Source organism: Streptosporangium sp. NPDC048886 (assembly GCF_055586905.1).
On the sequence record NZ_JBVJHH010000057.1, the window covers coordinates 1 to 51,309 of the forward strand.

A 51,309-nucleotide genomic window follows, 5' to 3' on the forward strand; every position below is an offset into this window, starting at 1 on the left:
CTGCACCGGGGACGGTGTGGGAGAGTAGGTCGCCGCCGGACAATTTTTTGTGGAAAGGCCATCCCTTCGGGGGTGGCCTTTCCTGTTTTCCGGGGCTGTGAGGAGGACCGTCCGCGAGGTCAGTAGGCTTGAGACGTGGACTATCGAGCGGTTGAACTGGCAATCATGGAACGCGGCGTCGAGTGGAACTTCGAGCCCACTCTCGACAGGATCGCCGCGCTCATGGACGTGCTCGGTTCCCCACAGCACTCCTATCCGGTCGTGCACGTCGCCGGCACCAACGGCAAGTCGAGCACGACGCGGATGATCGAGACGATCCTGCGCGAGCGGAACCTCCGTGTCGGCCGTTTCACCAGCCCGCACCTGATCTCCATGCGCGAGCGGATCTCCGTGGACGGAGCCCCGCTGAGCGAGGAGCGTTTCGTCGAGGTGTACGAGGACATCGAGCCATACCTCAAGATGATCGACGCCCAGGGGCGTCGGCTCTCCTTCTTCGAGACCCTGACGGCGATGGCCTTCGCGGCCTTCGCCGACGCACCCGTCGACGTCGCCGTCATCGAGACCGGCATGGGCGGCAGCTTCGACGCCACCAACGTCGCCGACGGCGCCGTGGCCGTCATCACCCCCATCTCCCTGGACCACGTCGACTATCTCGGCCCCGACATCGCGACGATCGCGGGGGAGAAGGCCGGCATCATCAAACCCGGGGCGACAGCCGTGCTGGCTCAGCAGCAGCTCCCCGCCGCCGAGGTACTGCTGCACAAGGCCGCCGAGGTGGGAGCCACCGTGGCCCGTGAGGGGCTGGAGTTCGGCGTGCTCGGCAGGGAGCTCGCGATCGGCGGCCAGCTGCTCCACCTCAAGACCCTCAAGGGGACCTACGAGGAGGTCATGCTCCCGCTGTACGGCGCGCACCAGGCCGGCAACGCGGCCTGCGCCCTGGCCGCGGTCGAGGCTCTGAGCGTAGGGGACGAACCGCTCGACGCCGAGCTGGTGCGGCAGGCGTTCCTGCAGGTGAGTTCGCCGGGCAGGCTGGAGGTCGTGCGGCGGGGTCCCACGGTGCTGGTGGACGCCGCGCACAACCCGGGCGGGATCCAGGCCACCCTGGAGGCCGTCCAGGAGTCCTTCGACTTCGCCAAGCTCATCGGCGTGGTGGCGGTGTTCGAGGACAAGGACGTCCAGGGCATCCTGGAGCTGCTGGAGCCGATGATGGACGAGATCGTGGTGACCCGGAACTCCTCGCCCAGGTCCATGGACGTCGACGATCTCGCGGCGCTCGCGGAGGAGATCTTCGGACTGGACCGGGTCCACCAGGTCGAGCGGCTGGACGGCGCGATCGACCGGGCGATCGAGATGGCGGACGCCATGGGCGAGTTCAGCGGGGCCGGGGTGCTGATCACCGGTTCCGTGGTCACCGCCGGAGACGCCCGGCTGCTCCTCAAGGCGGGAGAGTCCACATGAGCGGGGCGGCGGAGGAGAGGCGAGGGTTGATCACGGTCACCCCGGGCATGCGGCGGCTCTGTGCCAGCGTGCTGGGCATGGAGGCGATCGTCATCGGGCTGTTCACCCCGGTGGCGATCAACACCCAGAACGTCGAGCCGGCTGTCGCGGTGACCGTCGGGATCGGTCTGGCCGTCTTGTGCGTCCTGGTCACGGGCATGTTGAAACGTCCGTTCGCCTACATCGTGGGAAGTGTGATCCAGGTGCTCGCCATCGCCGCGGGTTTCCTGGTTCCGACCATGTTCTTCCTGGGCGCGATCTTCGCCGCGCTGTGGATCACGGCGATATTCGTCGCTCGCCGTGTCGAGGGCGTGACTTCCCGCTAAAGTCGGCCAACATGGCCGTCCCTCCCACTCAACCGACCCGGGCGGTGACCGCCGGGCCCGAGGGCCTGGCGCGCACGCTCGGTGTCTCCACGGTGCTCGACGTCATCCTCGGACTGCTCATCGCGGTGGTCCTCCCGCTGGCGATCGTCGCCATCCCCAACACCATCTCGGTGGTGGCCGCCCTGCTCCCGCCCGAGATCTCGCAGATCGCGATGGTGCGGGCGCACGGGCTGGCGCTGCCCGCGATGGTGCTGACGGTGCCGCTGGCCGCCGTCGCCGTGCGCCGGGTGCGGGCGGCGCCGATCCTGGTCGCCGGGCTGACCCTGCTGGCGCTGGCCGACGCGGCCGGGGGTTACGCCGACTCCGCGCCGCTGGTGGGGATGCTGCGGGTCCTGCACGGGGTCGGTGCGGGCCTGCTGGTGCCCGCGACCCTGGTGGCGGTCTCGGAGCGGTCGCCGCTCCTGCGCGCCGTGTGGGGAGGCATGCTCGCGGTGAGCCTCCTGACCGCCCAGGCGCTCGCCCTGTGGCCCCTGGACGAGGTGAGGTCCTGGAGGGTCACGCTCCAGCCCTACCCGATGCTCACGGGCGTCGCGCTCGTGCTGGCGGCGGTCTATCTCGTGCTCTGGATGAGGAGCGGCGAGAGCGCCGTGGCGGGCGGGGCGGCCACCGCCGAGCGCGGACGCCTGCTGACGGCGGTGGTGCCCGCCGTGGGCATCACCGCGCTGGCCCTGGGCAGCACCTTCGACTGGCCGCCGGGGCTGCTGGTCCTGGCGGCCGTGGTGTCGGTCCTCGCGCTCTTCTGGATCGCCTCCAGGGGTGACTCCGACGGTGCCGGCGGGCGGGTGCCCGCTTACACGATGCTCGCGGTGGGCGTCGTCGTCCTGCCCACCGCCGCCCAGGTCACCTATGTCGAGCTCGGTGGGCTCGGCGGTCCGGGCCTGTCCGGGCTGTGGCCGGCCTTCGTGATCGCCGGGGCCGCGGGCGTCGCCGCCGCGGCACTGGTGAGCCGGTTGGGCGACGGAGCCCTGTCCCTCGCCGGCGCGGGTGGCCTGGTGGTCGTGGTGGCCGGGCTGTGCGCCGTACGGCTGCTGCTGCCCGCCGCCGACGGGCCGGCGCTGATCCTGCCGTTCGTGCTGCTCGGAGTCGGCGCAGCGGTGGCTCTCACCTCCGCGCTGCGCTCGTCCGGTCCGGGGGCGGCGCTCTTCGCGCTGTCGCTGTTCTTCCCCGCCGTGCTCTCCGGCTTCCTGCTGGGCAGCGGTGTCCAGGTCATCCGGCTGAAGGAGGCCACGACCTCCCAGGCGCTGGTCGACGGGTTCGTCGGAGCCCTCCACCTGTGGGCGCTGATGGGCGGTGGCCTGGTGGTCGCGGTGATCGTGCTCTGCGCGGTCCTGGCCCGCCGGTCCCCGTCCGCCGGGTCCGTGCCGGCGGGCGCGGACGCCGCCGCCCCGGCCGAGGCGTCCCCGGCCGGGGCGTTCGATGACTCCGGCGCCCAGAGCCCTCCGGGGACCCCGGCGCCCACCCCCACCTGGCAGACGCCGGCATCGGGGGCTGCGGTGTGGCCGCGCCCGCCCGCCCGGCGTGCCGCCGAGTCTGGGATGATCCCGGAGCCGGCCACCGAGCTGGAGCCTCTCGACGGCCCCCAGCCCCCGCGAGAGGCCGGCGCCGTGGCGGAGAGGGGGTCGGAGCCAGGCGGAGACGGTGCCGGGCCCGGACGGGACGGGCAGGAGGTCGGCGGGTCCGGACAGGGCGGGCAGGACGGCCGCAGATCCGGACGGGACGGGCAGGGCGACGGCGGGTCCGGACATGACAGGCGGGACCGGCCCGGGCCCTTCTCCAGGCCACAGCCGGATCCCAGGCCACAGCCGGATCCCAGGCCACAGCCGGATCCCAGGCCACAGCCGGATCCCAGGCCACAGCCGGATCCGCGGCCGGACAAGACCGGCACGCTGCCGGTGGTGCCGCCGCCCACGCCGTCCCCGGAAGACGCGCTGGGGGACGGGCCCACCCGGGCATGACGTCGCCGAGCACGGGGAATCGGGCCGAGGGCGGTAAACTTCGCGCGTTCATCGCAGTCCGCGAGTCATCCTCCCCGTTCAAAGGAGAACCTCAGTGTCCGAGCGCACTCTTGTCCTGATCAAGCCCGACGGTGTCGCGCGTGGTCTCATCGGCGACGTGATCGCCCGGATCGAGCGCAAGGGCCTGAAGGTCGCGGCGCTGGAACTGCGCACGCTGGACGCCGACACCGCCAAGGCGCACTACGCCGAGCACTCCGAGCGGCCCTTCTTCGGCGAGCTGGTCGAGTTCATCACCTCCGGCCCGCTGGTCGCGCTGGTCGCCGAGGGCCCCCGCGCCATCGAGGCCTTCCGCTCCCTCGCGGGCCTGACCGACCCGGTCAAGTCCGCCCCCGGCACCATCCGCGGCGACCACGCCCTGGAGATCGGTGAGAACGTGGTCCACGGCTCCGACTCGCCCGAGTCCGCCGCCCGTGAGATCAAGCTCTTCTTCCCGGACCGCTTCTAGGTCCTTGGCCTCCGGCCCTGTCGAGCCTCGTCATCCCTGGGGATGACGAGGCTCGACGTATTTGACACGTCTTAAGATTTTCCTGGAACTGGCGGGCTCATTGCGCTCAAGGGTGGGTACGTCACGTTACGATTCGAGTGCGTTCTGTAGTTTTCGCCGACGATCCCACGGGAGGAGGGTCGCCTTCCCCATGAGCAGCAAGCTTTCTTTTCTCGGCCGCGACATGGCAGTCGACCTCGGCACCGCCAACACACTCGTCTATGTTCGGGGTCGCGGCATCGTGCTCAACGAGCCCTCGGTCGTCGCCATCAACACGACCACGGGAAAGATCGTCGCGATCGGCATCGAGGCCAAGCGCATGATCGGCCGCACCCCCGGCAACATCGTGGCGATCAGGCCGCTCAAGGACGGCGTCATCGCCGACTTCGACGTCACCGAGCGCATGCTCCGTTACTTCATCCAGCGGGTGCACAAGCGCCGTCAATTCGCCAAGCCCCGCATCATCATCGCGGTGCCGAGCGGGATCACCGGGGTCGAGCAGCGGGCGGTCAAGGAGGCCGGTTACCAGGCGGGGGCGCGCCAGGTCTACATCATCGAGGAGCCGATGGCGGCCGCGATCGGTGCGGGGCTCCCCGTGCACGAGCCGACCGGCAACATGGTGGTCGACGTCGGCGGCGGCACCACCGAGGTGGCCATCATCTCGATGGGCGGTGTGGTGACCAGCCAGTCGATCCGGGTGGGCGGCGACGAGCTGGACCAGGCGATCATCAGTTTCGCGAAGAAGGAATACTCGCTCATGCTCGGCGAGCGGACCGCCGAGGAGATCAAGATGGCGATCGGTTCCGCCTGCGTGCTCCCCGAGGAGGGGCATGCCGAGATCCGGGGCCGTGACCTGGTCAGCGGCCTGCCCAAGACGATAATCGTGTCGGCTCACGAGGTCCGCAAGGCCACGGAGGAGCCGGTGAACACGATCGTCGACGCGGTCAAGACCACCCTGGACAAGTGCCCGCCGGAGCTGTCCGGTGATCTGATGGACCGGGGGATCGCGCTCACCGGGGGTGGCGCGCTCCTCAAGGGCCTGGACGAGCGGCTCAAGGACGAGACGGGCATGCCGATCCACCTGGTGGACAACGCGCTCGACTCGGTCGCGCTCGGCTCCGGCAAGTGCGTCGAGGATTTCGAGGCCTTGCAGCAGGTCCTGGTCTCGGAGCCGCGGCACTGATGAAAGACACGCGCCGGGCACGGGTGAGCCTAGGGCTGCTGCTGGCCGCGGCGCTCGTGCTCATGACCGTGGACCAACGGGCAGGTGACGACTCTCCGCTCGGGTCGCTGCGGGGGGTCGGCACGAGCCTGTTCGGCACCGCCGAGAGCGCGGGAGCCGGCGTCGTCCGGCCGGTCGGCCGGTTCTTCGAGACGATGGTGGGCGCGCCCGACGCGCAGCGCCGCATCGACGCGCTGAGCGCGGAGAACCAGCGGCTCAGACGCGATCTGGTGGCGCAGAGCCTGGACCGCCGGCACTCCGCCGAGCTGCGCCGTCTGCTGGGGGTGGCCGGGACCGCCGGATACAAGATCGTTCCTGCTCAGGTGATCGCCCGGCGGGGCACGCCCGGATTCGAGGAGGCCGTCGAGCTCGACGTGGGCGGCGCCGACGGGGTGCGTCCGGAGATGACCGTGCTGAACGGTGACGGCCTGGTAGGACGGGTGGTCCACGTGGGGACGTCCACCTCGACCGTGGTCCTGCTCAGCGATCCCGCTTCGGCGGCCGGCGCGCGGCTGGAGGGGAGCAACGAGATCGGGGTGGTCCACGGGATCGGGGAGAGCGGCCGCCTGCTCCGCTTCCGGCTGCTCGACTCGACCGCGCAGATCGTGCCGGGCCGCCGGATCGTGAGCTTCGGCTCCCAGCGCGGCGTGCCGTACGTGGCGGGGGTGCCGATCGGGGTGGTGGAGCGGGTGGAGGCCACGCCTGGTGAGCTGACCCGGATCGCCTACGCGCGGCCGTACGCCGACCTCACCGCGCTGGACGTGGTCGGCGTGGTGGTGCAGTCGCCGCGGCGCGGCCCGCGTGACGCGGTGCGGCCCGCCGCGCCGTCCAAGCCCGCCGCGCCGCCCAGGCCCGACGGCTCACCGGAGCCCGACGCCTCGCCCAGGTCCGAGGCCTCCCAGAGGCCCGCGGTGCCGCCCAGGCCCGCGGTGCCGCCCAGGCCCGAGGTCACGCAGAAGCCCGAGGCGCTGCGCGGTCCCGGCGTGCCGGGGGAGGGGATCTGACGGTGAGCGGGCGTGACGTGATCTCCGTGGGACTGTTCCTGCTGGTCATGGTCTTTCAGGTGACGGTCGTCAACCGGCTGCCGCTGCCCGGGGCGGGCGCGCCCGACCTGGTGCTGCTCACCGTGGTGGGCTACGCACTGGTCCGCGGCTCCTCCGCCGGCGCGGTCGCGGGTTTCTGCGCGGGGCTGGCCGGCGACGTGCTGCCGCCCGCCGCGCACGTGCTGGGGCAGCAGGCGCTGGTGCTGTGCCTGATCGGGTTCCTGGCCGGGCGGGTGGGGGAGAGCTATCCGGATGCCGGGCTGTTCACGGCGCTGGCCTGCGCGGCCGCCGGCCCGCTGGTCGCCGTGGCGGTCGGCGCGCTGCTCGGCGACAACCGGATCAGCCCGCCCATGCTGACGGCGACGCTGCCCCAGGCGGTCCTCTACAACCTGCTGGCCGTGCCACCGATGGTGTGGGTGGTGACGAGAGTCGTCCGGGGGCCCCGGGGGCGGGGCCTGCAACCGGTGAGGTATCTGGCGCGGGGGCGCATATGAGCCGGCGGGCCGACGAGCACGGGATCGCCGGACCGCGTCCCGGCGCGCCGTGGGGCGAGGAGCGGACATGACCCGGATGCGGGGCCGGCTGGTCGTGCTGCAGGTGCTGGTGGTGTCGTTGCTGGCGCTGCTGGCCGTACGGCTCTGGCAGGTGCAGGTGGTGCGGGGCGACGAGTTCGTAGTGGCCGCGACCGAGACGCGCACCCGCGACGTGGTGGTGCCGGCGGTGCGCGGGCAGATCCTCGACTCGGCCGGCCGGCCGCTGGTGCGCAACCGGACCAGGCTCGTGGTGTCGGTGGACCGGACGAGTCTCAACCGGATGGAGGGCAACGGCAGGGGTGTGCTCCAACGGCTCGCCTCGGTGCTGGACCGCCGGCCCGCGGAGCTGCGCGAGCGCATCAGGGCGTGCGGGCCGGGGGTGACCAGGCCCTGCTGGCCCGGCTCGCCCTACCAGCCGATCCCGATCGACGACCACGTCACCACCCGCGAGGCCCTGCAGATCCTGGAGCGGCAGGAGGAGTTCCCCGGGGTCACCGCCGAGGTGCAGGCGGTGCGCGAGTATCCCGGCAGCAGCGCGGGCGCGCAGGCGCTCGGTTACCTGCAGCCGATCACGCAGGCCGAGATGGACCGGCGGGCCGGGTCCAAGGCGGTCTTCTCCGGGGTGGACCTGGTTGGCCGGGACGGCCTGGAGTCGGTGTACGACAGCGCCCTGCGGGGGGTGCCCGGGTTACGGCGGATGCAGGTCGACCGGCTCGGCAAGGTGATCGGGGTGGAGCGGCAGGTGCCGCCGACGCCCGGCGACACGCTCATCACCAGCATCGACGCCAAGGTGCAGGCCGTGACGGAGAAGGCCCTGGCCGAGGCCATGAAGTCGGCGCCCAAGGCCGACGGCGCGGCGGCGGTGGTCCTCGACGTGAAGACCGGCCGGGTGATCGCGCTGGCCAGCGCGCCGACCTACGACCCCAAGGTGTGGACCGGCGGCATCTCCGAGGCCGAATACCAGCGTCTGCTGTCCGGCAAGGTCGGCAAGCCGCTGGTGTCGCGGGCGATCAAGGGGGAGTTCGCGCCGGGCTCGACGTTCAAGGTGTCGTCGGTGGCGGCGATGCTCCGGGACGGCTATCCGCTCAACGGTCAATACGACTGCCCGGGCTCCTACATGGTGGGCAGCCGGCCGTTCAACAACTTCCGGGGCATCGGGCTCGGCACGCTCACCCTGCACACGGCGCTGGTGAAGTCCTGCGACACGATCTTCTACAAGGCGGCCTACGAGCAGTGGCTGCGCGACGGCGGGCTGAAGCCGAAGGCGAAGACCAAGGAACCGATGGCGGCGATGGCGCGTGCCTTCGGGTTCGGCAGCCTGACGGGCGTCGACCTGCCGGGCGAGTCGGCCGGGCGGATCCCCGACCGGCAGTGGAAGAAGGACCTCTGGTCGGCCACCAAGACCGACAACTGCAAGCGGGCCAAGTCCGGCTATCCGGAGGTGGCCAGGAGCGATCCCAGCCGGGCCGCCTTCCTCAAGCGGCTGGCGTACGAGAACTGCCTGGAGGGCTACCAGTGGCGGCCGGGCGACGCGGCCAACTTCTCCATCGGCCAGGGCGACGTCCTGGTGACCCCGTTGCAGCTCGCGGCGGCCTACGCGGCGCTGGTCGGGGACGGCAAGCTGCGCAGTCCCCGGCTCGGCTGGGCGCTGGTGCGGCCGGACGGCACCATGGTCAAGGAGATCAAGGTGCCGGTGGTGCGGAAGCTGCCGATCTCGGCGAAGGAGCGGGCCTACATCAAGGGGGCGCTGAGCGACGTCCCCTCCGACGGCACGGCGGCCGGGGCCTTCGTCGGGTTCCCCATGGACAAGGTGAGGATCGGCGGCAAGACCGGCACCGCCGAGGTCTACGGCAAGGCCGACACGTCCTGGTTCGCCTCGTTCGCGCCGACCGACAAGCCGCGCTTCGTGGTCGTCGTCATGGTCTCCCAGGGCGGCATGGGCGCTCAGACGGCGGCTCCGGCCGCGCGGAAGATCTATGAGGGCATCTACGGCTTCACGCCCACGGGTGGGCAGACCAAGGCGGCACTGCCGGCCCACCGCCCCGCCGCCGAGCCGCCGATGATCAAACGGGACGGCACGGTGGCGCGATGAGCCGCACGACCACCACGCGCGGCGGTGCCCCGCTCCGCCCGGCGGCGCACGGCGGCGTTCCCCGCAACCCGGCGGTGGTGGCGCGATGAGCCGGACGGTCACCGCGCCGCGGAGGGGCTCCTTCACCCGCAGGGCGGTGGTGGCGACTTCGGCGGTGCGCCGGATGGACGGGGTGCTGCTGGTCGCCGTCGCGGCGCTGGCGGTGATCGGCACGATGCTGGTCTGGTCGTCCACCAGGACCTGGGCGCCCGGGTCCACCGGGCTGGTCAAGAAGCACATCCTCAACCTCTGCATCGGCACCGCGCTGACCGGCGCGGCGGCGATGGTCGACCACCGCAGGCTGCGGGCCTACGCGCCGCTGGTGTACGGCCTGTCCCTGCTCGGGCTGTTCCTGGTGATCACGCCGCTCGGCTCCACCGTGAACGGAGCCCATTCGTGGATCATGGTGGGCGGGGGGTTCGCCTTCCAGCCGTCGGAGTTCGCCAAGCTCGGCCTGGTGCTGATGCTCGCCATGCTGCTGGCCAAGCCCGCCGCCGGCACCGACCGGCCACGTGGCCTGGACGTCGGGATAGCGCTGGTGGTGGGCGGCTTCACCATGGGTCTGGTGATGCTCCAGCCCGACCTGGGCACCACGATGGTCCTCGGGGTGATCACGGCCGCCGCGCTCGTCGTCGCCGGGGTCCGCAAACGCTGGATCGGCGGCCTCACCCTCGCCGTGGCGGGCGGGGCGGTGGCCGTGTGGTTCCTCGACGTGCTGGAGCCGTACCAGATCGCCCGGTTCACCGCCTTCCTCAACCCCGCCAGCGATCCGCGCGGCGTCGGCTACAACAGCACCCAGTCGCTGATCGCCATCGGCTCGGGGGAGCTGTTCGGCAAGGGCCTGTTCGACGGCGGTCAGACCACCGGCCGGTTCGTGCCCGAGCAGCACACCGACTTCATCTTCACCGTGGCGGGGGAGGAGTTCGGCTTCCTCGGCTCGGTCACCGTGGTGGCCCTGCTCGGCGTGATCCTGCTGCGCGGGATGCGGATCGCGCGGGAGTGCGACGACCGGTTCGGCACGCTGACGGCCGGAGTGATCGTGTGCTGGCTGGCCTTCCAGTCGTTCGTCAACATCGGCATGACGGTCGGGATCATGCCGATCACCGGTCTTCCACTGCCGTTCGTCTCCTATGGCGGCACGGCGACCTTCGCCAATATGATCGCCGTCGGCCTGCTCCAGGCCATCCACATCCGCGAACAGTCGTTCTAGGCCCGACATGAGAGCCGCCCGCATGTCCGTGGCCCCGGATTCTCACTGGCGTCGCGGTGGTCAAGCGAACATTCTGGGAACGATGACGGAACTCGCGATGACGGAGGAGCCGTGACATCGGAGCTCGCCGAGCGGCAACGGGCACTGGAACTGCTGCGTACCGCGTTCCCCGACTATCGGATCGTCTTCAGCAAGGGCCGGTGGGCCGCGGTGTCGGCGGGCAGCCCGCCGGCGGTCTGGTTCGCCGAGACCCCGAGCAGCCTGTGCGGGCAGCTCTTCCAGGCACAGCTCCGCAACGGCGGGACGGTCGGGCCCTTCGGGCAGGCCGGTTCATGAGGGGGACCGGCCGGTGAGGAGGGCGCGCTTCATGAACATGAGGGGAGCGCGCCTCACGGCGGGGGCCTGCTCCCGCGCCGGCGGCGGACTCTCAGGTCCACCCGGTGGCGGCCGGCGCACTAGCGTGGCGGCGACCCCTTCGGAGAACGGCCGGGAGAGCCGATGACCCAGAGTTCACGCGGTGGAGACCGCGCCGCGCTGGCCTGCGCGACGATCATCCGTAACCGGACGCTGGCTTCCGTGTCCGGTCCGCCGTCGGCGGCGGTGATCCAGCAGATGGTCGACGAGATCCATGCCTGCTGCCCGCAGCAGACCAGGTTCAAATGCCGCAGGCTCGCGCACGGCTGGACCGTGGAGGAGGCCATCGAGCACTTCCACGCCCTGTGCGACAGGGAGGGCGTCAAGCGGCGCGGGCTGACCGAGCGCTCCTGGCGGGAGTGGGAGGCCGGGGCGCGGCCCGACCGGGACTACACGGACCTGCTGTGCCGCCTCTACGAGACCGGGCCCGTGCAGCTCGGCTTCGCCAACGACTACACCCCCGAGGAGCTGCGCTCCGTGCCGTCCGCGCCCCCCGCCCTGGATCTGATCTCGGCGGCGGCCGACGAGGCGGGCGCCCACGCCGAGGAGGCCGAGGCGAGTGAGCTGGGCTCGGGCGCGTTGGAGCGGCTGCGTACCCAGGTGATCTGGGTCGGCAAACGCTACGTCGCGGAGGCCCCGCTGCCGCTCTTCGTGGAGATGCGGGAACTGCAGGAACGGACCCGCAGGGCGCTGGACAGGCGCATCCACCCCGGGCAGGCCCGGGAGCTCTACTTCCTGACCGGCGCGCTGTGCGGGCTGATGGCCAACGTCAGCATGGACATGGACCGCCGGGTCCCCGCCGACACCCTCGCCCGGGCCGCCTGGACCTACGGCAAGGTGGCCGGGCACGCGCCGTTGATGGGCTGGGCGCGCGGGATGCAGGCCTCGGTGGCGCTGTGGGACCGGCGCTACAGCGACGCGGCCAGATACGCGGAGGAGGGGCTGACCTCGATGAGCGCGGGGTCCGGCGCCACCCGCCTGCACATGCTGCGGGCCCGCTCCTACGCGCTGATGGGCCGGGGCCGGGAGGCGGAGGAGGCGCTGCGCCGGGCGGCGGACGTCCGGGCGGCCGGGGCGGACGAGCTGCACGACGAGATCGCCGGAGAGTTCGCGTTCCGTCCGGCCAAGGAGCGCTACTACGCGGCGGTCACCCACCTGCATCTGGGCGCCCCGGCGGCGGCCATCGAGGCGGCGGGCGAGTCGCTGGCCCTGTACGCCGCCGGGGATCCGGAGAACCGCTCCTACGGGTGCGAGTCCATGGCCAGCGCCCACCTGGCGATCGCCCATCTCATGGAGGGCGACGCCACGGGTGCAGAGGGCGCCATGGCGCCGATCCTCGCGCTCCCGCCCGACCGGCGCATCGGCAGCCTGGGCACGACCCTCAGCACGGGCCGCGCGCTGCTGTCGGCCAGACCCGGAGGAGCGCACATGGCCAGACAGATCGAGAGTTTCTGCGCCGTCGGCCTCCCCCAGCAGGCCCGGCACGCGATCTCGGACAGGAGCGGACGATGACCATTGCCGCCGGAAACCCGCTCCTCACCCGGGCGGCCGTGGCACTCGGCCACACCAGCCGCGAGGCCGGGCTGGACAGCACCGGTTTCACGTTGCTGCGCGACTTCGCCAACACCGTCTACCACCTGCCCGCCGAGCGGGTGGTGGTACGGCTGGCGCAGGCGACCACGCCGGGCAAGTTCGACCGGCTGGTGACCTCGGTCCGGGTCACCCGCTGGCTGGCCGAGCAGGGGTTCCCCACCATCCGGCCGCTGGAGGAGGTCAAACAGCCGGTCGTCGCGGAGGGTTTCCTGGCGACCTTCTGGCACCACGAGGAGCACATCGGGCCGCCACCCGACCCGGCGCAGCTCGGCCCGCTGCTGCGCAGGCTGCACGACCTGCCGCCGGTGCCGTTCGAGCTGCCGACCCACGACCCCTTCGGGGCGGTGCGCCGGGCGATCCTGGCCGGCCGCGCGCTCGACGACGACGACCGCGCCTGGCTGCTCCGACGCTGCGACACACTCGCCGAGACCTACTACGAGCGGCTGGAGTTCGCCCTGCCGTACGGGCTGACGCACGGCGACGCCCACCGCGGGAACATGATCCGGACGCGTGACGGCTTCCTGCTGTGCGACTGGGACGGGGTGTGCGCGGGGCCGCGGGAGATCGATCTGATCCCGACCCTGCAGGGGGTCCGGTTCGGGCTCACCGAGCGGCAGCGGTCCAATTTCAGCGAGGCCTACGGCTACGACGCGACGCGCTGGGAGGGCTATCCGGTCCTGCGCGACATGCGCGAACTGCAGACTCTCACCGCCGTGCTGCGCAACGCCCACCGTGACCGCCGGGCCGGCGAGGAGCTGCGGCACCGGCTCGACTCGCTACGGGCGGGGGACGACCGCCTGTGGCACCCGTTCTAGCCGGATAGGCTTGATGCATGTCTGTCGAGTCGCTGTTTCCCCGCCTGGAAGCGCTTCTGCCCAGAGTGCAGAAGCCGATCCAGTATGTCGGAGGTGAGCTCAACTCGACCGTAAAGAACTGGGACGAGACCACGGTCCGTTGGGCCCTGATGTACCCGGACGCCTACGAGGTGGGCCTGCCCAACCAGGGCGTCCAGATTCTCTACGAGATCCTCAACGAGATGCCCGAGACGCTGGCCGAGCGGACTTACGCGGTCTGGCCCGATCTTGAGGCGCTCATGCGGTCCGAGGGCGTTCCCCAGTTCACGGTCGACGCCCACCGGCCGGTGCGGGCGTTCGATGTGTTCGGGCTGTCGTTCTCCACCGAGCTCGGCTACACCAACATGCTCACCGCGCTGGAGCTGGCGGGCATCCCGCTGGAGGCGGCCGACCGGGGCGACGACGATCCGATCGTCCTCGCGGGCGGCCACGCGGCCTTCAACCCGGAGCCGATCGCCGACTTCATCGACGCCGCGGTGCTGGGCGACGGAGAGCAGATCGCCATCGCGATCACCGAGGTCATCCGCGAGTGGAAGGCCGAGGGCTCGCCCGGCGGACGCGACGAGCTGCTGATGCGGCTGGCCGAGTCCGGCGGGGTCTACGTGCCCAGGTTCTACGACGTCGACTATCACGCCGACGGCCGGATCCGGCGTGTCGCGCCCAACCGGTCGGGCGTGCCGTGGCGGATCCACAAGCACACGGTCATGGATCTGGACGAGTGGCCCTATCCGAAGAAGCCGCTGGTCCCGCTGGCCGAGACCGTGCACGAGCGGTTCAGCGTGGAGATCTTCCGCGGCTGCACCCGCGGCTGCCGGTTCTGCCAGGCCGGGATGATCACCAGGCCGGTCCGGGAGCGTTCGATCACCACGATCGGTGACATGGTCGACGCGGGCGTCAAGGCGTCCGGCTTCAATGAGGTCGGGCTGCTGTCGCTGTCGTCGGCCGACCACTCCGAGATCGGTGACATCGCCAAGGGCCTGGCCGACCGTTACGAGGGCACCAACACCTCGCTGTCGCTGCCCTCGACCCGGGTCGACGCCTTCAACATCGACCTGGCCAACGAGTTCTCCCGCAACGGCCGCCGCTCGGGCCTGACGTTCGCGCCGGAGGGCGGCTCCGAGCGGATGCGCAAGGTGATCAACAAGATGGTCACCGAGGAAGATCTGATCCGGACCGTCACCACCGCCTACACCCAGGGCTGGCGGCAGGTGAAGCTCTACTTCATGTGCGGCCTGCCCACCGAGGAGGACGCCGACGTCCTGGGCATCGCGGAGCTGGCCAAGAAGGTCATCAAGGCGGGTCGCGAGGCCACCGGGTCGCGTGACGTCCGCTGCACGGTCTCCATCGGCGGTTTCGTGCCCAAGCCGCACACCCCGTTCCAGTGGGCGGCCCAGGCCGCCCACGAGACGGTGGACCACCGGCTCAAGGCGTTGAAGGACGCCCTGCGCGGTGACCGGGAGTACGGCAGGGCCATCGGCCTGCGCTACCACGATGGCAAGCCCTCGATCGTGGAGGGCCTGCTCTCCCGGGGCGACCGCCGGGTGGGCAAGGTCATCCGGGCCGTCTGGGAGGACGGCGGCCGGTTCGACGGCTGGAGCGAGCACTTCTCCTACCAGCGCTGGATGGACGCCGCGGCCAAGGCCGGCGTCGACGTCGACTGGTACACCACGCGCGAGCGCGAGGAGAACGAGGTGCTGCCCTGGGACCACCTCGACGCCGGCCTCGACCGCGAATGGCTCTGGCAGGACTGGCAGGACGCCGTCAGCGACGTCGAGGTCGAGGACTGCCGCTGGACCCCGTGCTACGACTGCGGCGTCTGCCCCACCATGGGCACCGAGATCCAGATCGGGCCGACGGGGAAGAAGCTGCTGCCACTGACGGTTGTCTGAGATAGGCCGTGCGTGAGCACGGCCTATCCTGAACTGACGACCACGACTTGGGAAGGACGACACCACCCTGAAACCCGCTCCTGATGGGCCTCCGCCCGCGCCCGTGGTGCAGCGCCTGCGTGTCCGCTACGCCAAGCGCGGACGCCTGCGCTTCACCAGCCACCGTGACATCTCTCGGGCCGTGGAACGCGCGGTCCGGCGCGCCGACGTGCCGGTGGCGTTCAGCGCGGGCTTCTCACCCCACCCCAGAATCTCCTACGTGGGCGCGGCCGCACCCACCGGAGTCGCCAGCGAGGCCGAATACCTCGAGATCGCCGTGACGCGCGAGTGTGACCCCGGCCGGTTCCACGCCGCCCTGGACACCTCGCTCCCGCACGGTCTCGACGTGCTCGACGTCGTCGAGGCGGGCACCGGGAGCCTGGCCGACCGGCTGGAGTGCTCTGCGTGGGAGGTGCGGCTTCCGGAGGCCGACCCCGCCCTCGCCAGGGTGGCGGTCGAGCGGTTCATCACCACCGAGCGAGTCGAGGTGGAGCGCCTCACCAAGAAGGGGCCACGCCGCTTCGACGCGCGTGAGGCGGTGCTGAGCCTTGGGGTTATTGAGGGAACTGAGACAACAGCAGGTCAGGCGTCCAGTCAGCCATGTGTCATACTTCGCATGGTTGTACGGCACGCAACTCCTGCCGTTCGACCCGACGACGTTCTTACTGGACTGCGACTTGTGGCTGACTTCGCGCCGCCGGTGCCCCCCGAGGTGACCAGGCTGGCGCAGGGACCGCTGGACGTGCGCACCGGTAAGCCCGCCGACCCGTTCGACCTGGACCGCGACACTACGCGCGGCGGCGAAACGGAACCGGTGGGCCCGTACGTCGGCGGCGACCTATAGGACTTGGCGCCGGGCCCAGGCCCGGCGTACAGCGAGAGACGAGAGCTCCTGTGCGGCGCGGAGACGCGCCCGGGGGCTGACGGGAGAGCGCCCGCATGCTCGACAACGAGCCCAACGTCGGGGCCAATGGCCCCGACGGGGATATGACAGAACAGACACAGCCGACACGCCGTCGGCGGGCCGCGAGCCGGCCCGCGGGGCCTCCGCCGGAGGAGCCGGAGACCGCCCCGCCGGTGGCGGCGGCCGTGGAGCGACCTTCCGCGCCGGCGGCGCCGGAGCCGGAGGCCCCGGCGGCGGTGACCACGGAGCCCGAGCCGCAGGCGGTTCAGGAGACGGCGCCCGAGCCGGAAGCGGCTCAGGAGACGGCGCCCAGGCGCGCCACCCGGCGCAAGGCGGCCACGACCGCCGCCACGACCACCACCCGGCGCAGCCGCGCCAAGAAGGCGGAGCCCGAGCCGGCCCCCGAGGCCGCCGCGCCCGCCGCGGAGGAGGCCCCCGCGCCGGTGGCGCAGGACAGCCCCGCGCCGGCCGCCGAGCCGGCGGCGGAGGAGGCGCCCGCGCCGGTCAAGCGCAGCCGTACCCGCAAGAAGGCCGTCCAGCAGGAGGCGCCGCCGGTCGAGGCGGAGCCGATCGTCGACATCAGCACGGCCGAGGCCGAGGAGGTCGCGGCGGCGCTGCTGCTGACGATGCCCGCCGACGAGGCGCTGGATGACGAGCCCGCCGGTGAAGACGTCGCCGAAGAGCGGCCGGGGCTGTTCGTCGACCCGTTCGGGCTGTCGGTCCAGGACCGCACCGAGGTCCCCTCGGTGACCTTCCAGGCGCCGGCGGCGGTGTTCCAGCCGCTGTTCCAGGCACCCGATCCCTACCGGGCCGAGCAGCCCGCCGCCCGTCCGGCCCCGGCGCAGCAGCCTGTGGCGCAGCCGGAGCCGGAGCCCGCCGAGGTCGAGGCGGAGACCGCCGAGGAGCCCGAGGACGACGACACCGACGGCGACGACGAGGCCGGTGGCCGCCGTCGCCGCCGCCGCAGGGGCGGCCGCGGCCGGGGCAAGACGCGTGAGCTGGACGAGACCGAGGACGACGAGTCCGAGCAGTCCGAGGACACGGCGGCGCCCGAGGCCGAGCAGGACGACGACGCGGAGGGCGGCAGCTCCCGTCGCCGTCGCCGTCGCCGCCGCAGGGGCACCGAGGAGGCGGGCGAGGTCCAGGACGATCCGCCGAACACGGTGGTCCGGATCCGCGCGCCCCGCGCCGGGCGCAGCACCTCGGCGGACGAGGTGCAGAGCGTGCGCGGCTCGACCCGCCTGGAGGCCAAGAAGCAGCGCCGCCGGGAAGGCCGCGAGCTCGGCCGGAGGCGTCCGCCGATCATCACCGAGTCGGAGTTCCTGGCCCGCCGGGAGTCCGTCGAGCGCATGATGGTGGTGCGCCGCACCGGTGGCCGGACCCAGATAGCGGTGCTGGAGGACGGCGTCCTCGTCGAGCACTACGTCAACCGTGAGGCGAGCCAGTCCTACGTGGGCAACGTCTACCTCGGCAAGGTGCAGAACGTGCTGCCGAGCATGGAGGCGGCGTTCGTCGACATCGGCAAGGGCCGCAACGCGGTGCTGTACGCCGGTGAGGTCAACTTCGACACCGCCGGGCTGGAGGGCCAGCCCAAGCGGATCGAGGTGGCGCTGAAGTCCGGCCAGTCGGTGCTGGTGCAGGTCACCAAGGACCCGATCGGGCACAAGGGCGCGCGGCTCACCTCGCAGATCAGCCTCCCCGGCCGTTACCTGGTCTACGTGCCCGACGGCTCGATGACCGGCATCAGCCGCAAGCTCCCCGACAAGGAGCGCACCCGCCTCAAGAGCATCCTGAAGAAGGTGATGCCGGAGAACGCCGGGGTCATCGTCCGCACGGCCGCCGAGGGCGCGTCGGAGGAGGAGCTCGGCCGTGACGTGGCCAGGCTGTCGGCCCAGTGGGAGAACATCCAGCGCAAGGCCAAGTCGGCCAGCGCGCCGGAGCTGCTGTCCTCCGAGCCCGACCTGACCGTCCGGGTGGTCCGCGACGTCTTCAACGAGGACTTCACCTCGCTGGTCGTGGCGGGCGACGTGTGGGAGACGGTCGACGAATACGTCCGCTATGTCGCCCCGCACCTGGCCGACCGGCTCTCCCGGTGGGAGGACGGCAGTGACGTCTTCGCCGCCTACCGGATCGACGAGCAGATCGCCAAGGCGATGGAGCGCAAGGTCTGGCTGCCCAGCGGCGGTTCGCTGGTGATCGACCGGACCGAGGCCATGACCGTGGTCGACGTCAACACCGGCAAGTTCACCGGCCAGGGCGGAAACCTCGAGGAGACCGTCACCCGCAACAACCTGGAGGCGGCCGAGGAGATCGTCCGCCAGCTCAGGCTGCGGGACATCGGCGGCATCATCGTCATCGACTTCATCGACATGGTGCTGGAGAACAACCGCGACCTGGTGCTGCGGCGGCTGCTGGAGTGCCTGGCCCGTGACCGGACCAAGCACCAGGTCGCTGAGGTCACCTCCCTCGGTCTGGTGCAGATGACGCGTAAGCGGGTCGGACAGGGCCTCCTGGAGGCCTTCTCCACCGTCTGCGAGTGCTGCAACGGCCGCGGTCTGCACGTCTCGGCCGAGCCGGTCGAGAGCAAGCCGGAGCCGCGTGGCACCCAGGGCAAGATGGCCGTGGAGAAGGCGGTCGCCGAGAAGCTCGGCAAGGACGCCGGCCACGCTGTTGCGGCCAGTGACCAGTCTGGCCGTGATACGGTGACCGATGCGCTTGACGACGTCCCGACCGAGGACGCGCAAGGCATACAGGCTTCCGGCCGGGGGCGGCGACGCTCCCGCAAGGCCAAGTCGGCCGATTAGGCCGGCAACCAGGCAAGGCCCCGCCGGCCGTCAGGCCGGCGACCGCCGACGTTCCGCCCGGTTCGACCAGGACACCGGTAATCCGGTACCCTGGTGAACCGGTGCGCTCATGGCGCGCCCTGTTCGCGCGCCTACCCGGTTCGTCGGTCAACCAAGTGACCATAGCCGGATGCGGGGCGCAGCATCCAGCGAGCAAGTAGTCAGAAGAAGGGTTCCGCGGTGTACGCGATCGTTCGTTGCGGCGGCAGGCAGCAGAAGGTCTCCGTCGGTGACGTCCTCGAGGTGGACAAGGTCGCCGGCGAGGTCGGTTCCACGGTTTCGCTGCCGACGGTGCTCGTCGTCAACGATGGCGACGTGACCACCGAGACGGGCAAGTTCACGGTTGCCGCCGAGATTCTCGGCGAGACCAAGGGTCCGAAGATCCGGATCCTGAAGTACAAGAACAAGAGCGGCTACAAGAAGCGCCAGGGTCACCGCCAGCGTTACACGCAGGTGAAGATCACCGGCATCAACCAGGCCTGAGTTTCGGGAGTTTTGCGAGATGGCACACAAGAAGGGCGCGTCGTCCACTCGGAACGGCCGTGACTCCAACGCCCAGCGGCTCGGTGTGAAGCGCTTCGGCGGCCAGCTGGTCAACGCCGGCGAGATCATCGTCCGCCAGCGTGGCACCCACTTCCACCCGGGCGACAACGTCGGCCGCGGTGGCGATGACACGCTGTTCGCGCTGGCCGCCGGCCACGTGCAGTTCGGTGTCAAGCGCGGTCGTCGCGCGGTGAGCATCGTCCCGGTCGCGGAGTAGATCCGCACCGACAGACGTTAACGGCAGGGGTGGATCGCATGGCGCGGTCCGCCCCTGTTGGTGTTGTAAGCGGGTATTTCCGCAGATGGGGGTAGGAGGGCAGACATGCCGGACTTTGTGGACCAGGTGGTCCTGCACATCAAGGCCGGTGACGGGGGACATGGCTGCGCCTCTGTGCATCGGGAGAAGTTCAAGCCGCTGGGCGGCCCCGACGGCGGCAACGGCGGCCGCGGCGGCGACGTGATCCTGGAGGTCGACCCCAACACGGCCACGCTGCTGGAGTATCACCGCCGCCCGCACCGCAAGGCCGACAACGGCAGGCAGGGCTCGGGCGCCAACCGCGACGGCGCCAACGGCGGTGACATCATCCTCTCGGTCCCCGACGGCACCGTGGTCAAGGACGCCCAGACCGGTGAGGTCCTGATCGACCTGGTCGGCGCCGGCACCCGCTACGTGATCGCCGAAGGCGGGCACGGCGGGCTCGGCAACGCCGCCCTGGCCAACGCCAAGCGCAAGGCCCCCGGCTTCGCGCTGCTCGGCGAGCCCGGTGACGAGCTCGACGTGATGCTGGAGATGAAGAGCGTCGCCGACGTGGCGCTGGTGGGCTTCCCGAGCGCGGGCAAGTCCTCCCTCATCGCGGCACTCTCCGCGGCCCGGCCGAAGATCGCCGACTACCCGTTCACCACCCTGGTGCCCAACCTCGGCGTGGTGACCGCCGGCGACACCGTCTTCACCGTCGCCGACGTGCCCGGCCTCATCCCGGGCGCCTCGGAGGGCAAGGGGCTGGGCCACGAGTTCCTGCGCCACGTCGAGCGGTGCAACACGCTCGTCCACGTGATCGACTGCGCCACCATGGAGCCCGGCCGCGACCCGATCAGCGACTACGAGGCGATCGAGGCCGAGCTGAAGGCCTACGGCAAGCTGGAGGACCGGCCACGCCTGGCCGTGCTCAACAAGGCCGACGTGCCCGACGCCCGCGAGCTGGCCGACATCGTCCGGCCGATGCTCGAGGAGCGGGGGATGCGGGTCTTCTCGATCTCCGCGGCCACTCACGAGGGCCTCAAGGAGCTGACCTACGCCATGGGCGAGATGGTCGCCGCGGCCCGGGCCGCCGCGCCTGTGGTCGAGCCGACCCGCCTGGTCATCAAGCCCCGGCAGCTCGGCGACGCGGGCTTCACCGTGCGCCGGGTCGACGACAACACCTTCCAGGTCACCGGGGTCAAGCCGGAGCGGTGGATCCGCCAGACCGACTTCACCAACGACGAGGCCGTCGGCTACCTGGCCGACCGGCTGGAGCGGCTCGGGGTCGAGGAGGAGCTCACCAAGGCCGGGGCCACGGCCGGGGCCGAGGTGGTCATCGGGTCCATGGAGAACGGCTACATCTTCGACTGGCAGCCGACCCTCAACGCCGAGGCCGTGCACCAGGGGCCGCGCGGCTCGGACAACCGGCTCGGATGACCTGCCCTCCCCCGAAGACCCCGTGAATGAAGACCCTGCGAAAGGTGCCTGTCGTGGACTCTGTGCGCGATCGGATCCGTACGGCCTCACGCCTCGTCGTGAAGGTGGGTTCGTCCTCGCTCACCACCCCGCAGGGGATGATCGACGTCGACCGGGTGGACGCCCTGGTCGACGTGCTCGCCGCCCGGCGCGGGACCGGCACGCAGGTCGTGCTGGTCTCCTCCGGCGCGATCGCGGCCGGTCTCGGCCCGCTGGGCCTGGCCAGCCGGCCGCGTGACCTGGCCACCCAGCAGGCCGCCGCCTCGGTCGGCCAGGGGGTGCTGGTCGCCCGATACACCTCCTCCTTCGCCCGTTACGGCCTGCGCGTCGGCCAGGTGCTGCTGACCGCCGACGACATGATGCGCCGCTCGCACCACGTCAACGCCCAGCGGACGCTGGGCCGGCTGCTGGAGCTGGGCATCGTCCCGGTGGTCAACGAGAACGACACCGTGGCCACCGACGAGATCCGCTTCGGCGACAACGACCGGCTCGCCGCCCTGGTCGCCCACCTGACCCGTGCCGACGCGCTGGTGCTGCTGTCGGACGTGGACGCCCTCTACGACGGCGATCCGCGCCGTCCCGGCGCCCGCCGGCTGGGCGACGTGCGCGGTCCGGACGACCTGGTCGGGGTGGAGCTGGGCAAGGGCGGCGCGGTCGGCACCGGCGGGATGGTCACCAAGGTGCAGGCGGCCAGGATCGCCACCGGGGCCGGTGTGCCCGTGGTCCTGACCGCCGCCGCGCACGCCGCCCAGGCCCTGGCGGGCGTCGACATCGGCACCTGCTTCCACCCGGACGGCCGCCACCCGGGCACCCGCCTGCTCTGGCTGGCCCACGCCACCACCGGCCGCGGCCGGCTCCATCTGGACCACGGCGCGGTCGAGGCCGTGGTGGGCCGCCGCAAGTCGCTGCTGCCCGCCGGGGTGACCGCCGTGGAGGGGGAGTTCGCCGCCGGAGACCCGGTGGACCTGTGCGGGCCGCTCGGCGGGGTGCTCGCCCGCGGCCTGGTCAACTTCGACGCCGGGGAGATCCCGGAGCTGCTGGGCCGCTCCACCCGCGAGCTGGCCGCCAGCCTCGGTCCGGAATATGAACGTGAGCTGATTCACCGTGACGACATCGTCATACTGGAGTCTCACCACTAGTTCCATTGGAGCGCGAGATGTCCGAGGACTTCCTGAAGGTAGCCCTGGCGGCTAAAGAGGCCGCCGCCGAGCTGGCCCCGCTGCCGAGGGCCCCGAAGGACGCCGCGCTCCGCGTGATCGCCGACGCGCTGGTGGCCCGGTCCGCCGAGATCGTCCGGGCCAACGCGCTCGACGTGGAGCGGGCCCGGGAGAGCGGCACCTCCGATTACATGATCGACCGGCTCCGGCTCGACGAGGCCCGTGTCGCCGCCATCGCGGAGGCGGTCCGCCAGGTCGCCGACCTGCCCGACCCGGTGGGCGAGGTGATCCGGGGCAACACGCTGCCCAACGGGTTGGAGCTGCGCCAGCTCCGGGTGCCGCTGGGCGTGATCGGCATCATCTACGAGGGCCGTCCCAACGTGACCGTGGACGCTGCGGCGCTCTGCCTGAAGAGCGGCAACGCCACGCTGCTGCGCGGCTCCTCCAGCGCCTACGAGTCCAACACGGTCCTCGTCAGGGTCATGCAGGACGCGCTGGCGGGCACCGAGGTCCCGGCCGGGGCGGTGCAGCTGGTCCCCGGCCTGACCCGCGACTCGGTCAAGGAGCTCATGCGGGCCCGCGGCCTGGTCGACGTGCTGATCCCGCGCGGCGGGGCCTCACTGATCAACTCGGTGGTCGAGGAGTCGACGGTCCCGGTCATCGAGACCGGCGTGGGCAACTGCCACGTCTACGTCGACGCCGACGCCGACCAGGACCTGGCGATCGAGATCCTGCTCAACTCCAAGGTCCAGCGGCCCTCGGTGTGCAACGCGGCCGAGACGTTCCTGGTGCACGTGGCCGTGGCCGACGCCTTCGTGCCGCGCGCGCTGGCCGCGCTGGCCGCCGAGGGGGTGACGGTGCACGGTGACGCCCGGATCGCGGCCTACGGCGAGGTGGTGCCGGCCGGCGAAGACGACTTCGGCGCCGAATACCTCTCGCTGGACATCGCCGCCGCCGTCGTCGACTCGCTGGAGGACGCGGTCGCGCACATCAGGAAGTACGGCTCGGGCCACACCGACGCGATCGTCACCCGTTCGGTCGGCGCGTCCCGCAGGTTCGTCGCGCTGGTCGACTCCGCGGCCGTGGCGGTCAACGCCTCGACCCGCTTCACCGACGGCGGCGAGTTCGGCTTCGGCGCGGAGATCGGCATCTCCACCCAGAAGCTGCACGCGCGCGGCCCGATGGGCCTGCCCGAGCTGACCTCCACCAAATGGGTCTACACCGGCGAGGGCCATCTGCGCACCGACACGGGCACGGTCGTCGCCTCCCGCGGAGCCGGTGACAAGTAGCAGCCGCCTCCACGGACGGCTCCCCGGGCGAGGACCCGGGGTGAGGCCGGCGCTCCGGCGTTCCGTGGCCGGCCCGGTTCAGCACCTGCCCGGTCACCGAATGTAGTAGCGTGTCGCTCCAGGTAATCGAAGCCTCTTGTGGTTTGACTGGGCTTCATGGAAATCGTGGTCGCATTCCTGTTTGTCAGCCTTGTGCTGCTCACGCTCGACAGGATGATGCTGTGGCTGGAGCGCCGGGGACATGTGAACTGGCGGCGCACCGGCCGCCGGAGCCTGTCGGCCGAGCCCACGGTTGAGCTGGACAGCCTGCTGGCGGCCCCCTCCCACGAGAGCGCGCACCGGCCATGAGACGGGCCCTCTACGACCTGGCCGCGCTGATCGCGCGGCTCGTCCTCGGCGTGGTCTTCATCGCGCACGGCTGGCAGAAGCTCAGCGCCGGGGGCGTCGAGGCCACCGCCGCCATGTTCACCTCGGCGGGGGTCCCGCTGCCCAGGGCGGCCGCCGCGTTCGCCATCGTCGTCGAGCTCGGTGGTGGGGTCCTGCTCATCCTGGGACTGCTGACCCCGCTCGTCGGCCTCCTGATCGCCGCCGACATGCTCGGCGCGTTCGTCTTCGTCCACTCGCGTGCCGGAGTGTTCGTCACCAAGGGAGGGTTCGAGCTGGTCGGGGCCCTGGGCTCGGCCGCCCTGCTGCTGGCCGCGGGGGGAGCGGGCCGGATCAGCCTGGACCACCTGATCTTCGGCCGCCGGAGGGAGGCGCGCCGTCGGGGGGCGGAGAACGTCCCGGCGTACGTCCCGCCCATCGCGGCCGAGCCGCTGCGGCCGGTCCCGCCCGCCGCCGCCCAGCCGCCGGCGCAGCCTCCCGCGGCCGAGCCCCAGCCGCCCACGCCGCCCGGCGAGCCCCAGCCGCCCGCCCCGCCCGGCGGCGAGCCCCGCCCCGGGCCGCCGGACGCCGGGCCCCCGCCACGCTGATCTTCCAGCGGGTACGGCGCGCCGCCGGATATTCGTCACACCTGCCCGCTATGGTGTTGTCTCCTATGGCTGGAGGGCAGGGGAGCGAGCGCAAGCGAGCGACCCGATAGGCACAGCGGTCTTGGACCCATGTGGCCGACGCGGGAGGTCACGTGGGTCGTCTCGGGCGAGTCGGCCCCTATACGTTGGTGGAGCGCCTCGGCCGGGGCGGCATGGGCGAGGTCTACCTCGCCACCAGCCGCCGGGGCGAGAACGTGGCGCTCAAGATGCTCCACGACGTCGTCGACTCCGACTCGGAGGCCCGAATACGGCTCGAGCGCGAGGTCCGCGCTCTCCGCAGGGTCGAGAGCCCCTACGTCGCCCGGGTCGTCGACGCCGACCTCGCCTGCGAACGGCCCTACATGGTCATGGAGCACATCGAGGGGGAGACCCTCTTCGACCGCGTACGGCGTGGCGGCCCGCTCAAGGGGGCCGCCCTGATCTCCCTCGCCCAGGGCCTGGCCACCGCACTGTCGATCATTCACGCGGCCGGGGTCGTCCACCGTGACCTCAAACCCGCCAACGTGCTGGTCAACGCCGGAGACGAGCCCGTCCTGATCGACTTCGGCATCGCCCAGGTCCTGGACGCCACCCGGCTCACCCTGACCGGCACCTTCCTCGGCACTCCGAGCTACGCCGCCCCCGAGCTGTTCGTCGACGAGCCCGTGGGCGAGCCCGCCGACGTGCACGCCTGGGCGGCCACGGTGGCCTTCGCCGCGACCGGGCGCCCCACCTTCGGCCGGGGCACGGTCGAGGCGCAGATGTACGCCATCCTCAACGGCCAGGCCGATCTGGCGGGCATCCCCGCCGCGCTGCTCCCGCTGATCCGCGCCGCCCTCCACCGTGAGGCGGCCAAACGCCCCACCGCGGCCCTGCTCGCCGCCCGGCTGGCCAGGCTGGCCCGTGCGGCCTCGCCCGAGCCGGCGCCCGCGGCGGCCCGGCCGGCGGGGGAGAAGGCCGCTCCGGCCACCTCCAGGAGGCCGGAGGCGCGGGCCAGGTCCGGGGCCAAGACGGAGGAGTCCGCGCGCGGCGGCCGGCCGGCGGTCAGGACTGGTGAGGCCGACCGCGGGGCGCGTCCGATCGCGGCCGGGGAGGCTCCCCCGCGCGGCGGCCGGCCGGCCGCCCTCACCGGCGAGCCGTCCCGAGGGGCGCGGCCGGCCGCCGGAGCGGACGGGCCCGCGCGTCCGGCCGCGGGCGGCGACGGGACGTCCCGGGGGGGCCGGCCGGCCGCCGCGGCGGGGGAGCCCTCCCGGGCGGCCCGGCCCGCGTCCGGCGGGACGGGGGGCAAGCCCGGCCGGGGGACGCCCAAAGGGCGGCAGGCCGACGGCGCGCCGGCCTCGGAGACCATGGGCGCCGGCAGGGCGAGGCCGCTGCCGACGGGGAGCGCCGCGCTGATCCTGCTGGCCGTGCTGGCCGTGCCGTGCGTGGTGGCCACGGTGATCTGGCCGCTGGCGACCTTCGCGGTCACCGGGTTCTTCGCCGTCCTGGCCCGTGCGATCTGGGCCGGGCACTGGGCGGTCAAGAAGCGCAAGTCGGCCAGAGTCCGGGGCCTGCTGCGCGTGGTGAGCTTCCCGCTGACCTTCACGGTGTCGCTGCTGACCGCGCTGGCCTGGCCGGGGCTGCCCGCGGCGGGGCTCGCGGGCCTGGCGCTGTGGCTGGTCCTCGGCGCGTCGCTGCCGCCGGAGTGGTGGCTGCGCCCCGCCCCCGTCGCGGTCGCGGGCATCGTGTTCGGTGTCGTCTGCGGCGGGATCATCGGCCGCGAGGTCGAGCGGATCAGCGCGGAGATCCCCGAACTCCGCAAAGAGGGGCTGCGGGCGCTCGCCGTGCTGGGCGGGTTCGTCGCGCTGTGCGCGGCGGCGGTGCGCGGGATCGCCCTCCTGGTCTGAGAGCCGGTGCCCGTCACCGGCCGAGCGGTGCTCTTTCACCAGAAAGGTCCAGAAGATGATCTTCTGGACCTTTTCTGAGGCTCGGCCTAGTTGCCGTCGCGGCGGGAGAAGCGGTTGAAGATGCGCTCTCCGGCGTTGACCGCGCCCTCGGCCACGTCACGCAGGACGCCGATGAAAGGGTCCTGCGACTGCGACCAGGACTCGCGGTAGGAGCGGGCGGCGGCCTTGACCTCCTCGGAGATCTTGGCGTTGGAGTCGTCGGCGCGGCGGGGGTAGGCGCCGCCGAGGATCGTCTCGTATTCGCCGCCGCGGCGCCACTTGTCCAGCTCGGCGACCCGGGAGACCGCGAACGGGTGGGTGGTGCCCAGCAGGTTGAGGACCTTGAGCAGGCCGTCGCGGACGTCGCCCGCCGTGTCGTATTCGCGGGCCTGGTCGAGGAACGCCTCGATGTTCATCTCGTGCAGGCGCGACCCGCCGGCGAGCTTCATCAGCGCGCGCAGCGCGGCGTCGGTGTCCTGGCCGCAGAGCAGGCCGCCGCGGTCGGCCGACAGCTCGGACTTGCGGTGCCACTCCTCCAGGCCCGCGACGATCGCGCGCAGGCCGATGTAGCCGAGCGGGATCCAGGCCACGCGGGTGGCCAGGCGGGTGAGGATGTCGAGCATGGTGCGGTAGACCGCGTGGCCGGACAGGATGTGCGCGGTCTCGTGGCCGATGACGAAGCGCTGCTCCTCCTCGTCCATCAGGTCGAGCAGGCCGGTGGAGACGACGATGAAGGGGTCGTCGAAGCCGATCGCCTTCGCCTGGACCAGCGGGCTCTGCTGGACGTAGACCTCGGGGATGCGGTGGAGGTCGAGCGTGTAGGCGGCGTCGCGGCCCATGTCGTGCAGGGCGCGGAACTGGGTCTCGCTGGTGCGCACGGCCGAGGCGAGGTAGATCAGGCGCAGGCGGCGCTCACTGATCAGGCCGGACATCTGCTTGAGCACCGTGTCGAATCCGCTGAGCGAGCGCAGGGCGACCAGCGCGGACCGGTCAGCGGGATGTTCGTAGGCACGTGAGCTGATGCCGGGGAGCTGCACGCGGTTGCGATCCGGGGTGGTGGTCATGTCCGGCATGCTACGTCGGGTGCGCCTGGCACGCGCGGGGGGCGGGCAAAAGCCGGGTACGGCTTGCGCGTATGGTCCCTTCCATGATGAACGCGCCTACCGGCCAGGGGAAGCGACGTCTGGGCGTCATGGGCGGCACCTTCGACCCGATCCACCACGGGCACCTGGTCGCCGCCAGCGAGGTCGCGCACCACTTCGACCTCGACGAGGTGGTCTTCGTGCCGACCGGGCACCCATGGCAGAAGGCCGACAAGACGGTCTCCGCGCCTGAGGACCGGTATCTGATGACGGTCATCGCGACCGCCTCCAACCCCCGCTTCTCGGTCAGCCGCGTGGACGTCGACCGTCCGGGCCCGACCTTCACCATCGACACCCTGCGGGAGATCGCCGCCGCCTGGGGGCCGGACGTGGAGCTGTACTTCATCACCGGCGCCGACGCCCTCGCCCAGATCCTGAGCTGGCGAGACGTCGACGAGCTGTTCACCATCGCCCACTTCGTCGGCGCCACCCGGCCCGGCCACGTCCTGCACGACCCGGGGCTGCCGGAGGGCAAAGTCAGCCTGCTGGAGATCCCGGCGCTGGCCATCTCGTCCTCGGAGTGCCGGGAACGGGTCGCCTCCGGGCAGCCCATCTGGTATCTCGTGCCGGACGGTATCGTTCAGTACATCAACAAGCGCGGTCTCTACCGCTACGTGAGCCCCTGATCGACCGCCAATTCGTTTGCGGAGCGGAATCGGGTGGCACACGATAGGCGTTGTATCTGTGGTGCCCTCCTCGGGCATCCGATCGGGCACCCTGACAGGTGACAGCGCCGACTACAGGAGGACTAACCGACACCGTGACCGCAACCGACAGATCCGTCCAGCTCATCAGGCTCGCCGCCGAGGCCGCCGCCGACAAGCTGGCCGATGACATTCTCGCCTACGACGTGAGCGAGCAGCTCGTCATCACCGACGCCTTCCTGCTCTGCTCCGCCACCAACGACCGTCAGGTCCGCGCCATCGTCGACGAAATCGAAGACCGGCTCCGGATCGAGGCCGACGCCAAGCCCGTCCGCCGCGAAGGTGAGCGCGAGGGTCGCTGGGTCCTGCTGGACTACGTCGACATCGTCGTCCACGTCCAGCACGAGGAGGACCGCACCTTCTACGCTCTCGAGCGCCTGTGGAAGGACTGCCCCTCCATCGCCCTGCCCGACAGCGTGACCCAGGTCGCCGCCCAGCGCGCCCGCCAGGCGGTAACTGAGTGAGCCGCCGGGTCGTCTGCCTGAGGCATGGCCAGACGCTCTGGAACGTCGAACGCCGCTTCCAGGGCCACAGCGACATACCGCTGGACGAGACCGGTATGGCGCAGGCGGCCCGCGCCGCCTCGCTGCTCGCCGCCCTCCGCCCCAGCATGATCGTCTCCTCGGACCTCCAGCGGGCCGTGGACACCGCCTCGGCACTGGGGCGGATCACCGGCCTGAACGTGGCCGTGGACAAGGATCTGCGCGAGCGCGGGGGCGGCGAGTGGGAGGGGCTCACCCGCGAGGAGATCTCCACGGGCTGGCCCCGGGAGTTCGCCGACTGGGAGGCCCCGGGCGGCGAGCACGTCACCGACGTCGCCAAACGGGTGTCGACGTCGGTCCGCCGCTGGGCGGCCGAGCTCGACCCCGACGGTCTGCTGGTGGTCGCCTCCCACGGGGCGGCGCTCCGCCTCGGCATCGCCAGCCTGCTGGGCCTGCCCGAGGAGCTCTGGTCGGCCCTCGGCGGCCTGGGAAACTGCTCGTGGTCGGTGCTGGAGGAGGGCCGCAAGGGCTGGCGCCTGCTGGAGCACAACGCCGGGACCCTGCCCGAGCCGGTCAAGAGCGACGACAGTCCCGAGGCCACGAACGCCTGACTCCCCGGCGAGGCTTGCGCCCGGGGATGACGGGCGCGAGCCGTACGGCCGTCGATTAGGTGAACACGCGGTTGTCCCTATATGCTTCCGAAGCGCCGCAACGAGAGCACTCGGAGCGGTGACCAGGGGCTATGGCGCAGCTGGTAGCGCGCCTCCATGGCATGGAGGAGGTCTGGGGTTCGAATCCCCATAGCTCCACAGCAGGGCCGTTCCTGGACGGCCCGAAGGGAGTCGAGATCCCGTCTGATCATCCTGATCAGGCGGGATCTTGTCGTTCTCAGGCGTGTGTGGCCGCCGACGAGTCCCTCCGAGGGTGTGGGGCGGTCGCGGCGGAGGGCGCGGGCGGTGTGCGGGCCTCCACGGAACCCGGCGGTTCGATCAACGGGTCTGCCGGAAGACGGGCCAGGCCATGGCGACGAATGCGGCGAGAACGACGCTGACCAGCAGCCGCTGGACCAGACCCGCGATGCCGTGGCCGGCTCCCTCGACGGTCGGCTCGAACGTCAGGAAGAACCCGACGACCAGAGCCAGGGTCACCGGGCTGGCGACGAGCAGCCAGAGGCCCAGTCGCCGGTGGCGCCGGGTGGTCCGGAACAGCGAGCCGGCGACGAGGAAGCCGACTACGGGGACTCCGGCGGCGAGGAGGAATCCGATGGAGTGCGGCACCATCGCCTCGAGATCGAAGACGCCGTCGATGATCATCCCGACCGGTGTGGCGGCGAGCAGGACCGCGCATGTCATGCGCGCCGTCCGCCGGCGCTGTGTCTCGACGGTCATGGCGATGCCGGCGACCCCGGCGAGCAGCATGACTCCGCCGACGACGAAGGCCGCGTTCATGAAGGGCGCCGTGTCGCCCAGCCCCAGGCCGCTGATCGGCTGGGCGATGGGCGAGTAGGGCTCGATCCGGGTGCCGAAAATCGGGTAACCGGTGCTGACCAGGCCGAGGATCAGCCAGGCGAGTGTGAACAGTGTCGGTCCGGCGATGGCGCCGAGCGCGAGCCATCGAGCCACGGTCGAGGTCGAGGTGATCGGGGTCGAGGTGGTCATGGGCCTGTACCGCCTTTCAGGTGTCGGGATCCGCTCAAGCAGAGCCCGTGGCCGGCGCCCGGGGCTCTTGGCCGCCCGAGGGAGGGCCGCTCCGGGTCTCCCCGGAGCCCGGTGGATCCGGGGAGGCCGGATCGACGACAACGATCTTCACGAGAACCTTCCAGACGTCATTGCGGGTCGAAGACTTTGCGCCACGACGAGATGTAGTCCGGCTGCTCGAGCGCCGGGACGAGCCGGGTGACGAAACGGTGCTCGGCCTCCAGCAGCGTGAGGCGGTATTCCTCCTCCACCAGGAACACCCAGGGCAGGCCGCCGTCGGTGGCGGCCCGTACCCTCTCGCGGATCCCGCCGATCTCGGTGACCAGCGCCTGTGAGCGCCGTTCGAGCAGCTCGACGGCCTCCGCGGGCGGAAGCACGCTCAGCAGCGACAGCGCCACGCCGAAGTGCGGATACTCCTCTCGGGGGGTGGCGACCAGCTCGCGCAGCCAGTCATAGAGCTCGTGCCGGCCCTCATCGGTGATCGAATACACCGTGCGCTCCGGCCGCTCGGTGTCCCGTACGGTCTCCTGCTCGGCGATGAACCCCGCCTTGGTCAGCTGCCGCACCACCATGTACAGCGATCCCCGGTTGTACTTGAAGCTCCGGTCCTTGTCGGTCTCCTGCAGCCGCCGGCCGAGCTCGTAGGGGTGCATCGGCTCCATCAACAGGAACGCCAGCACCGCCAGGGCCAACGGGTTGGACACCTTGCGCCGCTGCTCCATCGCGACCTCCGTAGTTGGTATCAACTATCCATAGCTGTCTAGTTGATGTCAACTATATGGCTCGGCCGGGTCCCGGATCTGATGGGCCTCGGAACCGCGCCGGCTCCGGCCCCGGGGCGCTCTCTCCCGCTCGGGCCGCCCGCTCCGGGCGGCTCGCTCCGGTCGGACGCCTGCTACAGGTCGGTGCCCGTCGCGCACGATAACCGGTGCCATGCGGGTCGGTGTGCTGGGCGCGATGGAGGTGCGGGACGCCGTGGGCGGCCCGATCGCTGTGGGCGCTGCTGGCGATGCCGGTGCTCGACGCCGGACGGATCGTCACCACCGAACGGCTGATCGACGGCCTCTACGGCGAGCAGCCGCCGGGCAACGCCGCCAACGCGCTCCAGTCTCAGATCTCCCGGCTCCGCCGGCCCGGAGGCGGCCGGCCTGGTTCAGGGGTGGTCGTCCCGGTCCGGTGCGGAGGTGGTCGGCCTGGTGCGGGGCTGGCCGGCCCGGAGGCGGTCGGCTGGGCGGAGGGGACCTCAGCCGGCCGTGTCGTAGCGTCGCGCCAGGGACCTCACGGTCTCCGCCATGAGGTCGCGCAGCTCGGCGGGGGAGACGACCTCCAGATCCACGCCGAACCGCAGGAACTCGCTCAGGGCGTTCGGGAGCGACTCGATCGGGACCGTGACCTGTGTCCAGCCGTCCGGGCCCGGAGGCCGCGCGGTGGCCTCGGCCGCCCGGAGGAGGGCCGGGCGGGCCATGTCGGGAAGGCGCTCCATCCCGTGCGGTGAGAGCCGGATGACGGCCTCACCCTGGTGGAGCCGCGCCTCGAACTCCTCCAGGGCGCCGTTCCAGTGGGCGGCGAGGTCGAAGCCGGCGGGCCGCTCGAAGGTCTCCGGGAGCGCGTGCAGCTCCAGGATCTGGGAGACCCGGTAGGTGCGCAGGTCCTGTCCGGTGCGGGCGATGAGATACCAGCGGCCGGCCTTGAGCACCAGTCCGTACGGCTCCAGCGTGCGGAGCACCTCCTGGGGGGCCTTCCAGCGGCGGTAGCGGATCTCCAGGCGGCGCTCGTTCCACACCGCGTCGGCGACCGCCGCGAGGTACGGGGTCTCGTCGGCGCCGTGGTACCAGTTGGGAGCGTCGAGGTGGAAACGCTCGCGGATCCGCCCGGCCCGGTCCCGGAGCTCCACCGGGAGCGCGGCCATCAGCTTGAGCTGGGCGGCCGTCACCACCGAGCCGAGGCCGAGCTCGGCGGCGGGTCCCGGCATCCCGGCGAGGAACAGCGCCTGCGCCTCTCCCGAAGTCAGGCCGGTGAGCCGGGTGCGGTAGCCGTCGAGCAGCCGGTAGCCGCCCGAGGGGCCGGCGTCGCCGTACAGGGGGACGCCGGCGGAGTGGAGCGACTCCACGTCCCGGTAGACGGTCCGGACCGAGACCTCCAGCTCCGCCGCCAGCTCCTGGGCGGTCATCCGGCCCCGGGTCTGCAGCAGCATCAGCAGGGAGAGGAGCCGGCTCGCACGCATGACCTGAATTATCCGCGAAAACACTGACAGCAGATGTCAGTGACCTGGCCCTAGCTTCCAGGCATGAACGACTTCGACTTCCTCACCGGCACCTGGAACGTGGTCAACCGGCGGCTCGTCAAGCCCCTCACCGGCAGCACCGAATGGCAGGAGTTCCCCGCCACCTCCGTCGCCCGGCAGGCGTTCGGCGGCGCGGCCAACATCGACGAGATCACCTTTCCGAGCTTGGGGTTCTCCGGGCTCACCCTGCGGCTGTTCGACGTCGAGCGCGAGGAGTGGTCGCTCCACTGGGCCAGCAGCCGGACCGGGACGCTGTTCCCGCCGGTCGTGGGCCGCTTCACCGGCGGCACGGGGGAGTTCTACGGCGACGACACCCACGAGGGCGCCCCGGTCAGGGTCCGCTTCGTCTGGTCGGAGATCACGGCCGCCGCCGCCCGCTGGGAGCAGGCATTCTCCGCCGACGGGGAGAAGACCTGGGAGACCAACTGGATCATGGAGCTGAGCAGGGCGTAGGGCCGCCGCGCGGCGGGCGGTGCCCGTACCGCCCCGGCCGGACCGCGCCCGCGCCGGGTGCCCGGGACCGTGGGGTCAGGGGGACAGCGGGGTCAGGGGGCCTTCCTCCTGCGCGGCCAGCCGCCGCCGACCGGCCGCCGGCTCCCGCGCGGGGCGTGGTCGCGCCGGTCGGTGCGCAACCACAGCTGAACCCCGGCGCCGCCCAGGGAGGAGACGTCGATCCGCAGCGTGCCGCCGGAGCCTTCGGCGAGCCGGCGGGCGATGTCGAGGCCGAGGCCGGTGGAGCCCGAGCCGCTGGCCCCGCGCCGCAGGGCCGTCTCGGGATCGGGGATGCCCGGGCCGGCGTCGGCGATCAGCACGCCCACCGTGCCGGCGCCCCGGTGCAGGGTCACCGTGAACGCCGTGCCCTCGGGAGTGTGCCGGAAGACATTGCCGAGCAGCGCGTCCACCACGGCGCTGAGCTCGGTGGCCGCGACCGGGACCGGGGCCGGATCCGCGGCGCCGATCAGCTGCCACGGGCGCTGCTGGTCCTCGGCCAGGGCGGACCAGAAGGTCAGCCGTTCGCGCAGCACGTGGGCGGCGTCGCAGGAGACGGACTCCGGCGCCCGGGAGGGTTGCCGGGCAGCCGCGATGATCTGGTCCACCTCGGCCTCCAGGCGGGCCAGGGCCTGGCGGCTCTGCTCGGCCTCCGGCCCCAGGTTGTCCAGGCTGAGCCGGAGCGCGGTGAGCGGGGTCCGCAGCCGGTGAGACAGGTCGGCGGCCATCTCCCGCTCGGCGGCCAGCAGCCGCACGACCCGGTCGGCCATGGTGTTGAACGCCTCTCCTGCGGAGACGAGTTCGGGCGGCCCCTCGGGCTCGATGCGGACGCTGAAGTCCCCGGCGCCCAGGGCGCCGGCGGCCCGCCCGAGGCGCTGGGTCGAGCGCACCACCCGCGCCCCCAGCCGGTCGGCGACCAGCACCGAGCCGGCGACCAGCGTGACCGCGACCCCGGTCAGCACCGCCCATGACTTGGTGACGCCCTGGGTGAGGTCGCCGGCGGGCACGAAGATCTCGATGACCACGGTCCGGCCGCCGTCCAGGACGACCGGGCGCAGCAGGAGGTAGCCGGTCTCGGTCTCCGCCGTCACCGCCCGCGTCAGCCGGGAGGCCGTGACCACGCTCTCGGCGGGCGCCCGTACGGTGCCCACCGATCCGCCGTCCGGCAGGTGGACCGCGATCCGGTCTCCCGCCCCGGTGCTGACCAGCGCGTGGGTCAGCCGGGCCGGGTCCACCGTGATGGCCAGGACGGGGACCAGCGCCGACGCCTGCCGTTCGGCATCGGCCATGGCCCGGCCGTGAGCGATCTCCTTGACGATGAGTCCGAGCGGGATCAGGAAGGCCAGGGCGATCATCGAGGCCCCGGCGACGGCGAGCAGGGCCAGGGTCCGTCTCACGAGGGTGTGATCAGCATGACGCCCACGCCGCGCACGGTGTGCAGGTAGCGGGGGGCGGAGGCGCTCTCGCCGAGCTTGCGCCGCAACCACGACAGATGGACGTCGATGGTCTGGTCGTCGCCGTAGGACTGCTGCCACACCTCGGTGAGTAGCTCCTTGCGGGAGACGACCCGGTCGGCGCGGGCGGCGAGATAGGCCAGCAGGTCGAACTCCCGCCGGGTCAGGGAGAGCGGCGCGCCCTCCACCGCGGCCTCCCGCCGGTTGAGGTCCACCGAGAGCCCACCGACGTGCAGCACCGACGGCGGGGCCGCGGCCCTGGCCCGCCGCAGCACGGCGTCCAGCCGGGCGTTCAGATGGTCGCCGGAGAACGGCTTGACCAGGTAGTCGTCCGCGCCAGCCTCCAGCAGGCGGACGATCTCCGCCTCGTTGTCCCGGGCCGTGGCCACGATGACCGGGACACTGGAGACGCTGCGGACCATCTTCAGCGCCTCCGATCCGTCCAGGTCGGGCAGGCCGAGGTCGAGGACCACCACGTCCGGGGGGTTCTGGGTGATCTCCCGCAGCGCGTCGAGAGCGCGTCCCGCGCTGCGCACGGCGTGCTGGCGCCTGCTCAGTTCCTGAATGATCGCGGAGCGCACGTACTCGTCGTCTTCCACCACCAGCACCGTCGCCATGCGACGTAACCGTAGTGAACAAAGAGGTATGTGAGGTAATAATTCACCGCATGCGGCAGACCCTTGGTTTCCTGGCGGTGTGGTGCGGAGCCACGGTCCTGGCGACGTCGATAGCCTGGTTCGGCGTCAGCGACGTGCTGGGCGGCCAGGTCTTCGACGACGCGAGGATCGAGCCGATCAACGCCGCGATCAGCCGGATGGAGGCCGCGCCGCTCCCCTCCGGGGCGCCCACCGGCCCGGCGGCCGCGCTCGGCACGCCGACCGCCTCCGCCTCCTCCGACCAGCGCGCCCCCGCCCCCCGCCGCACCCCGGCCGGGCCCACCCACAACACCGCCCGCCCACGGGCCACCCGGTCCCCGCTGGAGGCCCCGCACATCACGGTGCGCTCGCCCGCGAGCGCCGAGCCACGGCCGTCGGCGACCGCCGCCACGCCCAGGCCGGCCCTGTCCGCCGCCGCGCCCGGCCCCTCGGTCCCGGCGGCCTCCGAGGGGAAGGTGCGCGTGGTGAACGTCGGGGGCGGTTCGGTCTCGTTCGTCATCGAGGACGACAGGTGCCGCCTGGTCGCGGCCGCGCCCAACGTGGGTTTCGAGGCCAAGGTGTCGCAGGCGCTCGGCTGGATCCGGGTGGACCTGGTCCGGAACGGGCACGGCACGGCGGTCTTCTGCATCGGCGGGGAGAACCGGACCGACACCTGGGAGTATTAGGCCCCTCCCCCGGGAGTGTCAGGCCCCTTCGAGCTCGCGCAGCCGTTCTCCGGCGTCGGCGACGCGGTCCTCGGCGAACACCGCGATGCCGTGCAGTTCGAGCAGGGCGGTGGTGACGCCGTTGCCGGGCAGGCGGCGGCCGCGGAAGGTGCCGTCGTAGACGGTCAGGCTCCCGCAGGAGGGGCTGCCCTCCTTCAGGATCGCCACCTTGACGCCGAAGGATCGGGCGACGGCGAGCGCCGCCTGGGCCCCGGCGAGGAACGCCTGCGTGACGTCGCTCCCGTCGGTGGCCAGCACCCGCGCGGCCCCGGCGAGCACGGCCGCGCCCCCGGCGCCGCCCTCGATCTCGGCGGCCGGGCGGGGGACGGGCAGGCCGCCCTCGACCTCCGGGCAGAACGGGACGAGCCGTCCCTCCTGCCGCCAGGTGGCCAGCAGCGCGTCGCCGCTCGTCTTGGCGGCCCCGTCGTAACGGACCTTCCGCCCCATCAGACAGGCGCTGACCAGGATCCTCTCCATGGATCCAGCCTATGCGCCGCGGGAGGGAGGGCGGCATGGCCGGGCAGTACCCTACTGGTCATGTCCTTCACCCCTGTGATGTCCCGATGATCGGCCCGCTCGCGACCGGGGTGATCGTGCTGTCGCTGCTGATCGTTCTGGCCGCGATCGTGACCGCCGCGCGGAACCGGGCGATGGGGACGGTCCTGCTCGTCGCGCTCGGGGTGCTGGAGGTCGGCCTGCTCGTCCAGGCCGGTTTCGCGGTCGCCGGGATGGTCCGGGGCGAGGGGCCGGACGAGACGGCCACCCTCATCGGCTATCTCGCCGGCACGCTGGCGATCCCGCCGGCCGCGGCGTTCCTGGGGCTCGCCGAGCGCTCGCGGTGGGGGGCGATCGTGATCGCGGTGGGGAGCTTCGCCGTCTGCGTCATGGTCGGGCGGCTGCTGCAGATCTGGCAGGGGACGGCATGAGGGAGCCGGCCATCGGCAGCGGGCCGGGCCGCGCGCTGGTCGCGGTCTACGGGGTGTTCGCCCTGGCGGCCGGGGCGCGTGCCGCCGTGCAGATCGCCACGCGGTTCGGTGAGGCCCCGCTGGCCTACGCGCTGTCGGCCTTCGCCGCGGCGGTCTACGTCGTGCTCACCGTGGCGCTGGCCCGGGGGGACCGGCGGCTGGCGCTGGCCGCCTGCGGCATCGAACTGGCGGGGGTCCTCGTCGTCGGCACATTGAGCATGGTCGACCCCGAGGCGTTCCCGCGCGCCACGGTCTGGTCCGGCTACGGCAGCGGCTACGTGTTCATCCCGCTCCTGCTGCCGGTGCTCGGGCTTTATTGGCTTTTACGCCGCAAGTAGTTAGGGTCCGACCCCCTCGGGCAGGTCTGCTCCCCGAACCCACAGAAAGGGAGGCAGCGCTGTGAGCACGATCGAACAGTCCGTCGACGTGAACGTCCCGATCAGGACCGCGTACAACCAGTGGACCCAGTTCGAGAGCTTTCCCGAGTTCATGGAAGGCGTCGAGTCGGTCAAGCAGCTGGGCGACACCCGTACGGCGTGGGTCGTCGAGATCTCGGGCGTCCGCCGCGAGTTCGAGGCCGAGATCACCGAGCAGCACCCCGACGAGCGGGTCGCCTGGAAGTCCGTGGACCGGCCGCACCAGGCCGGCGTGGTGACCTTCCACCACCTCGGACCGGAGATCACGCGGGTCACGCTCCAGATGGAGTACGACCCGGAGGGTTTCGTCGAGACCGTCGGTGACTGGCTGCAGATCGTCCGCCTGCGGGTCCGGGGCGACCTGGAGCGTTTCAAGACCTTCATCGAGGCGCGTGGCGCCGAGACGGGAGCCTGGCGCGGCGACGTCCCCGGCCCGCAGGACCGCGGCACGGGCGACTTCGGTCCGGGCGGAGGCGTGGGCCTGAACGAGCGGCCCGTGGGCGGCACGGGCAGCGGCTACGGCTTCGACGAGCCGGCGCCGCCGCGCACGGTCGGCGGGGGATACCCGCCGGAGTCCCCGCTCCCGCCGCCGGGAACCGGCCCGCTGCCGCCGGCCGGACGCCGGCCGGGCGAGGAGGCGCCGCCGGCCCCCGGGCCGCATATCTGACGCCCGCGTCTGACGCGTGAGAGAGCCGGGTCACGCCCTGTAAGGGGCGGGGTGGCCCGGCTTTCACACTGTCAGGGGTTGGCGGGGAGTTGCCGGGGTTCGGGGAGACAGGAACAAAACGGCATTTCAGTCCTGTTACAGTTGCAGTCTGCCAATCATCCTACGATTGGTTGAATCGCTGAAGGAGGACTGAGCCCCCCATGACCGTGCTAACCCAGGAGACACGGGGCCGCACCGGTGGAACGACGGGATCCCTGGCCTGGCTGCTTGTGGCGGGGATCGTCCTCGCCGCGCTGAACCTGCGCACCGCCGTCACCAGCGTGGGGCCGGTCCTCGACCACATCTCCTCCGGCCTGGGCATGTCCGGAGTGGGGGTGGGACTCCTCACCACACTACCCGTGCTCATCTTCGCCTCGGTCGGTGCGCTGACCCCGGCGCTGGCCAGGAAGGTCGGGGAGCACCGGCTGCTGCTGATCGCCCTGATCACTCTCGGCGCCGGCCTGCTGATCCGCTCGATGGTGGGCTCGGCGGGGGTGTTCCTGTTCAGCAGCGCCCTGGCGCTGTCCGGGGGCGCGGTGGGCAACGTGCTCATCCCCACCCTGATCAAGCGCCACTTCCCGGGCCGGGCCGGGACCATGACCACCGTCTACACCACCGCGCTCGCGGTGGGCACGATGCTCGCGGCCGCCGCGACCGTGCCGATCGAGCGGGCCGCCGACGGCAACTGGCACGTTGCCCTCGGGGTGTGGGCGGCGCTGGCCGCTGTCGCCGCCATTCCGTGGCTTGCGCTGTTGCGCAGTGAGCCGGAGCGGGACACCGGAAGCAGCGATCTCGGGCCCCGGGCCCTGGTCCGGAGCAAGCTCGCCTGGTCGGTCGCGGCCTATTTCGGCACGCAGAGCATGGTGGCCTACATCATGTTCGGCTTCCTGCCCAAGATCCTCACCGACGGCGGCTACACCAGCGGGCAGGCGGGGCTGGTGCTGGGCGTCTTCACCGCGATCGGCATCCCGGTCTCGATGGTCGTGCCCTGGATCGCCTCGAAGTTCTCCGACCAGCGGCCCGTGGTGGCGGCGTTCGTGGCCTTCTACACGGTCGGCTTCCTCGGACTCTGGCTGGCCCCGGCGGGTGCGGCCTGGGCGTTCGCGGTGCTGGTCGGCATCGGGATGGGATCCTTCCCGCTCGCGCTGACCATGCTCGCCCTGCGCACCCGCACCCCGGAGGCCACCGCCGCGCTGTCGGCCTTCGGACAGAGCGCCGGATACCTCATCGCGGGCGCCGGGCCTTTGGTCGTCGGCGTGATGCACGAGTCGACCGGCGGCTGGACGCTGCCGTTCCTGCTGCTGTTCGCGGTGATCGGGGTGCAGCTCGCGACCGGCTGGTACGCGGGCCGCTCCCGCTACCTGGAGGACGAGCGGGTACTCGCCGGGTGACCTCTCCCTCGCGGTACGGCTTGCGCCCCATCGGGGGCGGCGCAAGCCGTACTGGCATGATGAGGGGATGGAAATCGGTGGGTCGACGCTGGTCAGCTATCCGGCAGGTGAGATTCGGGGACGTTCGACGGTCGTGGGGACCGTGCCGGTGGGGGACCGGCACGGGACGATCGTGGCCCGGACCCCGTTCCACCCGCTGGACCACACCTGGCCGGACCAGCCCGCCGACACCGGGACGATCGGCGGGCTGGCGGTCGTCGACTGCGTGACCGGCGCCGTGGAGGAGGGCGGGGAGACCGTCCATCTCGGCGAGGACATCCCGGTGCGCCGGGGCACCCCCGGCTGGAGCTGGCTGGTCGTCCACGTCACCGACGCGCCCGTGCCGGAGCAGGAGGTCGAGCTGGTGGTCGACGCGGCCGGCCGCCGCGCGCTGTCGGCCGGGCACACCGCCTGCCACCTCGCCGCGCTCGCGCTCAACGCGGCGCTGGCCGGCCGGTGGCGCAAGGAGATCACGGCCGACGGGCTCGGCCACCCCGACTTCGACCAGACGGCCATCGTCTCCTCGCGGATCCTGCCGGACGGCAGCCGGGACGTCTACCGCCTGGGCAAGTCCCTGCGCCGCAAGGGCTTCACCGCCGAGGGGCTGGCCGAGGACCTGCCGGAGATCGCCCAGCGGGTCGACGACCGGCTCAAGGAGTGGGTCGCGGCCGACGTCCCGGTCTGGATCGACAGCCCGGGCCCCGAGCTGACCGCCCGCCGCACCTGGCACTGCGGCCTGCCCGGCGGCGAGGTCGTCATCCCGTGCGGCGGCACGCACCTGTCGCGCACCTCCCAGCTCGGCTCCGTCACCGTCACGCTGGAGCTGTCCGGCGACGGCTCCGAACTGACCATGCACACCGCCGTCGGCTAGCCCGCCGCCGAGCGGCCCGTGGCGGACGCGGGATCGTCGTGGCACGTCGCCCCGTCCGCCCCGCCTATGATCGCCGTCGAGTGGGTGGTCGTAGGCAAGGAGTGGTTGTGGCCGTAGAAGTGGCACCGCAGGGCGTCGACCCGCGCATCCCCAACGCGGCGCGGATGTACGACTACTACCTCGGCGGCAAGGACAACTTCATCGCCGACCGCGCGGCCGCCGACATGGTGCTCGCCGTCGCCCCGGAGATGCGCGAGGTCGCGCGGCAGGGGCGTGAGCTCGTCGCCCGGGTCGTGCGGTACCTGGTCGGCGAGGCCGGGATCCGCCAGATCATCGACATCGGCTCCGGCCTGCCGACGCGGGAGAACGTGCACGAGATCGCTCACCGGCTCGCCCCGGAGACCCGCGTGGTCTACGTCGACCACGACGAGGTCGTCTGCGCCCACGGCCGCGCGATCCTGGCCGAGCCGGAGAGGGTGACCATGGTCTGGGGCGACCTGCGGGCACCCCAGGCGATCATCGACTCGCCCGAGGTCCGCAAGCTGGTCGACTTCGGCCAGCCGGTCGCCGTCCTGATGATGTTCCTGCTCCACCTCGTCCCGGACGCGGACGGGCCGCAGAGCGTCGTCGCCGCCTATCGGGACGCCCTGCCGGCCGGGAGCTACCTGGCGCTCTCCCACGCCGCTTCCGACGGCCGCCCCGAGGTCATGGCCCACATCTCGACGATCTACCGGAGGACGGACTCACCGTTCGCGCCCAGGAGTCGCGAGGAGATCGGCCGCTTCTTCGGCGACTTCGAGATGGTCGGCCCGGGCCTGGTCAACATCTGGCCGTTCGCCGAACTGCCCGAGTCCGTCGACCGGGACCTGGCGAGCATGGGTTACGGCGGGGTCGGCAGGAAGCGCTGACGTCCGGCCGCCCGCGTCGCCTCCTCGCCGAGGTGCCGGGTGCCCCGGGCGCGGAGGTCCTCCGCCACCGGGGCCGCAGCCGCCGCTTGACGGTGATCGCGCTCGGCGGCGCCCGGGGCGGCTCCGCGACGTCACAGGCGCGGCATCTTCTCCGGGCTGGCGACCAGGAAGACGGTCTGGATCAGACCGTCCTCGATGACCAGGGAGAACACCGAGACCGGCCGCCCGCCGGCGGTCACCACGGCCGCCGGCGCGCCGTTGACGTCCGTCACCGCCACCTCGAGGTCCGGGGTCAGACCGGTGTCCAGCGATCCCAGGAACCTGCGCGTGCCCCTGTCCGAGGCGGCGGAGAGCAGGAAACGCGCCACCTTCCGGTCGCCGGTGACGACCCGGAGAGGGGCCCGGACCTTCCCGCCGCCATCGCTGACCAGCGACACGTCGTGGGCGAGCATCGCGGTCAGCGCGTCCAGGTCACCGCCGGTGGCCGCGCCGATGAACCGCTCGGTCAGCCTGCGCCGCTCGGCGCGGTCCACCTCGAAGCGGGGCCTGCGCTCCTGCACGTGCTGCTTGGCCCGCCGGGCGAGCTGCCGGGCCGTCGTCTCGGTGCGGCCGATGATCTCGCCGATCTCCGCGTACGGCAGGGCGAACGCCTCCCGCAGCACGAACACCGCGCGCTCCAGGGGGGACAGGGTCTCCAGCACCACCAGCAGCGCCAGTTCGACCGAGGCGGTCAGCTCGGCGTGCTCGGCCACGTCGGGCACGGCGCCGACCAGCTCGGGCAGCCACGGCCCGACGTATGACTCCCGCTGCGCCCTCACCCGCCGCAGCCGGTCGATGGAGAGCCGGGTCGTCACCCTGATCAGGTAGGCCCGGTCGTCCTCGACCGCGGCCGTGTCCACCCCCGACCAGCGCAGCCAGGCCTCCTGGACGACGTCCTCGGCGTCGGTCACGGTGCCCAGGACGCGGTAGGCGACCGCGGTCAGCAGGGCTCGGTGTTCCTCGAAGCGATCGATGGCCATGGGAGTAAAGACGTATCACGCTATCCCTGGCGTGACATGACCCACGCGATGACGTTTTCTACCTACGATCTACCATTTGATTGCGAAAGTCGGCGGCAGAGGGGTGGTCCGTGACAGAGACAGTCGTCGCCGATCCGAGCGCGGTGCCGCAGGGCAGACAGCTCTGGCTGACCTTGCTGGCGCTCTCCATCGCCGGGATGGTCGTCTCCGTCCAGCAGACCGTGGTGATCCCGCTGCTGCCCCGGCTGATGGTCACCCTGGACGTGCCGGTCGCGGAGGTCACCTGGGTCTTCACCGCCTCGCTGCTCGCGGCGGCGGTCGCCACGCCGCTGCTGTCCCGCCTCGGTGACATGTACGGCAAGAAGCGGATGATCCTGTTCACCGTCGGCCTGCTCGTCCTGGGCTCGGTGGTCTGCGCGCTGTCGGGCTCCCTGGCGGTGCTGATCGCCGGGCGCGCCCTGCAGGGCGCGTCGGCGGCGCTGATCCCGCTGGCCATTGGCATGATCAGGGACAGCTTCCCGCGCACCCGGGTGATGACGGCCATCGGCGTGGTCAGCGCCACCATGGGCGTCGGCGGCAACCTCGGCATGATCGTCACGGGTCTCATCGCCGACCGCACCCCCAGCCACCATCCGGTCTTCTGGATCACCGCGGGGCTCGCCGCGGCGGCGTTCGTACTCATCGCGCTGAGCGCCCACGACACCGGGAGCAAGGCCGGCGGCCGCCCCGACTTCATCGGCGCGGCGCTGCTGTCCTGCTGGCTGGTCTGCCTGCTGCTGGCGATATCCAAGGGCAACGACTGGGGCTGGGGATCCGGACGGGTCGTCGGGCTGTTCGCGGGGGCGGCGGCGCTCTGCGCGATATGGGTGTTCAGCCAGCTCCGGGTCCGGGCGCCGATGGTCCGGCTGCATCTGCTCGTCGGCGGCCGCTCCCTGCAGGCCAACCTGGCCTCGCTGCTGCTGGGCTTCGCGATGTTCGGCTCGTTCGCCCTGGTCTCCAGCTTCATCCAGACGCCGCCGTCGGCCGGATACGGCTTCGGCGGGTCGGTCCTCGACGTCGGCCTCTACGCCCTGCCCAGCACCGTGACCATGCTGGCCGCCTCCTTCATGGCCGGCCGCCTGTCGGCCCGCCTCGGCCCGGCCCACTCCCTCGCCCTGGGCGCGGCCCTGTGCGCGGCCGGATTCGGCTGGTTCACGCTCTTCAACGCCTCGGTGCTCGACCTGCTCGGGGCCAACGCGCTGCAGGGGCTGGGCTTCGGGGTCGCCTACGCGGCACTCGGCGCGCTGGCCGTACAGCATGTGCCGATGGACCAGAGCGGCATCGCCAGCGGCATCAACTCCCTGGTCCGCTCCATCGGCGGCAGCGTCTCCGGCGCCGCGACCGCCGCCCTCCTTACCTCGATCACCATCGCCGGGACCGCGATCCCGTCCCGCGACGCCTACGTCCTGTCGTTCGCGATCATCACCGTGAGCGCCATCGCCTCCGCCGCCGTCGCTCTCGTCTCCGGCATGATGGCGCGCGGGGTGCCCGGAGTCGGCTAAGATTTCATCTGCATCGCAAGGGGCTATGGCGCAGCTGGTAGCGCGCCTCCATGGCATGGAGGAGGTCTGGGGTTCGAATCCCCATAGCTCCACAGCGGGCCGTTCTCGAAACGGCCTGAAGGATGTTGACGGGATCCCGTCCGATCTTGGTGATCGGGCGGGATCCCGCTGTTTTTCCCGGAGGGCGTGGCCGTCGGCGGGCCCGTCCGAGCGTGTGCGATGCTCGTGGAGAAGGGCGTAGGCGGTGTGCGGCCGCTCCGGCCGTCAGAGCGATCAGTCAACACGGCGGAAGGCCGCGCGGTAGTCCCTCGGGCGTCGTCCGGTGTGCTTGGCGAAGAGGGCAGCGAACGTGCTGGGGTCCCTGTATCCGACCGCGGCGGAGATGCCGGCGACGGTTCGGTCCGTGGTCTCAAGGAGGTGGCGGGCGCGACGGACACGCGACGACTGCAGGTACTCCAGTGGGCTCTGGCCGGTCTCGTCCGCGAAGCGCCGCAGCAGCGTCCGAGTGCTGACCTTGAACGTGTCCGACAACGCGGCGAGGTCGTATCGGGCGGCAAGGTTCTGGTCGAGCCGTCGCATGACCTTGTGGGAGAACTCGTTTCCGGGCTGCGGAAGAAATTGCGCGTCAACGTATGGGGTCTGGGACGATCGCGCATCGTCGACGAGCGCCACCCGCGCGGTTGTCCGTGCCACGTCGGCACCGCTGTGTCGGCGGATCAGATCCAGCGCGAAGTCGTACATGGCGCTGAAGGCCGCCGTTGTCGTCACCCCCGTGTCGGTGACGACCAGACACTCAGGTCGGACGTCGGTGTCCGGGCAGCGTCGAGCCAGTTCGTCCGCGAGGAGCCAGGCTGTCGTAGCACGGCGTCGGTTGAGGAGTCCAGCCTCGGCGAGCAGGAACGCACCGACACAGATCGAGACGACGGCAGTGCCCGCAGCGGCGTGTGAGCGGATCGCCGTGATTTCAGGGGCGAGGGGTGCGAGCTTCGCGTCCACGTCGAGGCCCGGCACGAGTTCGAACCCTGGCACGACAAGGACGTCCACCTCGCGCAGCGGTGAGACGTCCAACGCCGCACCACCCGACGCGGCGACACGACGACGAGGCGAAACGATCGACACCTCGTATCCGGAGCTGTCCGGTCCGGCAACGTGCGTGGCCATCGTCAAGAGATCGGGTACGCCGAACACCTCGGACGCGAAGCAGCCCGGATAGGCCAGGACACCAACCCGCAGCGCGCTCACGCTCGCCTCCTCGTCACCCGCCTATGGCGAGATTACCCGCATACATGGCGATCTGGCCTCTCACCTTGTGCGGGGGCATCGGTCCACCCTGTCACCATGAGCGCTGCCAGCGGACGGCTTGACGACATGATCACGGACTTCTCCCGCCGACTCGTGGACGTGGAGGGGGTGGTGAAGACGGTGTACGCCGCGGGTTCCGGGCCGGCCGTCGTGTTGATGCCGGAGATGCCCGGCATCAGTCCTGACGTCCTTCGACTGGCGCGGTGGGTACGGGATGCGGGCTTCACCGTCTACGTCCCCTCACTCTTCGGGATCGACGGTGCCTATCCCACGGTCGAGGGTGGTACGGAGGTCGTCCGCCGCGCGTGTGTCAGTGCCGAGTTCCGCGCGTTCGCCGGGGGCGGCACCAGCCCGGTCACGGCATGGCTACGTGGGCTCGCGCGCCAAGCCCGTGCCGAATGCGGCGGCCCGGGAGTCGGCGCGATCGGACTGTGCTTCACCGGTAACTTCGCCCTCACCATGGCGCTTGAGCCGGCTGTCATCGCGCCAGTGGTCAACCACCCGTCGCTGCCGCTGGACGACCCCGCCGGACTCGAGATCAGCGACGAGGACGCGCGCGCGGTCCGAGACCGCATCGCACGCGACGGACTGAAGGTTCTTGCCTACCGCTTCGACGGCGACCGCTGGTGCACCGGCCAGCGCTTCGCCGCCTACCAGGCACTCCTCGGCGACGCCTTCGACGGCCGTGTTCTTCCGGGCAGTTTCGCGAACACCAGCCCGCCACCGTTCTTCGGCGACGTGGTCGGGTCCCCCCACAGCGTTGTCACCGCCCACCTCGTCGACGAGGACGGACATCCCACGCTGAAGGCCAGGGACGAGATCATCGCCTTCCTGACCGATCGCTTGAGCCCGTTCGGACATTCCGAGACGACATCCGGCTGAGTGGCACGACGGTCGCCAGCGCGATTGGCGATCAGATCCAGTCGTGGTGTCCGGCGCGGACTATCGGCCGGGCGTGGATGTCCGAGGTCTCATGAGTGGGCCGGGACCGAAGCACTGCGGGCGCATCAGGGTCCACCCGCAAACCCTGTGACCGCAAACAGTCGCAGGCTGCTTGCAGACCGTCGCTCCAGGGCTCTCTGCGACGTAGGTGATGGCAGATCTGCGACATCCCCGGGGGCGCAGAGTCCAGGCGAGCACCCTCCTTCGTCGCGTCACCTCGGGGGTGAGATGTCAGGGGCGTGCGGCGAGCCTCAGGGATCGATCGGGGAGATGCCCGATGGGCGGTGGCGCACACATCCGGCACGCTAATGATCATGAGAGATCAAGCGGTCCTCCTTGAGGGAGTGACCAGGACCTATGGGAAGGGTGCTACCGAGGTGGCGGCGCTCCGGCAGGTCAGCGTCGCCTTCCCGCGCGGCAGCTTCACCGCTGTGATGGGCCCGTCGGGGTCGGGCAAGAGCACGCTGCTGCAGTGCGCGGCAGGGCTGGACCGGCCGGATTCGGGCGCGGTCCGCGTCGCCGGACAGGACATCGCCCGCTTCGGGGAGAAGGAGCTGGCGGTGCTGCGCCGTGACCGGATCGGCGTCATCTTCCAGGCGTTCAACCTGGTGCCGTCGCTGACCGCCTGGCAGAACGTGATCCTGCCCAGCAGGCTCGCCAGGCGGCGGCCCGACCCGTCACGTGTGCGGGAACTGCTGCACCGAGTCGGCCTGGCGGGGCGAGAGGGGCACCGCCCGGCGCAGCTGTCCGGTGGCCAGCAGCAGCGGGTGGCGATCGCCCGCGCCTTGCTCGGCAGACCGGAGGTGCTGTTCGCCGACGAGCCGACGGGGGCGCTGGACCGCAGCACCGGGCACGAGGTGCTGGCGCTGCTGCGGGAGGCGGTCAACGCGTTCGGCCAGACGGTGGTGATGGTCACACATGATCCGGAGGCGGCGGCCCAGGCGGACAGCGTGCTGTTCCTGACCGACGGGCGGATCGTCGACGTCCTGGACAGACCTTCGGTGGACCAGATCGGCATGCGGTTGAGTGGTCGCCGGTGACACTCGTACTCGCCTGGAACAACGTCCGGGCCAATCGGATGGGCTTCGCCGCTCCGTTCGTGGCGGTGCTCCTGGCCGTGATGCTGGTGGGCGGCGGCGGCCTGGTGGTCGCCGGTGCGGGCGCGCGCGACGAGCTGAACGGCGTCATGGGGTTGCTGGTGCTGTCGGCCGCGGTGTCGGGGTTCGTGTCGGTCTTCGTGGTCGCGGGCATGCTGAGTCTGCACGTGCTGCGGCAGCGCAGGACGTGGGCGTTGCTGCGGTCTGTCGGCATGACGCCGCGGCAGGTGCGTCGGCTGGTCATGGTTGAGGCGCTGGTGGTGGCCGTGCTGGCGAGCGCGGCCGGTTGTGTGCTGGCCGTACCGTACGCCGCGCTGATGGCGGTGTTGATGCGGATGACCGGGTTGGCGCCTCGGGGTGTCCCGGTGGAGGTCACGACGGGGCCGTTCGTCCTGGCGCTGGTGGTCGGGCTGATGGTGACGTTGCTGGCGGCCTGGGTCGCGGCGCGCAAGGCGGTAGGTGTGGGCCCGCTGGAGCTGATGCGGGAGAGCGCGGCGCAGCGGCGGCTGCTGCCCTGGTCCAGGGCGGTCGTCGGGGTGGTGGCGCTGGCCGGGGGCGCCGTGCTGGTGTCCCTGGTGCCGGAGGCCGAGTTGACGGACGCGGTGCCGACCGGGCTGGGGGCCACGATGGCGTTCTGCGTGGGCGCATCTGCGCTGGGCCCCGTCGTGCTGCGAGGGATGGGCTGGCTGCTCGGAGCCGCGGCGGCCCGGATCGACCCGGGCGCCGGGATGCTGGCGAGGTCCTCGCTGGTGACCCAGCCGCGCCGGGCGATGTCGGTCGCGTCACCGGTGATGCTGACCGTGGCGCTCGCATGCACCTTCTTGTTCGCCGTGGCCACCACCGACGAGGCGGCGGGCGTCACCCGTACCGGGCCCTCGGCGTGGGCGGCCCCGATGCTGGTGGGGTCGGCGGTGGTCTACACCGTGATCTCGGTGCTCAACGCGACGGCCATGACGATGGCCGAGCGGACCGAGGAGATCCGGCTGCTGCGCACCGTGGGGACGGAGCCGCGGCAACTCGCCAGGGCGGTGTGCTGGGAGACGATGATCGTGACGTGCGTCGGGGCACTGCTCGGAACGGGCATCGCCGCCGCATCCCTGACCGCGCTTGGCGCGGCCGCAACCGGCGAGCCGTGGTTCGCCTACTCCCTGCCGCAGTACGCCGGGCTGGTGCTGGTCTGCGCCGTGAGTGGCCTGGTTGGAGGGCTGGCCTCCACGCGGAGGGCACGGCGCGGGCCGCTTCTGGCCGATTGCTGACCTTGAAGGCGTGATGCCGTCAAGGCGGTCCGGCTCCGGCAACGGCAGCCGTTTCCGCTGACATGAAATCACCGCGAGAAGGAACGACGGGCAGGCGGAGGTCGTGTCCGGGAAACGATCACATTGATCCTGGGAAGCGATCCTCTTCGCCTCTCCCGCTCAAGGTCGGGCCCATTCGTGAAGTCATTCGCGGGCACTCGGTGACTTCCGGGGCGGCGCCGCGACGCGGGCGGTCTGTTCTTCCTGGACCCGCAGGACGGTCTGGAGGAAGTCCAGGATGACGGTGAGCTGGTCATGGTCGTAACGGGTCAGCGCCTGGGCGCCCGCCTGGCCGACCGGGGCGAAGAGTTCCGCCTCTGCCGCCCGGGCGGTCTCGGTTGAGGTGACCAGGACGACGCGGCGGTTGCCGGGGTCGCGGGTGCGTGAGACCAGCCCGGCGCGTTCCAGCCGGTCGATGACGGTGGTGGTGGCCGCCGGGCTGAGCTTCAGCGCGGTGCTGAGCTGCCCGGCGGGCAGGGGGCCGTCGCCCAGTACCGCATCAAGACAGCGCAGGTCGGTGCGGTTGAGGCCGAGCCGCGCGGCGGCAGCCTCGTCGAAGGCGTCGAAGCTCTGCTGCAGCTGTCGCAGGAGTATGGCGATCTCCCAGATCAAATCTTTCGACATTCGAATCTTTCTGATATCGTATTTTTCGTTGATCGAAACAATCGTACCTTGGAGGCGCCGCCATGAACACCGCCACCCTCACCACCGACGACATCCAGATCAAGAACCTGTTCCAGGAGTTCATGCAGGCCTGGACCGACAACGACGCCCACGCCTTCGGTGCGCTGTTCACCGACGACTCCGACTACGTCTCCTATGACGGCACCGTCGCCCGCGGGCGCCGGCAGCACCAGCACAACCATGACCTGCTCTTCCGCGGTGTACTGGCCGGCTCGGCCCTGGTCGGGGACCTGGAGTCGATCCGTTACCTCACCGCGGACGTGGCCGTCGTCCACGGCACCGCCTCGGTCCTGATGCCCTGGCGGAGCAAGCTGCCCAAGCGGCGCCTGTCCCGGCAGACCATCGTCCTGGTCCGCACCCCCACCGGCTGGAAGATCGGCGCCATCCACAACGGCCGGGTCCGGCCCGTCAGCGTCCCCGCACCCGACGCCTTCCCGTCCAAGATGTCCCAACTGATGAGCCGCGCCGCCCGCGGCCTCGGCCTCGGCCGACGCTGACCCCGCCGCCGATCCCCGAGACGCGGCGCTCCGGCAGGTCGGCGTTCGCCTTCCCGCGCGGCGGCTTCACCGCTGTGATGGGCCCGTCAGGGTCGGGCAGGAGCACCCTGCCGCAGTACGCCGGGCTGGTGCTGTGCTGCGCCGTGAATGGCCTGGCTGGAGGGCTGGCCTCCACGCGGAGGGCACGGCGCGGGTCGCTTCTGCCTGATCACTGTCCTTGAAGGCGTGATGCCGTCAAGGCGGTCCGGCTCCGACAACGGCAGCCGTTTCCGCCGGCATGAACTCACCGCGAGAAGGGATGACGAGCACGTGGCGGGATCCCGTCCGATCACCTCGATCGGACGGGATCCCGCCGTTTCCCCGGATGGCGTGGCCGCCGGCGGGCTCCTCCGAGCGGGTGCGGCGGCGAAGAGGCGCTCCAGGCTGGGTCAGCCGTTGGGGAAGAGTCCGTGGAGGAGCGTGTGGCCCGGCATGGCCTGGGCCGGACGCACGCCTACGGCGAACATCTCCGGATCGTCGAACACCGGTTCTCCGCTGGGGCGGCGTGTGTACGGGACGCGCCCGTAGTCCACGCCGTCGCTTCCGTCGAAACTCATCCAGGTGATCGTTTCCTGTTCCCCTTCGCGGAGAGGGTGGTTGGATACGGCCCGGCTGTAGACGGTGTCAGGTGTGGTGACCCATACCAGAGGGACGGCGAAGACCCATCGCGTTGCCTGGATCTCCTGTGCTCTGGCGGCTGCTCGCATCTCGAACGAGATGGCGGACCGCGGATCGCGGAGGTAGTCGTAGTCGCTGAGCACGAGCCTCCGCTCTCCTTCGAGAACGACGATCGCGGGGCAGTCGCGGGCGACGATGTTCTTCTGGAGACGCTCGACCACATCGAAGAGCAGTGCGGCCGTCTCGTCGTTCATCGTGTCCTCCGAAGCTCTGCAGCCCCCAGATCCTGTCGTGGTGCCGGAGAGCTGGTCAGGCTGTCTTGGCCAGGATGCGGTCAGACAGGTGGTCTCCACGGTGCCCTCGACGGGTTCCCGGCGGAAGAGGCGACGGTTGACGTCGGACACGGGCCGGGGTGGTTCCGCGATCGAGGCGGGAGAGAAGAGAAGGCGCCGTACCGAGCCTGGTCATTCCGCGGACCCACCGGTGCTGCTCCACCGCAGCGTGTCGGACCCGCGCCGGAGGACGACCACCTTCCTTCCGGCGCGGGCCGACACCCGCAGGTCGCGGGTGGGAACCGTCAGACCTCTTCGACGCTGCTCGGCTCACGCCGGGACAGGTCGATGCCGAGCTCTTCCGCGGCGCGGAAGACGTCCTCGTCGGTGTCGCGCATCT

General features: G+C 71.5%; 50 protein-coding genes and 2 tRNA genes. 41 read left to right on the top strand and 11 right to left on the bottom strand.

Annotated elements, in window-relative coordinates:
• The first annotated feature begins 165 nt into the window (after window positions 1–165).
• From ACZ6R6_RS43490 to ACZ6R6_RS43600, 23 genes are all read left to right on the top strand, one after another.
• Window positions 166–1,458, top strand: coding sequence for a bifunctional folylpolyglutamate synthase/dihydrofolate synthase (locus ACZ6R6_RS43490; RefSeq protein ID WP_470102840.1), 1,293 nt, complete (start codon window positions 166–168; stop codon window positions 1,456–1,458).
• Between the two features lie 26 nt (window positions 1,459–1,484).
• The gene (locus tag ACZ6R6_RS43495; RefSeq protein ID WP_470102796.1) at window positions 1,485–1,823 is read left to right on the top strand and encodes a DUF4233 domain-containing protein; all 339 of its coding nucleotides are present in this window, start codon (window positions 1,485–1,487) and stop codon (window positions 1,821–1,823) included.
• An 11-nt stretch (window positions 1,824–1,834) separates the two neighbouring features.
• Entirely contained in the window at window positions 1,835–3,838 is a 2,004-nt protein-coding gene (locus ACZ6R6_RS43500) for a hypothetical protein (protein ID WP_470102797.1), read from the top strand.
• A gap of 94 nt (window positions 3,839–3,932) precedes the next feature.
• A complete protein-coding gene (ndk, locus tag ACZ6R6_RS43505; RefSeq protein WP_470102798.1) occupies window positions 3,933–4,343 on the top strand; it encodes a nucleoside-diphosphate kinase in 411 nt (136 codons plus the stop codon).
• A 190-nt stretch (window positions 4,344–4,533) separates the two neighbouring features.
• Window positions 4,534–5,565 (top strand): rod shape-determining protein, encoded by a 1,032-nt coding sequence (locus ACZ6R6_RS43510; RefSeq protein WP_470102799.1) that lies wholly within the window; start codon window positions 4,534–4,536, stop codon window positions 5,563–5,565.
• The gene (gene mreC / locus ACZ6R6_RS43515) at window positions 5,565–6,608 is read left to right on the top strand and encodes a rod shape-determining protein MreC (protein ID WP_470102800.1); all 1,044 of its coding nucleotides are present in this window, start codon (window positions 5,565–5,567) and stop codon (window positions 6,606–6,608) included. Before ACZ6R6_RS43510 ends, mreC begins: the two co-directional genes overlap by 1 nt.
• Window positions 6,609–6,610: 2 nt before the next feature.
• Window positions 6,611–7,141, top strand: a complete 531-nt coding sequence (gene mreD, locus ACZ6R6_RS43520; RefSeq protein WP_470102801.1) for a rod shape-determining protein MreD — start codon at window positions 6,611–6,613, stop codon at window positions 7,139–7,141.
• A 67-nt stretch (window positions 7,142–7,208) separates the two neighbouring features.
• Window positions 7,209–9,272 carry a penicillin-binding protein 2 gene (gene mrdA / locus ACZ6R6_RS43525; protein ID WP_470102802.1) on the top strand — a complete coding sequence of 688 codons (2,064 nt, stop codon included), beginning with the start codon at window positions 7,209–7,211 and terminating at the stop codon, window positions 9,270–9,272.
• Window positions 9,273–9,357: 85 nt separating this feature from the next.
• Window positions 9,358–10,521 carry a rod shape-determining protein RodA gene (gene rodA, locus ACZ6R6_RS43530; RefSeq protein WP_470102803.1) on the top strand — a complete coding sequence of 388 codons (1,164 nt, stop codon included), beginning with the start codon at window positions 9,358–9,360 and terminating at the stop codon, window positions 10,519–10,521.
• A gap of 111 nt (window positions 10,522–10,632) precedes the next feature.
• A complete protein-coding gene (locus tag ACZ6R6_RS43535; RefSeq protein WP_470102804.1) occupies window positions 10,633–10,857 on the top strand; it encodes a hypothetical protein in 225 nt (74 codons plus the stop codon).
• A 162-nt stretch (window positions 10,858–11,019) separates the two neighbouring features.
• On the top strand, window positions 11,020–12,447 hold the full coding sequence (locus tag ACZ6R6_RS43540) for a hypothetical protein (RefSeq protein ID WP_470102805.1): 1,428 nt from the start codon (window positions 11,020–11,022) through the stop codon (window positions 12,445–12,447).
• Entirely contained in the window at window positions 12,444–13,343 is a 900-nt protein-coding gene (locus tag ACZ6R6_RS43545) for a phosphotransferase family protein (RefSeq protein WP_470102806.1), read from the top strand. The genes ACZ6R6_RS43540 and ACZ6R6_RS43545 overlap by 4 nt, the downstream gene beginning before the upstream one ends.
• Window positions 13,344–13,360: 17 nt before the next feature.
• Window positions 13,361–15,271 (top strand): TIGR03960 family B12-binding radical SAM protein, encoded by a 1,911-nt coding sequence (locus ACZ6R6_RS43550; protein WP_470102807.1) that lies wholly within the window; start codon window positions 13,361–13,363, stop codon window positions 15,269–15,271.
• A gap of 103 nt (window positions 15,272–15,374) precedes the next feature.
• Window positions 15,375–16,154: a TIGR03936 family radical SAM-associated protein gene (locus ACZ6R6_RS43555; protein WP_470102808.1), complete on the top strand. Its 780-nt coding sequence runs from the start codon at window positions 15,375–15,377 to the stop codon at window positions 16,152–16,154.
• Between the two features lie 95 nt (window positions 16,155–16,249).
• Window positions 16,250–19,018 carry an Rne/Rng family ribonuclease gene (locus tag ACZ6R6_RS43560; RefSeq protein ID WP_470102809.1) on the top strand — a complete coding sequence of 923 codons (2,769 nt, stop codon included), beginning with the start codon at window positions 16,250–16,252 and terminating at the stop codon, window positions 19,016–19,018.
• Between the two features lie 219 nt (window positions 19,019–19,237).
• Window positions 19,238–19,540, top strand: a complete 303-nt coding sequence (gene rplU / locus ACZ6R6_RS43565) for a 50S ribosomal protein L21 (protein WP_306866422.1) — start codon at window positions 19,238–19,240, stop codon at window positions 19,538–19,540.
• A gap of 19 nt (window positions 19,541–19,559) precedes the next feature.
• The gene (gene rpmA, locus ACZ6R6_RS43570; RefSeq protein WP_012893687.1) at window positions 19,560–19,817 is read left to right on the top strand and encodes a 50S ribosomal protein L27; all 258 of its coding nucleotides are present in this window, start codon (window positions 19,560–19,562) and stop codon (window positions 19,815–19,817) included.
• Window positions 19,818–19,922: 105 nt separating this feature from the next.
• Window positions 19,923–21,275, top strand: coding sequence for a GTPase ObgE (gene obgE, locus ACZ6R6_RS43575; RefSeq protein WP_470102810.1), 1,353 nt, complete (start codon window positions 19,923–19,925; stop codon window positions 21,273–21,275).
• A 26-nt stretch (window positions 21,276–21,301) separates the two neighbouring features.
• A complete protein-coding gene (gene proB / locus ACZ6R6_RS43580; RefSeq protein WP_306866436.1) occupies window positions 21,302–22,453 on the top strand; it encodes a glutamate 5-kinase in 1,152 nt (383 codons plus the stop codon).
• Between the two features lie 17 nt (window positions 22,454–22,470).
• Window positions 22,471–23,760: a glutamate-5-semialdehyde dehydrogenase gene (locus ACZ6R6_RS43585; RefSeq protein ID WP_470102811.1), complete on the top strand. Its 1,290-nt coding sequence runs from the start codon at window positions 22,471–22,473 to the stop codon at window positions 23,758–23,760.
• Window positions 23,761–23,916: 156 nt separating this feature from the next.
• A complete protein-coding gene (locus ACZ6R6_RS43590; protein WP_306866443.1) occupies window positions 23,917–24,108 on the top strand; it encodes a hypothetical protein in 192 nt (63 codons plus the stop codon).
• Complete coding sequence (locus tag ACZ6R6_RS43595; RefSeq protein WP_470102812.1) at window positions 24,105–24,731, top strand: DoxX family protein; 627 nt, start codon at window positions 24,105–24,107, stop codon at window positions 24,729–24,731. The genes ACZ6R6_RS43590 and ACZ6R6_RS43595 overlap by 4 nt, the downstream gene beginning before the upstream one ends.
• Before the next feature lie 152 nt (window positions 24,732–24,883).
• Complete coding sequence (locus tag ACZ6R6_RS43600) at window positions 24,884–26,656, top strand: serine/threonine-protein kinase (protein WP_470102813.1); 1,773 nt, start codon at window positions 24,884–24,886, stop codon at window positions 26,654–26,656.
• Window positions 26,657–26,742: 86 nt separating this feature from the next.
• On the opposite strand, the gene ACZ6R6_RS43605 is transcribed toward ACZ6R6_RS43600, so the two are convergent.
• On the bottom strand, window positions 26,743–27,768 hold the full coding sequence (locus ACZ6R6_RS43605) for a M48 family metallopeptidase (protein ID WP_470102814.1): 1,026 nt from the start codon (window positions 27,766–27,768) through the stop codon (window positions 26,743–26,745).
• Between the two features lie 74 nt (window positions 27,769–27,842).
• Between ACZ6R6_RS43605 and nadD the strand changes: the two genes are divergently transcribed.
• The 4 genes from nadD (at window position 27,843) to ACZ6R6_RS43625 (ending at window position 29,832) form a co-directional block, all read left to right on the top strand.
• Complete coding sequence (gene nadD / locus ACZ6R6_RS43610) at window positions 27,843–28,463, top strand: nicotinate-nucleotide adenylyltransferase (RefSeq protein ID WP_470102815.1); 621 nt, start codon at window positions 27,843–27,845, stop codon at window positions 28,461–28,463.
• A gap of 134 nt (window positions 28,464–28,597) precedes the next feature.
• Window positions 28,598–29,005: a ribosome silencing factor gene (gene rsfS / locus ACZ6R6_RS43615; RefSeq protein WP_306866456.1), complete on the top strand. Its 408-nt coding sequence runs from the start codon at window positions 28,598–28,600 to the stop codon at window positions 29,003–29,005.
• Window positions 29,002–29,634, top strand: coding sequence for a histidine phosphatase family protein (locus tag ACZ6R6_RS43620; protein WP_470102816.1), 633 nt, complete (start codon window positions 29,002–29,004; stop codon window positions 29,632–29,634). Before rsfS ends, ACZ6R6_RS43620 begins: the two co-directional genes overlap by 4 nt.
• 125 nt (window positions 29,635–29,759) lie before the next feature.
• Window positions 29,760–29,832, top strand: a tRNA-Ala gene (locus ACZ6R6_RS43625).
• A gap of 180 nt (window positions 29,833–30,012) precedes the next feature.
• On the opposite strand, the gene ACZ6R6_RS43630 is transcribed toward ACZ6R6_RS43625, so the two are convergent.
• The 3 genes from ACZ6R6_RS43630 to ACZ6R6_RS43640 all read right to left on the bottom strand — a co-directional run bounded on the left by ACZ6R6_RS43630 (window position 30,013) and on the right by ACZ6R6_RS43640 (window position 32,944).
• Window positions 30,013–30,681 (bottom strand): DUF998 domain-containing protein, encoded by a 669-nt coding sequence (locus tag ACZ6R6_RS43630; protein ID WP_470102817.1) that lies wholly within the window; start codon window positions 30,679–30,681, stop codon window positions 30,013–30,015.
• A gap of 167 nt (window positions 30,682–30,848) precedes the next feature.
• Entirely contained in the window at window positions 30,849–31,442 is a 594-nt protein-coding gene (locus ACZ6R6_RS43635) for a PadR family transcriptional regulator (RefSeq protein WP_470102818.1), read from the bottom strand.
• A gap of 521 nt (window positions 31,443–31,963) precedes the next feature.
• On the bottom strand, window positions 31,964–32,944 hold the full coding sequence (locus ACZ6R6_RS43640; protein ID WP_470102819.1) for a helix-turn-helix transcriptional regulator: 981 nt from the start codon (window positions 32,942–32,944) through the stop codon (window positions 31,964–31,966).
• Between the two features lie 63 nt (window positions 32,945–33,007).
• Here ACZ6R6_RS43640 and ACZ6R6_RS43645 point away from each other — a divergent pair, with 63 nt between their 5' ends.
• Window positions 33,008–33,457, top strand: a complete 450-nt coding sequence (locus ACZ6R6_RS43645; RefSeq protein WP_470102820.1) for a hypothetical protein — start codon at window positions 33,008–33,010, stop codon at window positions 33,455–33,457.
• A gap of 92 nt (window positions 33,458–33,549) precedes the next feature.
• On the opposite strand, the gene ACZ6R6_RS43650 is transcribed toward ACZ6R6_RS43645, so the two are convergent.
• The gene (locus ACZ6R6_RS43650) at window positions 33,550–34,890 is read right to left on the bottom strand and encodes a HAMP domain-containing sensor histidine kinase (RefSeq protein ID WP_470102821.1); all 1,341 of its coding nucleotides are present in this window, start codon (window positions 34,888–34,890) and stop codon (window positions 33,550–33,552) included.
• Window positions 34,887–35,564, bottom strand: a complete 678-nt coding sequence (locus ACZ6R6_RS43655) for a response regulator transcription factor (RefSeq protein ID WP_470102822.1) — start codon at window positions 35,562–35,564, stop codon at window positions 34,887–34,889. Before ACZ6R6_RS43655 ends, ACZ6R6_RS43650 begins: the two co-directional genes overlap by 4 nt.
• Window positions 35,565–35,614: 50 nt before the next feature.
• Here ACZ6R6_RS43655 and ACZ6R6_RS43660 point away from each other — a divergent pair, with 50 nt between their 5' ends.
• Window positions 35,615–36,268, top strand: coding sequence for a hypothetical protein (locus ACZ6R6_RS43660; RefSeq protein WP_470102823.1), 654 nt, complete (start codon window positions 35,615–35,617; stop codon window positions 36,266–36,268).
• 18 nt (window positions 36,269–36,286) lie between these two features.
• Here the strand turns inward: ACZ6R6_RS43660 and ACZ6R6_RS43665 are convergent, their stop codons facing one another.
• Complete coding sequence (locus ACZ6R6_RS43665) at window positions 36,287–36,784, bottom strand: 2-thiouracil desulfurase family protein (RefSeq protein WP_470102824.1); 498 nt, start codon at window positions 36,782–36,784, stop codon at window positions 36,287–36,289.
• An 86-nt stretch (window positions 36,785–36,870) separates the two neighbouring features.
• Between ACZ6R6_RS43665 and ACZ6R6_RS43670 the strand changes: the two genes are divergently transcribed.
• From ACZ6R6_RS43670 to ACZ6R6_RS43695, 6 genes are all read left to right on the top strand, one after another.
• Window positions 36,871–37,233: a hypothetical protein gene (locus tag ACZ6R6_RS43670; RefSeq protein WP_470102825.1), complete on the top strand. Its 363-nt coding sequence runs from the start codon at window positions 36,871–36,873 to the stop codon at window positions 37,231–37,233.
• Window positions 37,230–37,610, top strand: coding sequence for a hypothetical protein (locus ACZ6R6_RS43675; protein WP_470102826.1), 381 nt, complete (start codon window positions 37,230–37,232; stop codon window positions 37,608–37,610). The genes ACZ6R6_RS43670 and ACZ6R6_RS43675 overlap by 4 nt, the downstream gene beginning before the upstream one ends.
• Before the next feature lie 61 nt (window positions 37,611–37,671).
• Window positions 37,672–38,355: an SRPBCC family protein gene (locus ACZ6R6_RS43680; protein WP_470102827.1), complete on the top strand. Its 684-nt coding sequence runs from the start codon at window positions 37,672–37,674 to the stop codon at window positions 38,353–38,355.
• Between the two features lie 200 nt (window positions 38,356–38,555).
• On the top strand, window positions 38,556–39,785 hold the full coding sequence (locus ACZ6R6_RS43685) for a CynX/NimT family MFS transporter (protein WP_470102828.1): 1,230 nt from the start codon (window positions 38,556–38,558) through the stop codon (window positions 39,783–39,785).
• Between the two features lie 67 nt (window positions 39,786–39,852).
• Entirely contained in the window at window positions 39,853–40,695 is an 843-nt protein-coding gene (locus ACZ6R6_RS43690) for an alanyl-tRNA editing protein (protein WP_470102829.1), read from the top strand.
• A gap of 107 nt (window positions 40,696–40,802) precedes the next feature.
• Window positions 40,803–41,603 carry an SAM-dependent methyltransferase gene (locus ACZ6R6_RS43695; RefSeq protein WP_470102830.1) on the top strand — a complete coding sequence of 267 codons (801 nt, stop codon included), beginning with the start codon at window positions 40,803–40,805 and terminating at the stop codon, window positions 41,601–41,603.
• Between the two features lie 131 nt (window positions 41,604–41,734).
• Here the strand turns inward: ACZ6R6_RS43695 and sigJ are convergent, their stop codons facing one another.
• Entirely contained in the window at window positions 41,735–42,622 is an 888-nt protein-coding gene (gene sigJ, locus ACZ6R6_RS43700) for an RNA polymerase sigma factor SigJ (protein WP_470102831.1), read from the bottom strand.
• A gap of 110 nt (window positions 42,623–42,732) precedes the next feature.
• Here sigJ and ACZ6R6_RS43705 point away from each other — a divergent pair, with 110 nt between their 5' ends.
• Together ACZ6R6_RS43705 and ACZ6R6_RS43710 are read left to right on the top strand one after the other, a co-directional pair.
• The gene (locus ACZ6R6_RS43705) at window positions 42,733–44,163 is read left to right on the top strand and encodes an MFS transporter (RefSeq protein ID WP_470102832.1); all 1,431 of its coding nucleotides are present in this window, start codon (window positions 42,733–42,735) and stop codon (window positions 44,161–44,163) included.
• A 19-nt stretch (window positions 44,164–44,182) separates the two neighbouring features.
• A tRNA-Ala gene (locus ACZ6R6_RS43710) sits at window positions 44,183–44,255 on the top strand.
• Window positions 44,256–44,436: 181 nt separating this feature from the next.
• Here ACZ6R6_RS43710 and ACZ6R6_RS43715 read toward each other — a convergent pair.
• On the bottom strand, window positions 44,437–45,405 hold the full coding sequence (locus ACZ6R6_RS43715) for a GlxA family transcriptional regulator (protein ID WP_470102833.1): 969 nt from the start codon (window positions 45,403–45,405) through the stop codon (window positions 44,437–44,439).
• A gap of 96 nt (window positions 45,406–45,501) precedes the next feature.
• Here ACZ6R6_RS43715 and ACZ6R6_RS43720 point away from each other — a divergent pair, with 96 nt between their 5' ends.
• The 3 genes from ACZ6R6_RS43720 to ACZ6R6_RS43730 all read left to right on the top strand — a co-directional run bounded on the left by ACZ6R6_RS43720 (window position 45,502) and on the right by ACZ6R6_RS43730 (window position 48,760).
• Window positions 45,502–46,347, top strand: a complete 846-nt coding sequence (locus ACZ6R6_RS43720; RefSeq protein WP_470102834.1) for a dienelactone hydrolase family protein — start codon at window positions 45,502–45,504, stop codon at window positions 46,345–46,347.
• 374 nt (window positions 46,348–46,721) lie between these two features.
• Complete coding sequence (locus ACZ6R6_RS43725; protein ID WP_470102835.1) at window positions 46,722–47,447, top strand: ABC transporter ATP-binding protein; 726 nt, start codon at window positions 46,722–46,724, stop codon at window positions 47,445–47,447.
• Complete coding sequence (locus ACZ6R6_RS43730; protein ID WP_470102836.1) at window positions 47,444–48,760, top strand: FtsX-like permease family protein; 1,317 nt, start codon at window positions 47,444–47,446, stop codon at window positions 48,758–48,760. The genes ACZ6R6_RS43725 and ACZ6R6_RS43730 overlap by 4 nt, the downstream gene beginning before the upstream one ends.
• A gap of 183 nt (window positions 48,761–48,943) precedes the next feature.
• On the opposite strand, the gene ACZ6R6_RS43735 is transcribed toward ACZ6R6_RS43730, so the two are convergent.
• Window positions 48,944–49,423 (bottom strand): MarR family winged helix-turn-helix transcriptional regulator, encoded by a 480-nt coding sequence (locus ACZ6R6_RS43735; protein ID WP_470102837.1) that lies wholly within the window; start codon window positions 49,421–49,423, stop codon window positions 48,944–48,946.
• A gap of 62 nt (window positions 49,424–49,485) precedes the next feature.
• On the opposite strand from ACZ6R6_RS43735, the gene ACZ6R6_RS43740 reads away from it, so the two are divergent.
• Window positions 49,486–49,980 (top strand): SgcJ/EcaC family oxidoreductase, encoded by a 495-nt coding sequence (locus ACZ6R6_RS43740; RefSeq protein ID WP_470102838.1) that lies wholly within the window; start codon window positions 49,486–49,488, stop codon window positions 49,978–49,980.
• 428 nt (window positions 49,981–50,408) lie between these two features.
• Here the strand turns inward: ACZ6R6_RS43740 and ACZ6R6_RS43745 are convergent, their stop codons facing one another.
• Window positions 50,409–50,891 carry a hypothetical protein gene (locus ACZ6R6_RS43745; RefSeq protein ID WP_470102839.1) on the bottom strand — a complete coding sequence of 161 codons (483 nt, stop codon included), beginning with the start codon at window positions 50,889–50,891 and terminating at the stop codon, window positions 50,409–50,411.
• Between the last annotated feature and the right edge of the window lie 418 nt (window positions 50,892–51,309).

Bases quoted from the DNA above. Each gene is read 5' to 3' on its own strand.
- ACZ6R6_RS43590 (WP_306866443.1), top strand. From the start codon at position 23,917: ATGGAAATCGTGGTCGCATTCCTGTTTGTCAGCCTTGTGCTGCTCACG.
- rpmA (WP_012893687.1), top strand. From the start codon at position 19,560: ATGGCACACAAGAAGGGCGCGTCGTCCACTCGGAACGGCCGTGACTCC.
- ACZ6R6_RS43640 (WP_470102819.1), bottom strand. From the start codon at position 32,944: ATGCGTGCGAGCCGGCTCCTCTCCCTGCTGATGCTGCTGCAGACCCGG.
- ACZ6R6_RS43545 (WP_470102806.1), top strand. From the start codon at position 12,444: ATGACCATTGCCGCCGGAAACCCGCTCCTCACCCGGGCGGCCGTGGCA.
- ACZ6R6_RS43560 (WP_470102809.1), top strand. From the start codon at position 16,250: ATGCTCGACAACGAGCCCAACGTCGGGGCCAATGGCCCCGACGGGGAT.
- ACZ6R6_RS43645 (WP_470102820.1), top strand. From the start codon at position 33,008: ATGAACGACTTCGACTTCCTCACCGGCACCTGGAACGTGGTCAACCGG.
- ACZ6R6_RS43630 (WP_470102817.1), bottom strand. From the start codon at position 30,681: ATGACCACCTCGACCCCGATCACCTCGACCTCGACCGTGGCTCGATGG.
- ACZ6R6_RS43690 (WP_470102829.1), top strand. From the start codon at position 39,853: ATGGAAATCGGTGGGTCGACGCTGGTCAGCTATCCGGCAGGTGAGATT.
- ACZ6R6_RS43655 (WP_470102822.1), bottom strand. From the start codon at position 35,564: ATGGCGACGGTGCTGGTGGTGGAAGACGACGAGTACGTGCGCTCCGCG.
- ACZ6R6_RS43605 (WP_470102814.1), bottom strand. From the start codon at position 27,768: ATGCCGGACATGACCACCACCCCGGATCGCAACCGCGTGCAGCTCCCC.
- ACZ6R6_RS43675 (WP_470102826.1), top strand. From the start codon at position 37,230: ATGAGGGAGCCGGCCATCGGCAGCGGGCCGGGCCGCGCGCTGGTCGCG.
- rodA (WP_470102803.1), top strand. From the start codon at position 9,358: ATGAGCCGGACGGTCACCGCGCCGCGGAGGGGCTCCTTCACCCGCAGG.
- ACZ6R6_RS43665 (WP_470102824.1), bottom strand. From the start codon at position 36,784: ATGGAGAGGATCCTGGTCAGCGCCTGTCTGATGGGGCGGAAGGTCCGT.
- ACZ6R6_RS43635 (WP_470102818.1), bottom strand. From the start codon at position 31,442: ATGGAGCAGCGGCGCAAGGTGTCCAACCCGTTGGCCCTGGCGGTGCTG.
- ACZ6R6_RS43490 (WP_470102840.1), top strand. From the start codon at position 166: ATGGAACGCGGCGTCGAGTGGAACTTCGAGCCCACTCTCGACAGGATC.
- proB (WP_306866436.1), top strand. From the start codon at position 21,302: ATGAAGACCCTGCGAAAGGTGCCTGTCGTGGACTCTGTGCGCGATCGG.
- ACZ6R6_RS43660 (WP_470102823.1), top strand. From the start codon at position 35,615: ATGCGGCAGACCCTTGGTTTCCTGGCGGTGTGGTGCGGAGCCACGGTC.
- mreC (WP_470102800.1), top strand. From the start codon at position 5,565: ATGAAAGACACGCGCCGGGCACGGGTGAGCCTAGGGCTGCTGCTGGCC.
- ACZ6R6_RS43540 (WP_470102805.1), top strand. From the start codon at position 11,020: ATGACCCAGAGTTCACGCGGTGGAGACCGCGCCGCGCTGGCCTGCGCG.
- ACZ6R6_RS43550 (WP_470102807.1), top strand. From the start codon at position 13,361: ATGTCTGTCGAGTCGCTGTTTCCCCGCCTGGAAGCGCTTCTGCCCAGA.
- ACZ6R6_RS43735 (WP_470102837.1), bottom strand. From the start codon at position 49,423: ATGTCGAAAGATTTGATCTGGGAGATCGCCATACTCCTGCGACAGCTG.
- ACZ6R6_RS43510 (WP_470102799.1), top strand. From the start codon at position 4,534: ATGAGCAGCAAGCTTTCTTTTCTCGGCCGCGACATGGCAGTCGACCTC.
- ACZ6R6_RS43500 (WP_470102797.1), top strand. From the start codon at position 1,835: ATGGCCGTCCCTCCCACTCAACCGACCCGGGCGGTGACCGCCGGGCCC.
- ACZ6R6_RS43585 (WP_470102811.1), top strand. From the start codon at position 22,471: ATGTCCGAGGACTTCCTGAAGGTAGCCCTGGCGGCTAAAGAGGCCGCC.
- ACZ6R6_RS43685 (WP_470102828.1), top strand. From the start codon at position 38,556: ATGACCGTGCTAACCCAGGAGACACGGGGCCGCACCGGTGGAACGACG.
- nadD (WP_470102815.1), top strand. From the start codon at position 27,843: ATGATGAACGCGCCTACCGGCCAGGGGAAGCGACGTCTGGGCGTCATG.
- obgE (WP_470102810.1), top strand. From the start codon at position 19,923: ATGCCGGACTTTGTGGACCAGGTGGTCCTGCACATCAAGGCCGGTGAC.
- ACZ6R6_RS43740 (WP_470102838.1), top strand. From the start codon at position 49,486: ATGAACACCGCCACCCTCACCACCGACGACATCCAGATCAAGAACCTG.
- ACZ6R6_RS43595 (WP_470102812.1), top strand. From the start codon at position 24,105: ATGAGACGGGCCCTCTACGACCTGGCCGCGCTGATCGCGCGGCTCGTC.
- sigJ (WP_470102831.1), bottom strand. From the start codon at position 42,622: ATGGCCATCGATCGCTTCGAGGAACACCGAGCCCTGCTGACCGCGGTC.
- ACZ6R6_RS43670 (WP_470102825.1), top strand. From the start codon at position 36,871: ATGATCGGCCCGCTCGCGACCGGGGTGATCGTGCTGTCGCTGCTGATC.
- ACZ6R6_RS43720 (WP_470102834.1), top strand. From the start codon at position 45,502: ATGAGCGCTGCCAGCGGACGGCTTGACGACATGATCACGGACTTCTCC.
- ACZ6R6_RS43745 (WP_470102839.1), bottom strand. From the start codon at position 50,891: ATGAACGACGAGACGGCCGCACTGCTCTTCGATGTGGTCGAGCGTCTC.
- ACZ6R6_RS43725 (WP_470102835.1), top strand. From the start codon at position 46,722: ATGAGAGATCAAGCGGTCCTCCTTGAGGGAGTGACCAGGACCTATGGG.
- mrdA (WP_470102802.1), top strand. From the start codon at position 7,209: ATGACCCGGATGCGGGGCCGGCTGGTCGTGCTGCAGGTGCTGGTGGTG.